The following is a 57,249-nucleotide window of genomic DNA, read 5'->3' as shown; positions in this document are numbered from 1 at the left end:
GGCTCGCGGGCGAACTGTGCTCGTTGATGCCGGGCAATCGCGATGCCCACGCGCTCGCCGCGCTTGTGCTACTGCATGATTCACGCCGACGCACCCGGGTGGGCGAAGACGGCGCACTGATACCGCTGGACGAGCAGGACCGCAGCCACTGGGATCGCGGCCGCATCGCAAGGGGCCTGGAGCAGCTGCGATTGGCCGACGGCGCGGCCGGTACATATCTTCCGCAGGCGGTGATCGCGGCGCTGCATGCCACGGCGCCCACGTGGCAGCTCACCGACTGGGGCACCATCTGCCTGGCCTACGACCAGTTGGCGGCGATGACGGACTCGCCTGTCGTACGTGCCAATCGTGCACTGGCCGTTGGCTTTCGCGACGGGTTCGAAGCCGGACTGGCCGCCCTCGACGAGGTTGCCGACGATCCACGGCTGGCCCGGACGAATGCCGTGGCGCCGATCCGGGCGGATCTGCTGCGCCGCGCCGGCCGCCTCGGTGAGGCCCAGCGCTGGTACCGCGTCGCACTTGACGGCGAAGGCGCGGCGTCCGAGCCGGCGCGGGCGTTCCTGCGTCGCCGCCTCGCCGAATGCACCCCAGAAACGCCGAATGGCCAGTTATGACACGCGATTCAGAGAATCTTGTGCCGTAACTGGCCACTCGGGCTTAAGGACTACGCCTCAGAGCCCATGGTCGGCTCCGCGAGCTACGCCTCGGTGCCGATGGTCGGCTCCGCTGCGCTACGCCTCGGTGAAGTTCCGGGTCACCGACGGGTCAACCGGGATACCCGGGCCCGTGGTGGTGGAGACGGTCACCTTCTTGAGGTAACGACCCTTCGAGGAGGACGGCTTGGCCCGCAGCACCTCGTCGAGGGCGGCGCCGTAGTTCTCGGCCAGCTTGGCGTCGTCGAAGGACGCCTTGCCGATCACGAAGTGCAAGTTGGCCTGCTTGTCGACGCGGAAGTTGATCTTGCCGCCCTTGATGTCGGCCACAGCCTTGGTGACATCGGGGGTGACGGTGCCGGTCTTGGGGTTCGGCATCAGACCGCGCGGGCCCAGCACGCGGGCGATCTTTCCGACCTTGGCCATCTGATCCGGGGTGGCGATCGCGGCGTCGAAGTCCAGGAACCCGCCCTGGATCTTCTCGATCAGGTCGTCGCTGCCGACGACGTCGGCGCCGGCGGCCAGCGCCTGCTCTGCCTTCTCACCGACGGCGAACACGGCGACGCGGGCGGTCTTACCGGTGCCGTGCGGCAGGTTGACGGTGCCGCGGACCATCTGGTCAGCCTTGCGGGGGTCGACGCCGAGGCGGATGGCGACCTCGACGGTGGCGTCCTGCTTCTTGGAGGAGGTCTCCTTGGCCAGCTTCGCGGCCTCAAGCGGGGTGTAGAGCTTGTCCCGGTCGACCTTCTCCGCGGCTTCGCGATATGCCTTGCTGTTCTTGCTCATTGAATCTCCAATTCAGAGTCTGTGGTTGGCGGGCCGAAGCGGGCCCTCCCACAATTGCCTGGTGCCGAACTATTCGACCGTGATGCCCATCGAGCGGGCGGTGCCGGCGATGATCTTCGACGCAGCGTCGATGTCGTTGGCGTTGAGATCGGCCTTCTTGGTCTCGGCGATCTCGCGCACCTGATCCCAGGTCACCTTGGCGACCTTGGTCTTGTGCGGCTCGCCCGAACCCTTCTGCACACCGGCTGCCTTGAGCAGCAGCTTGGCGGCGGGCGGGGTCTTCAGTGCGAACGTGAAGCTGCGGTCCTCGTAGACGGTGATCTCCACGGGGATGACGTTTCCGCGCTGCGACTCGGTCGCGGCGTTGTACGCCTTGCAGAACTCCATGATGTTGACGCCGTGCTGGCCAAGTGCAGGACCGACCGGCGGGGCGGGGTTGGCCTGCCCGGCCTGGATCTGCAGCTTGATGAGCCCGGCGACCTTCTTCTTCGGGGCCATGCTTCTGGTGTTCCTTTACTTGCTCATCCAAGGGCGTGAAACGCCCGTTGTTTCTAGCCGCTGTGGCGACTAAATCTTGGAGACCTGGTTGAAGGTCAGTTCGACCGGGGTTTCGCGGCCGAAGATGGAGACCAGCACCTTGAGCTTCTGCTGCTCGGCGTTGACCTCGCTGATGGAGGCGGGCAGCGTCGCGAACGGGCCGTCCATGACGGTGACGGACTCGCCGACCTCGAAATCGACCAGGATCTCGGGCCGTTCCAGGGTGGCCTCGGTGCTGGCACCGGCGGTCGCCGCGGCGCTGGACTTGGCGGGCTTCTTGGCCGCGCCCTGCGGCAGCAGGAACTTCACCACGTCGTTCAGCGACAGCGGCGACGGGCGCGACGTGGCGCCGACGAAGCCGGTGACGCCGGGGGTGTTGCGCACCGCGCCCCACGACTCGTCGTTGAGCTCCATGCGGACCAGGATGTAGCCCGGCAGCACCTTGCGGTTGACCTGCTTGCGCTGGCCGTTCTTGATCTCGGTGACCTCTTCGGTGGGCACCTCGACCTGGAAGATGTAGTCGCCGACGTCCAGGTTCTGCACGCGGGTCTCGAGGTTGGCTTTCACCTTGTTCTCGTAACCGGCGTAGGAGTGGATGACGTACCAGTCACCGGGCTTGAGGCGCAGCTCCTTCTTGAGCGCGACTGCCGGGTCCTCGTCTTCGTCGACCGCAGGCGCCTCTTCGGCGGCTTCGTCGGCCGGAGCCTCTTCGGCCTCGTCGACCGCTTCGGTCTCGTCGGCCGAGTCGGCCGCTACAACCTCTTGGCCCTCAGCCGATTCATCGGTTTGCGACTCGACGCCGTCGACGTCAACGGTCTCGGCAACGGTCTCGTCGCCGTCGAACGTGGTCACGTTGTCAGTCCTCTCTCAAATTCCAGATCAGGTGCCGAACACCAGCGACACGAGGCGCGCCAGGCCCAGGTCGGCGCCGGAGATCAGCGCCACCATGAACACCAGGAACACCAGCACCACTGTGGTGTAGCTGACCATCTGCTTGCGGTTCGGCCAGATCACCTTGCGGAGCTCGGCAACGACCTGCTTCAGGTAGTTGACGACGAACATGATCGGGTTGCGCGACGGCCCGGTCTTCTTGGCCTTCGCGTTCTTCTTGGCCTTCTTCGACTTATCGGAGTCGGCCTTGGCATCATCGCTCGACGCGTCGCCCTCGGCGGCCTCGTCACTGCCGGCCTCACCAGCCGCACCACGACGGCTCCGCTTGCCGGTCGGGCGCAGCGGCCGGGTCACCACCGCGGTCTGACCGTGGGAGGTGTCCGTTGCCCCGGTGTCGGTGCTGGCGTCGGTTCCAGTGTCGTCTGCGGAGCCGGCACCTTCGCGCTCGTCGCTCACCGCATGCCTTTCATCCTGGTTTGTATGTCCACCTTCCAGTGTCCACACGTTGTCGAGTATTCAGTTTGAGCAGGGGCGACAGGACTTGAACCTGCAACCTGCGGTTTTGGAGACCGCTGCTCTGCCAGTTGAGCTACGCCCCTCTGTTGGTGACTTTCTGGCGCTTTTGTCACCGTACTGCGCCGAGGCTTACACAATTCGCGCGCGGCCCGTTCGATTGTCAAGCCGACGGACAGCGCGCTGAAATGGGAAAAACCCCGAGTGCCGAGTGTACCCCGGCGTACGTGCCATCTACTAATCGCTCGCTACTCGCCAGCGGCCTTCCGCATGACCTTGCCGGTCTCCGGATCCCACTTGACCTGGATCGAATCGTCGGCGTCGTGACCCATCATCGTGGTGATGGCTTCGAGGACCACCTCACCGTTGTCGTCGGTGCACACGTTGTGCGTGACGACGATGTCCGCGCCGAAGCGCTCCTCGACCGAGGCGACCTCCATGACGGCGTGCAGCTGATCGCCGGCCTTGAGCGGCTTGCGGTACAGGAATTTCTGGTCCACCTGGACGATCTGCTTGGTTTCCATGCCGATGTCGACGTTCTGGAAGAAGTGTTCCTGCACCAGCAGCGCCAGGGTGGAGGCGAAGGTCAGCGGCGCGACGAGGGTGTCGTGGCCGAGTTCGGCTGCGGCAGCCTCATCGTGGCTGGCCGGGTCCATGGCCTTGACGGCCTTGGCGTACTGGCGGATCTGCTCGCGGCCGATCAGGAAGGGATACGGATACTTCCAGACCATTCCCCGGATGTCAGCCTTGAGTGCCATGGCCCAGAACTCCTTACGCCAGTTTTGCGGTCGCTGTGGCCCGCCCGAAGATCTTCTTTCCGCCTGCGGTCGCCGAGATGGCGAGGGTGACCAGCTTCTGCTCGGGGTCGACGGACTTGACCCGTCCGTTGAAGACGATCTCGGCGCCCACACCGTCGTTGGGGACGGGCACCACCGCGGTGAAGCGGACGTTGTACTCGGTCACGGCAGCCGGGTCGCCGACCCATCCGGTGACGTAGCCGCCACCGAGGCCCATGGTCAGCATGCCGTGGGCGATCGCGGTGTCGAGGCCGACCTGCTTGGCGATCTCGTCGTCCCAGTGGATCGGGTTGAGGTCACCGGACACGCCGGCGTAGTTGACCAGGTCTCCACGGGTCAGCGGGATCACCCGCTCCGGAAGTGTGTCACCGACCTGAACTGAACTGAACTCGCGCAGCGCCATCAGTTAAAACCCTCTTCTCCGTCGCCCGCACGCCCGGCCAGGGTCGTGTAGGCCTCCTGGACCACGTCACCTTTGTCGTCGGTGATGATGTTCTTGGTCACGATGATGTCGGTGCCGTGCGCCTTGCGCACGGAATGCACGTACACGTCGCAGTACAGCTTGTCACCGGCCTTGACCGGCTTCAGGAACTTCAGCTCCTGATCGACCTGGACGATCTGAGCGTCCTGGATGCCGATGTCGGCCCACTCGAAGAATGCCCACTGCGCCTGGTAACCGAAGATGCAGATGAACGTCAGCGGCGCCGGCAGCGAGTCGTGGCCGAGCTCGGCCGCAGCAGCCTCGTCGTGGAAGAACGCATCGTCGTTCTTGACCGCGATCGCATGCTCGCGGATCTTCTCGCGCCCGACTTCGTAATGCTCAGGATGCCGGTAATGCATCCCGACGATGCTGGTCGAAAGAGCCACAGCGAATGGCTACCGCGACTCTTTGTGCGGCTGGTGGGTGCCGCAATTGGGGCAGAACTTCTTGATCTCGAGCCGGTCGGGATCGTTGCGGCGGTTCTTCTTGGTGATGTAGTTGCGGTGCTTGCACACCTCGCACGCCAAAGTGATCTTCGGCCGTACGTCGGTACTCGACGCCACGTCAGTTCTCCCTGCTCAAAATCACGCTCTGCTTTTGATGTTCCTGTAGCGGTGGGGAGGCTCGATCTCCCGACCTCACGATTATGAGTCGTGCGCTCTAACCAGCTGAGCTACACCGCCCCGGAGGGTCCCAGGTGGGGCTCCACGTCCGGATACTCCCGCGTCGCTTCGCTCGCCTGGCGTCCACCGAGCCCCCTAACGGAATCGAACCGTTGACCTTTTCCTTACCATGGAAACGCTCTGCCGACTGAGCTAAGGGGGCTTGTCCCGCAGCGTTGCGGCTGCGGGGCCTTAAAGAGGGTACAACCTCCCCGGCAGCCAAACCAAACCGCAGGTCAGCGCGGCCGCCGGGGAGCTGTTTTGCCTGGTCGGTTAATCCAGCAACCAATCGTTGGGTGCGAACAGCTCGCAGTGCACCCGCTCGTGGGCGATTCCCCGGTCACTCAGCTGGGTGCGGACCGCCTCGACGAATCCGGCCCCGCCACACAGGTAGTAGGCGGCGTCGGCGGGCAGGTCGATCCCGTCGAGCTTGAGCAGTCCGGCGTGCACACCGGCCGCCCCTCCGGTGACACCGTCCTCGTACCAGAGGTCGAGGCCGGCGTTGGGCAGCGCGTCGATCAGCTCGTGCTGGCGTTCGCGCAGCGGCTGGCCGCTGTCGCTGCGGTCGGCATGCAGGACCCGCACATGGGTGTCGGGCGCCTCGGCGGCCAGGAACTCCAGGATGCCGACCATCGGGGTGATCCCGATGCCCGCCGACACCAGCACCAGCGGGCCGTCGGGCTTACCGCCGGTGTACAGGTCGCCGAAGGGCAGCGTGACGTCCAACAGGTCGCCGATGCACAGGTTGGCCCGGATCCAGGACGACACCTCTCCGGCGGGCTGGTCCGCGACGGCGTCGACGGGCTTGACCGCAAACGTCAGATCGGTGGACCCGGGCGCGCCGACGAGGCTGTACTGGCGTAGCTGGCGGGCGCCGTCGGGCAGCGTGACGCCGACCGAGACGTACTGTCCCGCAATGAAGTTGACGGGTTCTGCGGCGCGGACCGTGACCAGCACCGCACCGGACGGGTCGTCGACGCGGGAGACGACGCGCAACCGCCGGAAGACGTCACCGGGTTCCACACCGGCACCGGCGTAGAGGTCACGCTCCAGTGCGATCAGGGTGTCGGCCATGATCCAGTAGACACGGTCCCAGGCCTCGGCCACCTCGGGCGTCACGGTGTCGGCGCCCAGCACCTCGACGATCGCGGCGAACAGGTTGTCGTGCACGATCGGGTACTGGTCGGCGGTGATGCCCAGCGAGGCGTGCTTGTGACCGATCCGGGCCAGCAGCGCCGACGGGTGCGGCAGGTCGGGGTTCACCAAGTGGGTGGCGAACGTGGCGATGGACGCCGCCAGCGCGCGCTGCTGGGCACCTTGGGCCTGGTTGCCGCGGTTGAACAGGTTGCGCAGCAGCTCGGGGTGGTTGGCAAACAGCCGGCGGTAGAACTCCGAGGTGATCTCGTCGATGTGCGCGCCGATGAGAGGCAGTGTCGCGGAAACGATCTCGGCGTGCTTCGGCTCCAGTTCGTCGCGTACCGCAGACGGCTCGGGGCTGGTGACGGTCATCGGGGATTCCTTTCAGGGGTGGTGAGTTGCACAACAATCGGTAGGCGGCTGTCAGCCGTCAGGTCTGTGACGGTGTATCGGTCGAGTTCGCGATAGAACGCCTCCTTTGCGTCGGCCAGCACCCGGCGTAGCCGGCAGGCTGCGATGAGCGGGCATGGGGAGTCCCCGCCGCATTCGATGACCTCGCGGTCACCTTCGAGTTCGCGCACCAGCCAGCCGATCGAGGCATTGCGCCCGGCCTCGGTGAGCACCAGTCCCCCGACCCGGCCGCGCCGCGCGTGCACCATCCCGAGCTCGGACAGCTTGGAGACGGCCTTGGCGACGTGGTGCTCCGAGGCGTTGGCACCCGAGGCGATGGTGCGGGTGGTGATGCGCCGGTCCTCGGTCTCTCCCGACGACAGCAGCATCAGCGTGCGCAGTCCTAGGTCGGTGAACCGGGTGAGGTGCATACCGATGACGCTAGTAATTCCGTATTTTTGATGCGAGTTTTATCGGTGTGGGTTCAAACACGTCATGACGTGCGGTTTTTGGACCTGCAGGGATGGCCGGACGGAGCCGCAATAGGCTTGGCGCATGTCCGAGCCCAACGCCCAAGACCGCTTGTACTTCCGGCAGTTGCTGTCGGGCCGCGACTACGCGGCCGGCGACCCGATCGCCCAGCAGATGCGCAACTTCTCCTACCTGATCGGGGACCGCGAGACGGGCGACGCGGTCGTGGTCGACCCGGCGTACGCGGCCAACGATCTCGTCGACGCGCTCGAGGCCGACGACATGCGCCTCTCCGGCGTGCTCGTCACCCATCACCACCCGGACCACGTCGGCGGCACGATGGCGGGCTTCACCCTCAAGGGCCTCGCCGAACTGCTGGAACGCCAGAGCGTGCCGGTCCACGTCAACTCCCACGAGGCCGACTGGGTCTCGAAGGTCACCGGGATCGCACCGAGCGAGCTGACCTCGCACGTCCACGGCGACAAGGTTTCGGTCGGCGCGGTGGAGATCGAGCTACTCCATACTCCCGGCCATACGCCGGGCAGCCAGTGCTTCCTGGTGGATGGCCGACTGGTCGCCGGGGACACGTTGTTCCTCGACGGATGCGGTCGCACCGACTTTCCCGGCGGCAATGTCGACGACATGTTCCGCAGCCTGCAGGCACTGGCCCAGCTGGCCGGAGACCCGACCGTGTTCCCGGGACACTGGTACTCGGAAGAACCGAGCGCTCCGCTCGATGAGGTCAAACGCAGCAACTACGTGTATCGCGCGTCGAACCTCGACCAATGGCGCATGTTGATGGGCGGCTGATGAATCGTTTCAGCGAGCCCAAATGCGGAATCCACTGAATTAACGAGCATGAAACGGGGCAATCCCACCCCGCGACGGCCCGTCTGCCACGAATTTCGTTGCCGAAGCGGTTGCAAGGGGAACTACGTACCGTTTTGCGCGATTCGAGTAGTGCAATACTCAGGACATCAGGCCGCGGACCCGGCAAAGTACTAGCCAGCATCAGTTGAGCAGTAGTTGACAGTCCCGCCGGGGGTCGCCGTGAAGAACATCGTGCTGTGCTTCGACCACACAGATGAACAACCCGGACTCCGTGACGCGTCGAATACCGAGATGCTGTTTCGGTTGCTGGATGGCACTGATCAGTTGACCTGGTATCACAGCGGCACGGCCATGCGACACGGCAGACGGCTCGCGCCGGGCCGCCGTGGCGACCCGGCCAGCGAAGCCCGGGCGGCCATCGCCGAGGCCTACCACTTCCTCGGCGACGCGTGGGATCCCGGAGACCAGATCTTCGTGTTCGGCGGCGGCGAGGGCGGGCATCGCGCCGGTGAACTCGCCACCCTGCTCGGCACGGTCGGCTTGTTGCCGGCCCATTCCGACGACGTACTCGACTACGCGCTTGCCACCTACGTGCTGCCGCGCACGGCGCGCACACCCCAGGACTGGCGACAGATCAGGGTGTTGGCGGCGCAGTTGTTCGGCGACCGCGATCCGGCCGTGCCGGTGCGGTTCGTCGGGCTGTGGAACGCCACGGCCACGCCCGGAACCAAGCGCCACATGGGCCCGCTGCCCACGGTGGAGTCCGGCCGGCACGCGGTGGCGGTCGACGGCGGCCGACGGACGATGCGGTACTGCGAGAGCCTTGATGAAGTCTGGTTCCGGGGAACCCGCCACGATGTCGTCGGCGGCACCGGAGCGTGCTGGCCGCTGGCCGACATCGCCCTGGACTGGATGCTGGACGGAGCCATCGCCTCGGGGCTGCGGGTCCACGACCACAGCGCCTGCCCCACTGATCTCGATGCGCTGGCCGGGACCGCGCCGGCGATCGGTCGGTGCCGGGCGCCGCTGGACGCCAAGGTGCACGCGAGTGTCGAGGTGTACCTGCGCTCGCACCCGCACTATTGGCGGCGATTGCCCGCGCGCATCGAATGGACCGATATCGAGTGGCTGGCCCGTGGCGAGCGGTTGGTCCACACGCCCGTGACCGTGCCGGTGCAGCGCGACATCCTCGCCGCCGTCGCCTCCTGAGGATGCCGGTTTTGACCGAAGTTTGCTGAGCCGGACCGCTGCCCAGGGTGAATGTCCGTGATATACCCACTTGGTGGGGATCATCGATTCAGTCACGGAGCGGGGGCGTGAGTTGGCTAGTTTCGAACCGGGTGCATGGACTGCGCTCGCAGCATGGGTGGCGATTGCCGTCATCGTCGTCGCGTTGATCTATGCGTGGCGGCAGTATCTGAAGGCCAGGGATCGGCGTGCCGAGCTGACCCAGCCGAACGTGTCGATGTTCATGGAGCCGAGCAGTGCCGATTGGCACCTGGTGGAGCTGGTCGTCCGTAACTACGGCCAGCGGCCGGCGTACGGGTTGCGGTTCGAGTTCGCGAACCCTCCCACGGTCGGCAAGTACGAGAGCTCGTATGACGACAACTTCGTCGACATCGTGCCGTTGAACCTGCCCGCGGAGATCCCGTATCTGGCGCCGTCGCAGGAGTGGCGCATCGTGTGGGATTCGGCGCTGGACCGCAAGCAGCTCGGTGAGGCGATCGCGTCCCGCTTCGACGGGGCGGTCACCTATTACGACGAGCCTGGCTCGGCCGGCAAGCCCAGTGGCCGCAAGCTGCGTAACACCGCAGTGCTGGATTGGGCGACGCTGCCGCCGGTGGACCGCATGGAACTGCTGACCACCCACGATCAGGCCCGGCGGGAGAAGCAGAAGCTGGAGTTGTTGCGTGGCGTGCTGACGTATTTCCAGTACGCGGCCAAGGAGACGGACGAGCAGAAGCTGCGTTCGGAGATCAACCGGATCAACGCCATGGGCGCCGAGATGCGCTCTCGCTGGCGCGATCGCTACGAGGCCGGCGACGACGATGACGATGATTACGACGATGACGATCCCGAGACCGATCTGATCAAGCCGGCGACGACCTCCGGCAGGCGTCACCGGGCCTGAACCCACTCGCTAGCATCAGTGCGATGAGCAGCCTGGTGAGCTACGAGCTCAACGATGCCGTGGCCACGATCACGATGGACGACGGCAAGGTCAACGCACTGTCACCTGCGATGCAGGCCGAGATCAACGCGGCGCTGGATCAGGCCGCCGCCGGTGCGGCTGCCGGCGAGGTGAAAGCCGTGGTGCTGGCGGGCAATTCGAAGGTGTTCAGCGGCGGGTTCGACCTGAGTGTGTTCTCGTCGGGCGACGTGGCGGCGACGTTAGGCATGCTCGCCGGTGGTTTCGAGTTGTCGGTGCGGTGTCTGAGTTTCCCGGTGCCGGTGATCATGGCCGCCACCGGTCACGCCATCGCGATGGGCTCGTTCCTGCTGCTGTCCGGTGATCATCGGGTCGGCGCCGTGACATCGCGGTGCCAGGCCAACGAGGTGAAGATCGGCATGACGCTGCCGATCGCCGCCATCGAGATCATGCGCATGCGCTTGACCCGCGCGGCCTTTCAGCGCGGGATCGCCATGGCGGCGGTGTTCACCGGAGACGCGGCGATCGCGGGCGGCTGGCTCGACGAGGTCGTCGAGGCCGACGCAGTGCTGTCCCGCGCCCAGCAGGTGGCGGCCGAGGCCGCAGCGACCCTGCACACCGGCGCGCACGTGGCCAGCAAGCTCAAGGCCCGCGCCGAGGCCCTGACCGCGATTCGTGCGGGAATCGACGGCCTGGCGCAGGAATTCGCGGGGTAGCACGCTGGCGCGGTTTCGCTTTTCGCTTCACACGAGGCTCACAGTCACGGCGCGGCGAGACCTGCTCGTCCTACCTCAGGCCACCAGAGGATCGGCACACTACGCGGCGAATTGCAGTCAGGATCAAGCAGCGATCCGCCACCTTGTTGATGACGGCCTGAAGGTACGCCCGGTCGGCCCCGCTGATACCACCGCACAACATGCACCGGCCGTCCGTCGCACTGGTTCACGATCGGCGACGCTGTGAACGCGACGACGAAAGTATGCCCGCCTCTTCAGCGACCTTTTGTCGCAAACAGGCGGGAGAGCGTCAAGCGCGGACCGCTCGTCGACATTCGCTCTAAAATATATGTATGTGCTATGCACATATAGTGCCTCGCTACAACCAACTCGATGAGCTTCTGGTGCGCATCCACATCGTCCGGCAGCGCCCCGGTTGGCGACGCCGGCTGATCGACGCGTCGGGCAGCGTCCCGTCCCTGTCGACGCTGCGGGTGCTCCGTGCCGTCGAGCAGCGGGAGAAGGCCGGGCAGAGTGCCTCGGTCGGCGAGGTCGCCGAGTACATGGCCGTCGAGCACTCCACCGCCAGCCGCACCGTCGCCAATGTCGTCGCCGCGGGCCTGCTCACCAAAACCCAAGACGCCGAAGATCAGCGCCGGTGCGTCCTCACCCTCACCGAAGACGGCCGCAAGGCCCTGGCCGACGTCACCGAACGGCGCCGCGAGATGGTCGCCGAGACCGTGGCCGAATGGCCCGAGTCCGACGTCGACAAACTCGTCGACCTGTTGGAGCAGCTGGTCACCGATTTCGAGCGGGGAGTGAGCTCGTGACAGCCCAGACCACTGCCCGCCCGCAGCCGCGCGGCGCCCTGCGGCTGATATTCGACCCGGTTTTCGGTGCCCTGTTCTGGGGCAAGATGTTCTCGGTCGTCGCGGTGTGGACACACGGCATCGTCGCGGCCATCGTGATCTTCGACGCCACCGGCTCCGCGGTGATGGTGGGCATGGTCGGCGTGGCACAGTTCCTGCCTCAGCTCATCCTGAGCCCGACCAGCGGCAAGTGGGCCGACATCGGCGACCCGGCCCGTCAGATCCTGTGGGGCCGGGTGTTGTGCATCATCGGCTCGGGTTCGACAGCACTCTGGCTGGCCCTGGACCCCGACCTGCAGGGCACGGCCGCGGCGATACCGGTGCTCGTCGGCTCCACCCTCGTCGGCTTCGGTTTCGTCATCGGCGGCCCGGCCATGCAGTCGGTGGTGCCAAGCCTGATCCGCGACGGCGAGCTTGCGACGGCCATGGCGCTCAACAGCATTCCGATGACCATCGGCCGCATCCTGGGCCCGGCGATCGGCGCCTTCCTGGCGGCGCGGCTCGGTGCGGCGCCTGGCTTCGCGATCAGCGCGGGCCTGCACCTGGTGTTCGCGATCTTCCTGCTGCTGGTGACCTTCCCGGCCCGGCCGGAACGCAGCCCGCACGGCGACTATCGGGTGCGCGCGGCACTGGCATACGTATGGCGGGACCGCCCACTGCTGCTGGCACTGCTGGCCGTGGCGACGGTCGGGTTCGCCTCAGATCCGTCGATCACGCTCACCCCGTCGATGGCCGAGGACCTCGGCGGCAGCGCCCACCTGGTGGGCGCGCTCTCGGCAGCGTTCGGCGTCGGCGCGGCGCTCGGCATGGTGGCGCTGGCGTCGATGCGCGGACGGCTGGCGGCCGCCCGGGTTTCGGCGATCGGGCTGTGGCTGCTCGTGGCCGGCTGCGGGCTGCTCGCCGCAGGTACGGTCACGGCCGTGGCGCTGGCCGGTTTCGCGGTCGCGGGGCTGGGCTTCGGTTGGGCGATGACGGGCCTGAGCACTGTCGTGCAGGAGCGGGCCCCCGAGGAACTACGGGGTCGCATCATGGCGCTGTGGCTGGTCGGATTCCTCGGGTCGCGCCCGTTCGCGGCGGCGTTGTTGGGCGGCGCGGCCGACGTGTTCAGCGTGCGGGTGGCATTCGTCATCGCCGGCGCGGTGACCCTGGCGGTCGCACTCGCGGCCCGACCCGCCGCTCTGTCGGCACCAAACGCGGCAACACTCTGACCGGGTCTCCTATCGTGTCTTTCGATGGGATTGCACCTGCACCGGGCCGAGCGCACCGATCTGCTCGCCGACGGGCTGGCAGATCTGCTGTCACACCCTCCGACTGACCCGTTCGCGCAGGAGCTCGTGCTGGTCCCGGCGAAGGGCGTGGAGCGCTGGCTGAGCCAGCGGCTGTCGAACCGGCTGGGGATCTGCGCGGCGGTCGAGTTCCGCAATCCGCGTTCGTTGATCGCCGAGCTGACGGGAACGGCCGAGGACGATCCGTGGTCGGCCGACGCGATGGCCTGGCCACTGCTGGCGGTCATCGACGACAATCTGGATCAGCCGTGGTGTGAGCCGGTGGCCACGCACCTCGGTCACTTCGAGACCGGCGACGAGTACGAGCTGCGTCAGGGCCGGCGCTATGCGGTGGCCCGACGGTTGGCCGGCCTGTTCGCGTCCTATGCGCGGCAGCGCCCGCAACTGCTGGTCGATTGGGCGGAGCTACCCGACGACCTGTCCTGGCAGGCCCCGCTGTGGCAGGCGCTCACCGAGCGCATCGACGCCGAGCCCCCACATGTCCGGCACGCGGAAACCCTTGCCCGGCTTACCGATTCACCCAGTGACCTACCCGAGCGCCTGTCGTTGTTCGGGCACACCCGGCTGCCGGTCACCGAGATCGAGTTGCTCACCGCGCTGGCCACCCATCACGATCTGCACCTGTGGCTGCCGCACCCCAGCGACGACCTGTGGCGGTCACTGACCGCGCACACGGGTCCACTCCCCCGCCGCGAGGACACCAGCCACCGCGATGTGGGCCACCCGCTGCTGGCCACCCTCGGCCGTGACCTGCGGGAACTGCAGCGTGGGCTGCCGATCCCGGACACCGACGAATATCTCAGCGGCACAGGTTATCCCGACACCGTGTTGGGCTGGCTGCAGTCCGATATCGCGGCCAACGCGGTCCGGTCGGCCGGGCGGGTGCCGCGCCTGTCGGACCGCTCGATTCAGGTGCACAGCTGTCACGGCCCGGCCCGGCAGATCGAGGTGCTGCGGGAGGTGCTGTTGGGCCTGCTCGCCGATGACCCGACGCTGGAGCCGCGCGACATCCTGGTGATGTGCCCCGACATCGAGACCTATGCACCGTTGATCACGGCCGGGTTCGGGCTGGGTGATGTGGTGCGCGGCGCCCATCCGGCGCACAAGCTTCGGGTGCGGTTGGCCGATCGCGCTCTGGTGCAGACGAATCCGCTTCTGTCGGTGGCGGCGTCGGTGCTGACCCTGGCCGGTGGGCGGGCCACTGCGAGCGAGGTGCTGAACCTGGCCGAGTCACCGCCGGTGCGGGCCCGGTTCGGATTCACCGACGACGATCTGGAGGCCGTCACCGCCTGGGTGCGTGAGGCCAACATCCGGTGGGGTTTCGATCAGGAGCACCGCAGCCCCTACGGCGTCGAGTTCTTGCACAACACCTGGCGTTTCGGGATCGACCGGGTGCTGGCCGGGGTGGCGATGTCCGACGATTCGCACGCCTGGCTGGGCACCACGCTGCCGCTCGACGACGTCAGCAGCAACCGGGTCGAGCTGGCGGGCCGGTTCGCCGATTTTGTCGACAAACTCAGTAAAGCTGTCCGTGATCTGAGCGGGGTCCGTCCCCTCGACGAGTGGTTGTCGGCGCTGGGAACCGGGATCGAGGCGCTGGCGTACTCCGACGAGGAATGGCCCGCGGCCCAGGTGCAGCGTGAGTTCGCCGAGATCGGCGAGGCTGCCGGTGCGGGCGAGACACCGATGCGGCTCAGTGATGTTCGCGCGCTGCTGGATCGTCATCTGGCCGGACGGCCGACGCGGGCCAACTTCCGCACGGGCACCCTGACCGTGTGCACCATGGTGCCGATGCGCTCGGTGCCACACCGGGTGGTGTGCCTGGTCGGGTTGGACGACGGGGTGTTTCCGCGGCTGGGTGCGGTCGACGGGGACGACGTGCTCGCCCGCGACCCGCGCACGGGTGAGCGCGACATCCGCTCGGAGGATCGCCAGCTGCTGCTCGACGCGATCGGTGCGGCCACACAGACGCTCGTGGTCACCTATACCGGCGCCAACGAATACTCCGGTCAGGCCCGCCCGCCGGCAGTGCCGCTGGCCGAGTTGCTCGACACGCTCAGGGTGACCGCCGAGCAGCCCGTGGATGTGGTGACCACTCACCCGTTGCAGCCCTTCGACGTTCGCAACGTCACCCCCGGCGCCCTGTTGCCCGACGGGCCGTTCACCTTCGATCCCACTGCGCTCACCGCCGCGCAGGCCAGCGCGGGCCGGCGGGCCGACCGGCCGGCGTTCTTCGCCCACCAACTGCCGCCGCGGCCAACCGAGGATGTCGCGCTGGAGGATCTCGTCACGTTCTTCAAGGATCCGGTGAAGGGCTTCTTCCGGGCCCTGGAGTACACCCTGCCCTGGGATGTGGACGGGGTGTCGGATGTGATGCCGGTGGACATCGATGCGCTGGAGGAATGGACCGTCGGCGATCGCATGCTCGGCGACATCATGGGTGGCATGACCCCGGCCGATGCCCAGCAGGCAGAGTGGCGGCGCGGCACCCTGCCGCCCGGTCAGCTCGGCTGGCGCCGCGCGATCGCACTGCGTGATCGGTGCGCCCTGCTGGCCACCGACGCCCTGCGGTACCGGGACGCCGACCCGCAGGCCTATGACGTCGACATCGACCTGGGGACCGGACGCCGGATCACCGGTACCGTCTCGCCGGTGTTCGGCGAGAGGCTCGTGTCGGTGACGTACTCCAAGCTCGACGGCAAGCATCTGCTGCAGTCCTGGATTCCGTTGCTGGCGTTGGCCGCCGGGTATCCCGACCGGGACTGGTCGGCCGTGTGCATCGGGCGGCCCCGGCGCGGCGACACCCCGCGCATCGAAGGGTTGGGCCGTCCGGACAATCCGGTCGAGCTGCTGGCCGATCTGGTCGCCATCTACGACGCGGGCCGCCGGGAGCCGTTGCCCCTGCCCATCAAGACCTCCTATGCGTGGGCGGCGGCCCGCTACGCCGGTGACGACCCGGAGCGTGAGGCCGGGTTCCGCTGGCGCAGCGGCAAATTCCCCGGTGAGGACGAGGCACCCGCTCATGTGCGGGCCTGGGGCCGGAGTGCGCCGTTGAGCCGCCTGGAGGGCCTGGGCGAGTACTCCGAGCGGTTGTGGCTGCCGCTCCTGCAGGCCGAGAGGTCCACCCGGTGAACGTCTTCGACCTACTCGGCCCGCTGCCGCAGACCAACAGCACCACGGTGCTGGAGGCCAGCGCGGGCACCGGAAAGACCTTCGCGCTGGCCGGTTTGGTGACCCGCCTGGTGGCCGAGGGGGCGGCGACGCTGGATCAGATGCTGCTCATCACCTTCGGCCGGGCCGCCAGTCAGGAGTTGAGGGAGCGGGTGCGGGCCCAGATCGTCGGCGCCCTGGCGGCGTTGGAGGACCCGTCACGCGCCGACAACGATCTGCTGCAGTATCTGGTCGCCGAGGACCAGCAGGCCCGTGGACAGCGGCTGCGCGACGCGCTGGCCGGTTTCGACGCAGCCACCATCGCGACCACCCACCAGTTCTGCCAGATCGTCCTGAAATCCCTCGGCGTGGCCGGGGACAGCGATTCGGGTGTGACCCTGGTCGAGAGTCTTGACGAGTTGGTATGCGAGATCGTGGACGATCTGTATCTCGCCCACTTCGGTGCTCAGCGGGATACCCCGGAGCTGGGGTATGCCGAGGCGCTGCGGCTGGCCCGGGTGGTGGTGGCCAATCCGGCGACCGAACTGCGCCCGCTGGATCCCGAACCGGAATCCCCGGCGGGCATTCGGGTGGCGTTCGCGCGGGCGGTGCTGGCGGAGTTGGAGATTCGCAAGCGCCGCCGCGGCGTGCTGGGTTACGACGATCTGCTGACCCGGTTGGCCGGGGCGCTGACCGCGGAGAACTCCGCGGCGCGGGTGCGGATGGCGCAGCGCTGGCCGATCGTGATGGTCGACGAGTTCCAGGACACCGACCCGGTGCAGTGGCAGGTGATCGAGCGGGCGTTCTCCGGCCGGTCCACCCTGATCCTGATCGGTGACCCCAAGCAGGCGATCTACGCGTTCCGCGGCGGCGACATCGACACCTATCTGCGGGCCGCGGCGACTGCGGGCGACAAGCAGACGCTGGGCACCAACTGGCGCAGCGACAGTGTGCTGGTCGACCGGTTGCAGGCAGTGCTGCGCGGTGCCGAACTCGGTGGCCCGGACATCGTGGTGCATGACGTGCAGGCACACCATCAAGGACACCGGCTGGCCGGGGCACCGTACAACGATCCCTTCCGGCTTCGCGTGGTGACGCGGAACCGCACCGGCACCAAGGTGATTCCGATCGCCGATCTGCGCCGCCACATCGGCAGGGATCTGGCCGCCGACATCGGCACGTTGCTGAACAGCGACGCCACCTTCTGCGACAGACCATTGCAGGCGGGTGACATCGCGGTGATCGTCGAGACCCACAAGGACGCCCGGGCCTGCCACACCGCACTGCTCGAGGCCGGTATCCCCTCGGTCTACACCGGCGATTCGGACGTGTTCAATTCCGAGGCAGCCGAGGACTGGCTGTATCTGCTGGAGGCCTTCGATCAGCCGCACCGACCCGGGCTGGTGCGGGCCGCGGCCGCCACGATGTTCTTCGGGGAGACCGCGGAAACCCTTGCCGCGGGCGGTGATGCGTTGACCGACCGGGTCGCCGACACCCTGCGCACCTGGGCCGGCCATGCCCGCGATCGGGGCGTCGCAGCGATCTTCGAGGCCGCGCAACTGGCGGGCATGGGCAGGCGGGTGCTGTCCTGGCAGGGCGGGGAACGATTGATGACCGACCTGGCCCACATGACCCAGTTGCTCGGCGACACCGCCCACCGCGAAGGGTTCGGGCTGGCCGCGCTGCGGGACTGGCTGCGTACTCAGCGCAGCGAGGGCGGCGGCGCCTCCGAGCGCAACCGCCGCCTGGACAGTGACGCGGCGGCGGTGCAGATCATGACGGTGTGGGTGAGCAAGGGGCTGCAGTTCCCGATCGTGTACCTGCCGTTCGCATTCAATCGGTATGTGCCGGAGCCGGATCTGATCCTCTTCCACGACGAGGGGGTGCGCTGTCTGCAGATCGGCGGCCCCGACCCGGCGGTGACCCGCGCCGGCCGGACCGAAGCCGCGGCCGACGACAGCCGCCTGACCTATGTGGCGATGACGCGGGCCCAGTCGCAGGTGGTGGCCTGGTGGGCTCCGTCGAATGACGAGCCGAACGGCGGCCTGTCGCGGCTGCTGCGTGGGCGCGCCCCCGGCGAGGTCGCGGTGCCCGACCGGTGCGTCCCGGCCAGGGTCTCCGACGACGATGCACTGGCCCGGCTGCGGGCCTGGGAAGCCGTGGGTGGTCCGGTGTTGGAGGAGTCGGTGATCGGAGCGGTCATACCCGTGCCCGCACGGGCGATACCAGATGATCTGGCGGCGCGGCATTTTCACCGCTCCATCGACACGGCGTGGCGGCGCACGTCGTATTCCGGGTTGCTGCGGGCAGCCGAGGATGGCGAACACTCCGGGGTGTCCAGCGAGCCTGAGGTCGTCGAGCTCGACGACGAGTCGACCGATATCACCGTCGTCGCCCCCGCCCAGGGCGCCGACGTGCCCTCCCCCATGGCCGCTCTGCCGACGGGAGCGGCGTTCGGCTCGCTCGTGCACGCGGTGCTGGAGACCGCCGACCCACTGGCGGTGGATCTGATGGCCGAGCTGCACACCGAGGTGCGACGGCACGCGGCCCGCTGGCCGGTCGAGGTCGATTCCGACGAGCTTGCCGCCGCCCTGCTGCCGATGCACGACACCCCGCTGGGACCGTTGGCGCCGGGGGTGACGCTGCGCCAGATCGGGTTGGCGGACCGGTTGTGCGAGTTGGACTTCGAGTTCCCGATGGCCGGTGGCGATCTGCGCGGCGGCGAGTTCGCGCGGTTGGCCGAAATCGGGGCGCTGCTCGACGAGCATCTGCCTGCCGACGACCCCATGGCCGTCTATGCCGAGCGGTTGTCGACGGGGCTGCTGGGTCGTCAGCCGTTGCGCGGCTATCTGTCCGGTTCGGTGGATGTGGTGTTGCGGATCGGTCAGCGTTTCGTGATCGTCGACTACAAGACCAACTGGCTGGGCACCGGCGACGCGCCACTCACCGCAGCCGATTACGGGCGGGACCGGATGGTCGAGGCCATGCTGCACTCGGACTATCCGTTGCAGGCGTTGTTGTACAGCGTTGTGCTGCACCGGTTCCTGAGCTGGCGACTGCCCGGCTACGACCCGGCGGTACATCTCGGCGGGGTGATGTACCTGTTCGTGCGCGGTATGTGTGGGGCGCTGACTCCCGTCGTCGACGGGCACCCGGCGGGCGTGTTCAGCTGGGAACCGCCCGCGGCGTTGGTGATCGCGATGTCGGAGCTACTGGACAAGGGAGCCCGGTGATGTTGGACGCGTTCGCCGAGGTCCTCGAACCCGCCGATGTGCAGGTGGGCAGGCGGTTGAGCACGCTGGCGGAGGAGACCGATCCGCGGGTCGAACTCGCTCTGGCCCTCGCGGTGCGGGCGCTGCGCGGCGGCTCGGTGTGTGTGGACCTGCGTTCGGTGGCCGAGCAGGCGCAGCTGCCCGATCTGCCGTGGCCGCCGGTCGACGAGTGGCTGGCGGCCGTGGCGGACAGCCCGCTGCTGGGCACTCCCCCGGTGCTGCGGTTGTTCGGAGACCTGCTGTATCTCGACCGGTACTGGTTGGAAGAGCAGCAGGTGTGCGACGACGTGCTGGGCCTGGTCGCCACCAAGCCGGGTGGCCTGGCGCCCGACGTGGCGCGGTTGTTCCCACCGGGTTTCGAGGAGCAGCGGGCCGCGGCGAAGGTGGCGTTGTCGCAGGGGCTGACGGTGCTCACGGGCGGGCCGGGTACCGGCAAGACGACCACGGTGGCGCGGTTGTTGGCGCTTTTGGCCGAACAGGCCGCGATGGCCGGCCGGCCTTCGCTGCGGATCGCGCTGGCCGCGCCGACCGGCAAGGCCGCGGCCCGGCTGCAGGAGGCAGTCCAGCTCGAGGTGAACCGGCTCGATGCAGTGGACCGCGAGCGGATTTCGGGCCTGCAGGCCACCACGCTGCACCGGCTGTTGGGGTCACGCCCGGACACGTCGTCGCGGTTCCGCCATCACCGGGCAAATCGGTTGCCGCACGACGTGATCGTCGTCGACGAGACGTCGATGGTGTCGCTGACCATGATGGCCCGGTTGTTGGAGGCGGTGCGTCCGCAAACCCGGCTGCTGCTGGTCGGTGACCCCGATCAGCTGGCCTCGGTGGAAGCCGGGGCAGTGTTGGCCGACCTGGTCGACGGCTTGGGATCGCGCGGGGTCGCGGCGCTGCAAACCTCGCACCGGTTCGGTGAGTCGATCGGTGCGCTGGCCGCAGCAATCCGGGCCGGTGACGCCTCCGGCGCCGTCGAGGTGCTGGCGGCCGGGGGCGAGCACGTCGAGTGGGTGTCCTCGGACACGAGCGAGCGGCTGCGGGAAGTGCTTGTGCCACATGCGCTTGCGCTGCGGCAGGCGGCGATTCTCGGGGACGACGGTGCGGCGCTGGAGATTCTCGACGAGCATCGGCTGTTGTGCGCGCACCGGCACGGTCCGTTCGGTGTCACGCAGTGGAACCGCCAGGTGCAGCGGTGGCTGGCCGAGGCGACCGGGGAACCTACCTGGGCGTCGTGGTACGTGGGGCGCCCAATCCTGGTGACGGCCAACGATTATGGGCTCAAGCTCTACAACGGCGACACCGGTGTCACCGTGGCCACCCCGGACGGGCTGCGCGCCGTGGTCGGTGGGACCGTCGGCGGGTCCGCGTCATTCGCCACGGGCAGGCTGACCGAGGTGGAGACCATGCACGCCATGACGATCCACAAGTCCCAGGGCAGCCAGGCCGACGAGGTGACCGTGCTGCTACCGCCGGAGGACTCCCGGTTGTTGACCAGGGAGTTGTTCTATACCGCCGTGACCCGGGCCAAGACACGCGTGCGCGTGGTGGGGTCCGAAGCGGAAATCCGCGCGGCTATCGCCCGGCAGGCAGTCCGTGCGACCGGCCTGCGAAAGCGGCTGAAGCTCTAAACGGCCCGTCCAGCGAAAAACGCGCCGGAAATGAGACCGATCACGAGTGCCAGGGTGGGAAGACCCATTGCCACTGCTACTACGACGCCGGCGACCGCACCGATGCCGAGCACCAGCAGGAGTGCCCCAACAAATGCTCCAAACATTGACCGCCCTTTCGTATGACAGCGATCACAATGTACATCGTCCGTGTGCTGAATCACATACAGATGAGGCACCAATTTGGTTAACGATCTGGCGGCAAAATGTATAGCTGAGCTCGGTATATGCCTTGTTCAGCGCACCTCAGCGAACTCGGAGGCGGCGCTATCCCGCACCCGACACGCTCAGCGCCCAGAACGCCAGCAGGTTGAGGGCCACCAGGCTCAGCAACGAGATCGCAAACGCGCGTCCCCACCAGCGTCTGGGCGCCGCGAACGGCAACACCAGCGCCCAGAAGAGGCTCACCGGCACCGCGAGCAGAACGCCGAAGACAATGCCGTAGCCGTGTGGATCGGTGGCCGGGTTCGTATCGAAGGCCGAACTCAGCACCACATAAACGATCAACGCCCAGAACGCCACGGCACAGCCGCCGATGACTGCTGCGAAGCACCGGACGGTCAGCACGACTTGGGATTGCTGACCTCCGGGCGGGGGCGGGGGAAGGTAGGCCTGGGGCGCGTACATCTGGGGCCCGTACCGGTCGACCCACTCGTGCGGGTATTCCTCTGGCGGTGTCTGCTCCACAGCAACCCCCCGGTTCGGCGTCCTCACCAGGATAAAGGCGCAGCAGTGGAGCCGCGGGCACCGATTTCTGCGGTCAGACCGTCACCGGCACCGACTGTCCGGCCAACGGTTCGTACACCGCGTATTGGAACAGCGCATCGAGGAGCGGTCCCACCAACCCGTCCCACGGCGTCGCCTGCACCGGTTCGGTCGAGGTGAAGGGCAGCACCACCGCGGTGGCGGTGCCCGACGGGGTGGGGATCTCGATGCTTTCCTGCGGCGCACCGTGCACGCCATTGCCGGTGCCGTCGTACATGTCGTTGATCCAGCCGGCCGAAATCACCTTGACCGCATCGACATTCTGCGGCTGCGAGAATCCGGCGATCAGGTACTCGGCGAATTGCAGGATCGGGTTGGCACCCTGCAGTCCGTCGATGTGCCGCCCACCGACGAGCATCACACCGTTGAACTCGCCGGGGCGGGCGGTCTGCAGTTCCTGGCCGACCGTACCGTTGCGATTCCACACATACGGATCTGACGAAATGAGCAGCACCGGACGGTAGTTGGCACCACTCAGCTGGTCCAGCGCCTCGGGCATGTCGTTGTGGGTGTCGACCGCGTCGAGCAGCACCACCCCGGCCAGGTCGTCGACGGCGCCGTTGTCGACCATGCGTCCGGCGGCGCCGGTGACCAGCATTCCGCCCAGAGAATGCCCGACGAGGACGAACCTGGACGGCAGCGTGACGGGGTGACCGGCTGCCGCGCTGGCGCTCGCGGTCAGTTCGGGCCGGTCATCGGCGAACAGGTCTGCCACGGACTGCTGCATCGGTTCGCCGCCGAGCCATTCACCGTTCGGGTCGAACAGGTTCGACGAGAGCGTGGGGACGACGACGATGCTGTTGGTTTCCTCCGCCAGGTAGGCCGCGGTGTAGCTGTACATCGGGCCGGTGGCCATGAATCCGTGCTGCAGATAGATGACGCCGGTGGCGGAGTCCGGGTCTTCGGGGAAGTACCAGTCGGCGCGGACGGTCTGGTTGGTGCCCGGCATGTCCAATGTCGAGGAGCGGACGGTGACATTGCTGCCCGGCGGGAGCACCGGCGGGCCCGAGAACACCTGCAGCGCAGCGCCGACCACGTTGAACACCAGCGAGCCGACGATGTTGACCAGCGGCGGCGCCGGCCGTGACGCGGTGAGCGGGGTGGCGATGGCGGCGATGGGCTTGACGATCTGGCGGTCTTGGGCGGCAACCGGTTTCGTGACCAGGTCACCGATATCCGCGAGCAGGGCACGGCTCTGGGTCGGGACGCGGTCGACGAGCGTGCCGACGGCGTCAACGGGCGGCGCGTTCGTAGCTGCCGGTCGGGTGATGGCTTCAACGGCGTCGGCGATGTCCGGCACCTTGTCGGCCATGACGGTGCCGACCGCAACGGACTCGGGGCGCTTCGCCGCTTGACGCTGAGCCGTCGCCTTGGGGCGCGGAAGCGATTGTGTAGCCCGCAGGTTCGGCTTCCGCTCAGCAAGATCGGTCAGGGCGGTGCGCGCGCGATCAGTGAGATCGTCGACCAGGCCACGCACCTCGGAACGTGTCGGTGCAACCTTCGGCACGGAGAGCTTCATACGCTTCTCCGTGCGCGGACCGCGCCGGGAGTCCGGGCCGCGCTGCTTCTTCGCTGGACCAGAGTCATTGGCGGACTGCGTGGTTGACTTCTCCCGGCCGGGATCGGCATGGGCCGTCGCGGTCGTTCCCGCGATCAGCCCCATCCAGAGGGCGACCAGCAGCACGCCCCATCCGATCGCCGCGACTGTATGAATTGCCCGCCCCCGTGTGGTCACGCAGGCACGTTAACCGCCGCCATCGGCCGTCCGCAGGAAAATGCACAAATCAACAAAATTGTTTCTTTACAGGGCACCGTTGGGCCGTCCGGCATACTAAAACCCAAACGCCGCCGCCCAGGACAGTCGATTGTCAGCACCAGAACGCCGCCCCCGGGGCCGACCCGTGGGTGGCGGCAATACCGCCGAGCAGGCGCGCGAGGTGTTGATGGACGCCGCCGAGCACCTTTTCGTCACCCGCGGATACCGGGCATCGACGATGGAGGTCATCGCACACGAGGCCGGATATTCACGCACGGCGATCTACCGCCAGTTCGCCAACCGCGACGAGCTGATCGCCGCCATGGTGCAGCGCACCACCCAGCGACACATGGCGTCGATCATTCCCCGGATGCCCGAGGATGCCGGGCCCATCTATCTATTGGTCGAGAGTCTGGTGATCGTCGCGACCGAACTCGTTTCAGACCCACTGCTCAACACAATCGCCGACCAGACCCCCGAGGGCACGATCGCCTCGTTGATCGCGACGGATTCCGAACTGACCGATCTGGTGACGACCACCATCGAGGCGATGATCGCCGAGGACGCCGACCAGTTCCGCGCCGGTCTGGACCCACACGACCTGGCGCAGTTCATCATCGCGACCGCGCTCGGTTTCCTGGTGAAGACCGTCCCCGACATCACCGAGCCCGACGCGGCGCGACGCTACATCGAGACCTTCGTCCTGCCGGCCATCGTGAAGAAACCGCCGCCGCCACAACGGGTGTTCCCCGCGGGATCGGGATAGCCCCGGCTACTCCGCCCGGAGTCCCACCAGTTCCTTCGGGTTTCTGGCGATCAGCGCGGTCCCGATCTGTTCCACGACGCCGCGGCGGTCCGGCGCGGGCATCCGCCACAGGCGTTGGCAGGTGGACAGATCCGTGGCGACGATCTCATCGCGGGAGGCGTGGTAGGTCGTGCTGAGGACGATGTGGCCGTCGGATCCGACGTAGTGGGTGAAATCGACCTGGCAGCGGGTGCCGGGGTCACCGGTGTCCAGGCTCCACTGCTGCCAGGTCTCGTTGTCAGGGCCGTCCTCGCCCTGCCACACATACAGGTCACCGCCGATCACCCGGAACTTGGCATGGCGGTAATCGACTGCCGCGCCGGGGAACTCGACGACCTGCCGGCCGTCGCGGGAGTACACCCGGACCACTGACCGGTCGAGCACGATCGGGACGGTGGTGGCGTCCAACAGGTTGTAGCCCGTCAGCTCCTGCTGTGCCAACAGCTCGCCGGACGCGTTGTAGAACAGCACCCCGGCCACGTCCTGCGCCTCGTATTGATAGGCGAATCCACCGGGGTAGACGGCCGCCCGGCGCAGCGTCGTGCCCGGCGGCGGTGTCGGGGTCCGCTCGGCGCCGTCGATCACCGAGAACACCCGGTAGGTCGGGTCTTCCGGCGTGGGGATCTGCGTCGCGAGGGTCAGAGGCGCGTCGTCGGCCACGGTCAGCGTCGGCACAGCGAGCTGGCCGCTGCCCGGGACGAACCACGTGCGCTCACCGGTGGCCCCGATTCCGTAGACACCCGTGCCCGGCACGGTGGCCACCAACCGGGTCTGCCCCAGCGGATTTCCGATCGCTTCGGCGACGGGCTCGGTGCCGTAACCCTCGATGAGCAAGTCGGTTTCGCCGGAGTGGGTGACCTGCCCCCGCGCCAGGTCGAGCACCCATACCCGGCGCGGCTGGGAGTGGGCGGTGTCCTCGTCGGTCAGGCATACCGCGGTCTGCTCGCCGTTCAGGTGACAGTTTCCGTCGAATCGGACGTGCAGGCCCTCCAACAGGATCGGGTCGAACAGCCTTGCGCCGGTGCGCAGATCGATGCCGTACACCCAGCCGCGGTATCCGTCCCCGCAGGACAGATCGCAGTCGGCGAGAAAATACCCCCGATCACCGGCGCTGCCGAACGGCTTTCCCACCGGTATCTCGTCGGGCAGCCCGATGTCGGCCGGAGTCAGCCGCCAGGCCTGCCTCGGTGGGTTCTGCAGCGACAATCCGATCAGCTGCGGCGTCGGCGCGGGCGGCTCCGATTCTCGGCGTTGCACCCACAGCACCACCGCGGTCACCGCCACCACGACCACGACAGCCGCGGCCGCCAGCGCAACAAGCAAGCCCCGGCGCATCGCTAGAACACCCAACTGCCCGAGGGCTGCACAACGAAGCCGTGGTTCACGATCGGGTCGATGCAGGCGACCCCGTCATCGGTCACCGCGCAGGTGATGTTGACGGCGGTGAGCTTATGGCCGGGGGCCAGCCTCGGATATCCGGCCGGCGGCGGACAGGTCCCGCGGCCGCGGCCGAAGGACGAACCGATCCCGTCGCACGACCCTTCCATCTCGCTCTGCGGCGCCTCGGCGGGCAGGCCGACGATGGTTCCGCTGCACCCCGGGACGACGTGGTCGTTGTGGTCTGGGCGGTAGTCCCATGTGCACGTCAGGGTCGGCGTGGTGAAACCGATCCTGGAGGCCTTGAGACCGTGCTGGACATACGGCGCGGGATCGACCGCGGAGAACGCGTCGAGATCCGGAAAGCCGGGCGGTGCGGCGGCGGCGGTCGGTGCCGTCGCACCGGCGAGGACGATGGCTGCCCAGGAGGCCGGCACCACGAATGCACGACGCACGGTCCAATGCTAAGGGCCGTCGGCGGGCCTGCTCAGCGGCAAAAGTCAGTGCAGCGCGCTGCCCTTGACCCACTCGGCCCACGGCACCGTCCAGTCGCCGTTGTTGGTCGCCTTGAGCGGGTCGCCTCCGGTGTTCCGGATCTCGACGATGTCGCCGGGCACCGAGAAGTTGTAGAACCATTCGGCGTTCTCGCCGTTGAGGTTCAGGCAGCCGTGGCTCGTGTTCTCCTTGCCCTGTGCCCACACCGTCGCATTGAGCTGGTGCAGATAGATGCCGTCGATGCTGATGCGGGTGGCCCACGGAATGGTCGTCTTGTAGCCGAGCCGTGAATTGACGGGCAGGCCGTAGGTCGAGGAATCCATGATCACCGGGTTGGCCTTGTCCATCACGGTGTAGATGCCGCGCGGGGTCCAGAAGCTCATCGTGGTGGCACCGATGGTCTCGGTGCCCCCCATGCCCATCGAGGTCGGCATGGTGCGCACCAGCTTGCCGTTGTCGTAGACCCGGACCTGCTTGTCCGTGTCGTCGGCGACGGTGACGTGCGAGGCGCCGATGGTGAAGGACACCTTCTCGTCCTGCGCGCCGTAGAGGTCGTCGCCGAGTTTGGCGCCGTAGATGCCGGCATCGACCGTGACCTTGGTGCCGGGGGCGTAGTACTTCTCCGGACGCCAGTGCGCGGTCTGGTCGTCGATCCAGTTCCACGAGCCGACGGCTTTGGGCGCGGTGACGACCTTCATCCGGTTCTCGGCGGTGGCCTTGTCGGTGACCGGTTCGTCGAAGCGCGCGACGATCACCATGCCGACGCCGTAGGTGGCACCGTCCTGCAGGGGGGAGTAGTTCGTGCCGTTGAGGTAGACGCGGGCCTGGTAGCCGGGGGTCACGGTAGAGAACGTGGTGGTTTTGCGGGTCGGCATGCCGCCGGGGCCGCGCGCGTCGACCTTGAGCGTGTAGGTGCGGCCGTAGCCGAGCGTGGTGGTGGGCTTCCACGTCCTGGCGTCGGGGGTGAGGACGCCGGGGATCTCCTTGCCGGCGTCGTTGAGCATCGTCACGCGCGCCACGGTGCCGGTGTCGGCGGTGACCATGACCCGGGCCAGCGGGTCGACCTCGGCGTCGGGCTTGGGAACGATGGTCAGCCTGGCCGGCTCGGTGGGTGAGGGCTGCGGCGCACCTTGGGGTGCGGCCGCCAACGTCTGGCAGTGCTCGGCGCAGTCCGGCAGGGCCGAAACAACGACACCACCCGACACGGCCAACACAGCAAGTGCGACCGCCAGGTAGGCACGACGAACAGACGTCAACTTCACTCCAATGTGGTTCGGCGAGGGCCTGATTGATCAGGGCGTGATCAGTGTCTCAATGGTAGCCGGGCCCGCTTCAGCGCGAGCACAAGGCCCACGGGATGTGGGCGAGTCGTGACGGTGTCGTTGCGTCAGCCGGCGACACGCTCGAGGTAGTCCATCGCCGCGGCGGGTTCCTCGGCGACGAACACCAGCTCATCCAGCGGCACGGGCAGGAACCCGTCCTGCTCCATCCGGCGCAACTGGATCATCAGGCCGTCATAGAACCCGGCGGTGTTCAGCAGCACGACGGGCTTGTCGTGGCGCCGGTGCTTGCGCAGTTCCAGGATCTCGGTGGCCTCGTCGAGGGTGCCGAGCCCGCCGGCCATCACCACCAGTGCGTCGGAGCGCTCCAGCAGCATTGCCTTGCGCTCGGAGAGATCGGCGGTGATCACCATCTCGTCGGCGCCTGTCCTGGCCTGCTGCCGCAGGAACTCGACCGAGATCCCGACCAGACGGCCGCCGCCGGCCTGCACTCCATCGGCCACGACCTTCATCAAGCCCTTGTCGGAGCCACCCCAGACGAGCGTATGGCCGCCCTTGCCGAGGAGTTCGGCGAATTCGCGCGCCGGTTCGGTGTAGCGCTCATCGAGGTCGGCGGCGGACAGGAAGACACAGATGTTCATCGGCGACTTTCGGGCGGCAAGTTGGGGCGGACGGATGTCTCTACCGTGGCATAACGTGGCCGCCATGGTTGACCCGGCTGAGCAGCTGTCGACGATCCTGGCCGAGCATGGGCCGTTGGACGAGGACGAGATCAAACGGCGATTGCGCGCCGCCGGTGTCGCGCGCCCGGATGCCGTCGTCTACGACGCCCTTCACATGATGAACAGCCCGGCGGGTCAGTTGACCGATGACCGGTGGGTGTGGCTGCCGACGCTGCTGAGCGGCCGGGTGTTCACGCATCGTCTCGAGGCGCCCGAGGTCGCCCACAACATGCTCACGGTGACCCCGGATCTCGGCGCGCTCACCGATCTCTTCGAACACGAGCCCTACCATCGGTTCGCCGACGGTGCACCCGCGACGGTATTGATGGTCGGCTACGACGACGAACTGCTCGCGGAGCAGGGCATCCCAGAAGACGTGGTGCCCGAGGGCGGCGTGCTGTTGTTGCCGGTGGGCGCGCTACGCGCGTCGGGCGCGACCGTGGGAGATCTGGTCGGGATCCGGCTGAGCCCGCAGGGGCTCGTGATCGAGCGGGTCACGGTGGCGGCCGCCACGAATGTCGGAGCCCAGTTGGCCGCAACCCTCGATGTCGACGAGCCCGTGGACGCCGGCGCCGCGGTGTGGACCGCGTGCGTCCAAGACCCGACGTTGTTCACCTCACCGCTTCCGCCCGTGTCGGAGATCGTCGACGATTGCGGCCTGGTCCGCGACCGCCACTTGCTCGCACCCGCGGGTTTCGATTTCGGGCCTTGGCGTTTCAAGCTCGACTGCGAACTGCTGGCGACGCGGTATGAACTCGAACGGACCGACGCGATCGCGGTGCACGCTCTGGCCGCCGCGTGTGAGCAGCTGTCGGATCTGGTCGAGGACGCCGGCGCGATCGATGTCCAGGCGGTCGAGGACGGAGAGCTCCTGGCGGAATTCGGGGTCTTCCTGGCCGATCCGTTCTTGGCGGATGTGTTTCTGGCGGAGACGGTTCGCAGCGGCCGGGTCTCGGCTATCGCGTTGCGGTTGTTCGCCGAGTGGCTGGAACCCATGGTGCCGCGCCAGGCTCGGGTGGCGTTTCGTTGGTTGCGGGGCGTCGCCTTGGAGCGGATCGGTGACATCGCCGGCGCTGAACGGGAACTGCTGGCGGCCGAGTCGATGGATACGGACTGGCCGCTGCCGTTGTTCGAGCTGGCCCGGTTCGCCTCCGATCGCGGCGACGCCGAACGGGGCTTGGCGTTGCTACGTCGCGCCGAGGCGGCGCCCGACCATCCGCTGCTGGAGCTGTTGGAGCGGTACCGGGCCGAGCCACGCACCGACCTCGGACGCAACGAGCCGTGCTGGTGCGGGTCGGGCCGCAAATACAAGAAGTGCCATCTGGGCAACGAGCAGCTGCCCCTGGCCGAGCGGGCCGCCTGGCTTTATGCCAAGGCCGCCCAGCACGTGGAGCTGAGCGACTGGAACGAGCTGCGCATCGAGGTGGCCTTCGAACGCAGCCGATACGACGACGATCCTGGTGCACTGACCGATGCGCTGGCCGACCCGTTGGTGATGGACGCGGTCCTGTCCGAGGGCGGCGCCTTCGAGGATTTCCTGGACATTCGGGGATCCCTGCTGCCCGACGACGAGCGACTTCTGGCCGACCAATGGTCGCTGTCGGAGCGGTCGGTGTTCGAGGTCGAACAGGCGAAGCCCGGCGTGGGAGTTACCGTGCGCGATGTCCGCACCGGCGATGTCCACGAGGTACGCGAGCGGTTGGCCAGCCGCCAGCTCAAGCCCGGGCTGCTGGTCTGTACCCGAGTGCTGCCAGCCGGGGACACCGCCCAGTTCTTCGGCGGGCTGGAAGTGATCCCGCTGCACCTGCGGGACCCGCTGGTGGAGTTGCTGGACTCCGAACCCGATGCCGAGGAGCTGGTGGCCTTTCTGACTGCGCGATTCGCACCGCCGACGTTGGTCAACACCGAGGGCGACCCGATGGCGATCTGCGAGGCCACCGTGCGGATCAGCGACCCGGCCGCGGTTGAGGCCGAGCTCGACGACACGTATCAGCGGCTTGACGGCGACGGACCACCGCGGTGGCATGAGTACGTCACCACGCACGGCATGCAACGGGTCCGGGCCACATTCGCCCTCGAGGGGAACAAGTTGCGCGTGGAGACCAACAGCGAAAAGCGAATGGACAGTGCGCTTTCCACGCTGGAGAGCCTGGACCCCGGTTTAGAGGTCCTCGATGACACGCGGCAGCTGGTGGGCGATGTCCGCGATTTGTCCGATCGGTTTCCGGGTGACGACGCGGACGTGCTTGATCCCGACGATCCCGAGGTGGCCGCCGCCCTCGACGCGTTCGTCCGTGAGTACGAAGCCAACTGGCTCGATCAACCGATCCCAGCCCTCAACGGCTACACACCGCGGCAGGCCGCCGACGATCCAACCCGCCGCGGTGACCTGATCAAGCTTCTCGACAGCTTCCCGGCCGGAGCAACCGCCCGGGGCGCGATGGACGTCGACCGGCTGCGGGCCGCACTGGGTTTAATGTAAGACCAGGTTGGTATCAAACCGGTATCATCGCGTCATGGGCATGACTCTGCGGACCAGTGACGAGCAGACCGAGGCGCTGCGTCGGCAGGCCGCCGCCGAAGGCCGCTCGATGCAGGCTGTCGCGCTGTCGGCGATTGACGAGTACATCGCTCGACGCACGCATCAATCCAAGGTGCAATCAGTTCTGCAGCGCGTGGTGGCCGAGGAGGCCGGGGTTCTGGAGCGTCTGAAGGACGCATGATCGAGTACCTGGATCTCGATGACCTCTTGGAAGTTGCACGCCACGCTGTCGGAGCCGACGTGAAAGTCGGGGACTACGGATTGCTCGAATCGGCGCTGGCCCGACCGCGGGCATCGGTGTTCGGCGATGACGCTTACCCCGACCTGCATCTCAAGGCCGCGGCCCTGCTGCATTCCCTGACCCGCAACCACGCACTTGTCGACGGCAACAAACGGCTGGCGTGGACGGCCTGCCTGACCTTTCTCGGCGTCAACGGGCAGCGGATCGCGGCGCCTGAAGACGACCGCTTCGATTTCGTGATCCGGGTCGCCACCGGCGCCGAGTCCGACCTCGACGACATCGCCGCACAGCTTCGCGCGTGGAGCCACCCTTCGGGATAGCGGGCTTCGACGTCCTCGATTACGGGTTTGCCCCCAAACCCCCATACCATCGCTAGTCGAGATGACCGAAAAAGCCCTCGAAGATGCCCCGGCGACCCCGCCCTCCAACACCGCCCAAGCTGCCAAGATCGCGGCCGAGGCCGCCCGTCGCCGCACCTTCGCGGTCATCAGCCACCCTGACGCCGGTAAGTCCACGCTCACCGAGGCGCTGGCGCTGCACGCCCGGGTGATCACCGAGGCCGGCGCGATCCACGGCAAGGCGGGCCGACGCTCGACGGTGTCCGACTGGATGGACATGGAGAAGGCCCGCGGCATCTCGATCACCTCGACGGCGCTGCAGTTCCCGTACCGCGACTGCGTCATCAACCTGCTCGACACCCCCGGGCACGCCGACTTCTCCGAGGACACCTACCGCGTGCTGACGGCTGTGGACTGTGCGGTGATGCTCATCGACGCCGCGAAGGGCCTCGAGCCGCAGACGCTGAAGCTGTTCCAGGTGTGTAAGCACCGGGGCATCCCGATCATCACGGTGATCAACAAGTGGGACCGCCCAGGCCGCCATGCGCTGGAGTTGATGGACGAGATCCACGAGCGGATCGGGCTGCGCACCACTCCCCTGACCTGGCCGGTGGGCATCGCCGGTGATTTCAAGGGTGTGATGGACCGCCGGGCCGAGAAGTTCATCCGGTTCACCCGCACCGCGGGTGGCGCCACCGCCGCCCCCGAGGAGCACATCGCCGCCGCCGACGCCCACGCCGCGGCCGGCGATGACTGGGACACCGCGGTCGAAGAGTCCGAGCTGTTGTCGATGGACGGCTCCGACTACGACCGGGAGACGTTCCTTTCCGGCGAGTCCTCCCCGGTGCTGTTCACCTCGGCCGCGTTGAACTTCGGCGTGAACCAGTTGCTCGATGTGCTGGTGGAGTTGGCCCCGGCGCCCAGCGGGTCGGTCGATGTCGACGGTGTGCGGCGGGCGGTCGATTCGCCGTTCAGCGCGTTCGTGTTCAAGGTGCAGGCCGGCATGGACAGCTCGCACCGCGATCGCATCGCCTATGCGCGGGTGGTCTCAGGGACGTTCGAGCGCGGCGACGTGCTCACCCACGCCGCCACCGGCAAGCCGTTCGTCACCAAGTACGCGCAGTCGGTGTTCGGTCAGCAGCGTTCGACGCTCGACGACGCGTGGCCCGGCGATGTGATCGGGTTGGCCAACGCCGCGGCGCTGCGCCCCGGCGACACCCTGTACCGCGACATCCCGGTGGTGTACCCGCCGATCCCGAGCTTCTCCCCCGAGCACTTCGCGGTCGCCCGCGGCACCGACCCGAGCAAGCACAAGCAGTTCCGCAAGGGCATCGAGCAGCTCGAGCAGGAAGGCGTCGTGCAGATCCTGCGCTCGGACAAGCGCGGCGACCAGGCGCCGGTGTTCGCCGCAGTCGGACCGATGCAGTTCGAGGTGGCCGCCCACCGGATGGCCACCGAACTCAGCGCGCCGATCGCACTGGAGAACCTGCCCTATCAGGTCGCGCGAGTTGTCTCCCCGGAGGACGCCGACTTCGTGAACCGTCAGGTGTCAGCCGAGGTGTTGACCCGCAGCGACGGGGTCATGCTCGTGCTGTTCTCGACGCCGTGGCGGCTGGAGGGTTTCCAGCGCGACAACCCCGACATCAAGCTGGGGTCGTTGGTCGCCGCTGAGGGGTAGTGCGAGACCGGCCGTCAGGTTTACCCTCGCCTGATATGGCTGGGGCGAAGACTCGGGACCTCGTTGTCGTCATCGCGCTCAAAGACTGGACCTGCACCTCATGCGGCGGAACTGGCGACATTCTGTCCATGGAGGACGCGGGCCCGGTTTGCCTGGTGTGCGCCGACCTCGGGCATCTTGAGTTCCTTCCCGCCGGTGATGCCGCGCTGACGCGGCGAGCAACGAAGGCAAGCGACCTGCACGCGGTGGTAGTGCGTTGGAGCAGATCGCGCAAACACTATGAGCGGCAAGGGATCTTAGCCGAACCCGAGGCGATCGAACTCGCTGAACAAGAGTGCCTGTCCGACGCCGAGGTCCGCGCCCGCCGACGGGAACGTGACCGGGTGCGGCGCAGCGACGAAGACTTGCGATTCCAGGCCGATTTCGCCGCGGCGATTCTCGACCAGTTTCCGCGCTGCCCAGCCCGCCGCGCCGACATCGTCGCCCGCCACGCGGCTGCCCGTGGCAGTGGGCGGGTCGGGCGCAGCGCTGCCGGGCGTGCGCTCGACCCCGATGCCGTACGCCTCGCAGTCACGGCGTCGGTACGTCATGAGGACACCGACTACGACGAACTGCTCATGTCCGGTGTTGACCGGCGTACAGCTCGGGATCGGGTGTACGACGCCGTGGACGCGGTGCTCGACAGTTGGCGGTGACAGCCGGCGGTACTAAACGTCAGCCCCACCAGAACGAGGCGGCGATGATGCAGTACAACGCGATCAGCGCCGCACCTTCCAGCCACGTCGACTCCCCGTCGAAGGCAATGATCGCCGCCAGCACGACGGCGACCAGCAGCGCGACGATCAGCATCGGCCCGAACACCAGGGTCAGTGAGGCGAGCCCGAAGATCTGGCTCACCAACACGAGCACCGGCGCCAACACGAGGGCGATCTGAATCGGGCTGTTGAGGATGATCGAGAAGGCGTACTCGGACTGGTTTTTGGCGGCCAGTTGCACACCGACGACGTTTTCCACCGCGTTGCCCGCGATGGCCACGATCACCAGACCGGCGAATGCCTGCGAGATGTGGAGCGAGTCCATCGCCGGTTCCAGCGCGGCGACAAACCAATCGGAGACGAACGCGGCCAATCCGCCCGCAATGGCGAGCATGCCGATCGCCAAACCGACCGGCCAACGCGGCTGTTCTTTGTGCGGCTGGGGCACCGGCTCGCCGGTCTTGTCCTCGCTGGTCTTGTTCTTGTCGCGGCTCAGCGAATACGGCAGCGACAATCCGAACAGCACCAGCAGGACGACCGACACGATCATCGAGAACGACACTTCGTGCTCGGAGGCGGGTGCGTGCACCTCGTGGGCGATCGACGGAATCGCCATGGCCGTCACCGACAGCACCATCAGCACGAGGATGGTCCGGACCTGGGCGGAGCCGAGCTTCTGCGGGCCGTGCTTCAGTCCACCGACCAGGAACGCCAGGCCCAACACCAGCAGCAGGTTGGCGAGGATCGAACCGACGAGTGCGGCGCGCACCACGTCGACCAGTCCGGCCTTGAGCGCGAAGATGCAGATGAACAACTCCGGCAGATTGCCGAGTGCGGACTGCAGGACGCCGGTGGCTCCGGGGCCGAACCGGTCACCGAGTTGGTCGACGGCCAGCCCGACCAGCGAGGCCAATACCGTGACGGCCAGTGCACTGACGACAAAACCGACCAGGTGCGGCCAGCCACCGTAATGGGACAGCCCGGCCACCACACAGATGGCCAGGCCACCGAAGATCAACAGCTTGTCGGATCGGATGAAGACCGCCGTCATGCGCGTCATCTTGTCACCTCGACCCGCTCACCGGCGGGAACCGGAACTATCCTGTCAACGCCTCCGCCGCCGGGCCGAGATCGAGGAACACCGTCTCACCGTTGGCGTCGTCGAGCCCGTCGTTGTCGGTGACCACGTACAGGTCCTGGTTGCCGGCGATCGCGAAGCCTTCGACCTTCTCCTGCACATAACCGTTGGTGGCCTGCAGATCCGGCACCAGATTGCGGGCCAACGTCTTCGGCAGAACGTTCGGCTTGTCGGCAGCGGACGTCACGCCCGGGCCGTCGGGAATCGTCACGCGGTACAGCGCTTTGAGCCGTGCGTCGGGTCCGTTGAGTTTGTCGCGCTCAAGGATCAGCAATTCACCGTTGTGGACGGCGATTTCGGAGACACCGATCCAGTCGTCCTTGGTGTCGGTGGACTCCAACTGGTAGCCGAACCATTCCCACTTGTCCCCTGCCGGTGTGTAGCGCCCGATGCGGACCACGCCCGACGGGTCGGACTTGAGCTCACGTTGCAGCGCCACCCAGACGGCGTCTCCATCGACAGCGACTCCTTCGAAGCCCTGGCTACCCAGCTGGGCGGCAATGTCTTTGGGCAGCGGCACCCGCTTCTCGATCCGGCCGTCGGCGGCGACGTAGACCAATTGGTTGCCGGGGCCGTCTTCGCCTTCGACCGCCAGTACGAAACCGCCGGCGGGTCGGGCAGATACGCCCTCGGTGTCCAGGGTGGCCGGCTTGCCGTCCTCGGTGATGGGCAGTTGGGTGTCGATCAGCGCGGGCTTCTGTGCTGCGTCCAGGCCAAGGATGCGGGCCGGGCCGTAGGCGCTGTCAGTGGCGGTGTAGAGCCGGTTGCCGTCTTGCGGGTCGGCCGACAGTGCTCCGAGAGCGCCCCAGCCGATCGGCTTGCCGTCGATGTCGCCGGACACAATGGATGGAAAGTCCGGTTTGCCTTCGGCTTTGAAAGCGTCGCCGTAGCCGTAGAGGTTGACCGCGGCTCGCACGTGGGCCTCGGCGTCGTCGGCCTCCGAGGAGATCGCCAGCAGGTTGCGCGACGGGATCGGCAGCACCCCTTCGGGGCCGGGGGTGGTCGGCAGGATCTGCCGGAACTTCGGAGCGGCCGGTTCACTGACGTCGTACACGGCGACGAAGTTGCTGCGCTCCGATGCGATCAGCGCGGTGGGGCGGCCACCGATGGTGGTGATGGCCAGGCCTTCCGGCTCGGGGCCTTTGGCCTCGGCGCGCCCTTCGATGTGCAGGCCGGTGCGCACCGCGAGTTGTTCGAAGGAGTTCCCGGCGTCCCACACCACCTTGCCGGTGTTGGCGTCGAAGATCGTCCAGCCGCGGGTGCCGCCCTTCCAGTCGCCTTCGTTGGCGGTGGCGAAGTAGTCGTCGCCGATCCAGCCGATGGCGTCGGGCTCCCGCGGGGTGTCTTTGATCGAACCGGTCTGATCGATCGCGTCGTCTTCTTTGGTGTCGATGCCGTCGACGGATTGGCTTCCGGCGCTGAAGATCTTGGTGACCGTGCCGGTGTGGCCGTCGAGGACGGCGATGCCGTTGTTCTCCTGCAGCGTCACCGCGACCTGGCCGCGGGAGTTGATGCTGACGTATTCGGGTTCGAGGTCTTCGGGGGTGTCCAGACCGGCTTTCCGCGCCGCGTCGACATCGAAATCCACCTTGCGGGGCGTCCAGCTGTTCGGCGCGCCCGTGAGGTCGATCAGTTGCACGAATCCGGTCGGCGGCTGGGGCAGGCCGCCTTCCTCCTTGCCCGGCGGGGTGAACTCCTCGTTGCGCTGGTTCTCCATGGCGATCGCGGCGAACGTGCCGTCGGGGCTGATGGCGATCGAGTCGGGCTGACCGCCCAGGTCGATGCTGTGCACGGGGGTGCGGTCGGCGGTCCGGACGATATCGACGCGGCCGGAGGGGTGCGCGAAGTCGCCGCCGGTGGTGTCGACGACGACGAGGACGTGGTCTTTCACGGCCGCCACCGACGTCGGCTGGTCGTCCTTATGGCCCAGCTCGGTGAGGGAAAGCGTGCCTTTGCCAACGGGTTTGGCGGGATCTGTGATGTCGAGGAAGCCGATGCGCTTGCCGGCCGCGTCGGTGTAGATGACCGTGTTGCCGTCGGGGGTGACGGTGGAGATCTCGGCGACGGTCTCCTTCTCCGCCGGATCCTCAGCAGGTTTGTTGAGGTACACCGGGTACGTGGCGGTGCGGTGGTAGCGGTCCGCGTCGGGCAGGTTCCAGTCGATCGGCGACGTCGCCTTCGGGGTGCTCGATTCTGGCTTGCGGTCCTGCGTGGTGCAGCCCGCCAGGATCAGCGCTGCCGCCGTGGTCAGTGCTGCGGTCCGTCTCGCCGTTGTCATTCGTCACCCTCTTCAGTTGTGCCGGTGCGTCGCACGAGCCTGCCTCGCACAGGTGACTGACAGGGATTGCACAGATGAACGGAGAGCGACGCGTGGCTACAGCGGCGCCGAGAGCGGGCCGAGCACCTGGCACTGCGGCGCGATCTCCGCGATGCCCATCCAACCGCCGCATGCCCGGCCGGTGGACACGTAGGTCGCTCCGGGCCGGTAGGGCGTGCGCACCTGCGCCGGTTGAGCTCCCCTGCCCTGGTTGCATTGGATGGGTGAGGCGTTGTCCTGACGCTGCACGCAGGCGACGCTGAAGCGCGGATCTGCCGGCGCTCCGCACGCGTCCGGCGATACGGTCACGCTGACCATGTCGGCGCCGTCGACATGAACGACAGCGGGCGGCGACAGCGTGAAGGAGCATGGCGGCGCCGGATCGGCGTGGGCCACCGGCGCGGTGACGCCCGTGAACCCCGCGATCACGACCCCTGACAACAGCACCAAACTGGCCCGAGCCATGTGCCGATCATAGTTCGCGCGGCCCGTTTGATCAGGAGAGTTCGACTCCGTCGGCACCGGTATGCGAAAAGTCGTCGCCGACATACAACAGGGGTTCGCCGGTCACATCGGCTAGCGCGTAGGAATAGCAGTCACCGAGATTCAGTCCGGCGGGGTGGCCGCTACCCCGCCCGAACTCGCGGTAAGCACGCGTCGCGCTCGCGGCCTGCTCGGCGTCGAAGGGCACCGTCTCGATCCCCAGCTGATCGATCAGGCGCTCGACCCGGCGGAAATCTTCGGGCGACAACCGCCGCATGAGTACAGCAGCAACTTCGACGAGTGAGGCCGCCGAGATCTTCGGCGCAGACGCATCGAGCACAGCGTCGACGAGCGCGTCGCGTTGGGGCTCATCGAGCGCGATGGCGACGATCGCCGAGGTATCGACGATCACACGGGCAACCCGTGGTCGTCATACAGTTCGTGCTCCTCCCGGCGTATCCGCTGCTTCTGCCGACCGGTCAGCGACCGGTCCAAGTCGCCTAGCAGCCGATCGACTTGTGCGCGCCGAGCATTTCGACCGCGGCTCGCTTCGAGCTCAGCAAGTTTGGAACGGACTGCTTCCTCAACTGCACTGGTCTGACTGAGACCCGTGTGGCGCGCGAGCTCACGCACCAGTGCCACTGTCTGCTCGTTCTTGATGTTCAGACTCATGGTAGAAGTCTACCCCCAGAGGGTAGATATCTCCCACATCAACCAGGTCCGATGGTGACCAACGACGCCACCACCCCACACAAGTACTCGACCTCGGCGCTGGACGGTTGCATCTCGAAGGCATGCACGTGGCAGGCGACGCTGAGGCGGTTCCACGCGAGCGCCGCCCGGTCGGCGGCCTCGGCGGTGTCCAGGGACTTGAGCACGACGAGCTTGCTGCGCGAATTCGCCCCGGGAGCGTCCACCTTGAGGGCAGCGCATCGCTGATCGATGATCTCTTCCAGGGCCTGACGGGCCAGGAACGCCGCCACCCGGGACGACAGCCCCTCGGCCGCGCCGGGAGACCGCAGAACACGTTGCGCCTGGCCGAGCAGGTCCATGGCACTCATCGGACTCATCGCAACGCCAGCACGTCGAGCACCGTTTTCTCCAGATCCCGGGCATCGTGGATGGAGACCGGTTTCGCGTCGCCGTGCGCGCCGGCGTTGCAGATCCGCAGTGCCCGTTTGCGTTCCGGCTTGAGCCATTGCGTCAGATCGACCTGTGGGTCGCCGTGGATCGCCAGCGCCAGCCGGTTCGAGGTCTTCTTCGCTGCCGCCCATTTGTCCTCGGATTCGGTGAGTGCGCAGCCGGCCAGTGCCTGCTTGGCATAGAAGGTCTGCTTGGCAGCGGATTCCAACGCCATCCGGAACAGCGCCGGCGCGGCCCGGCCTTTGATGTCCTCGGGCATCTTGGCGTCTTTGATCAGCGCGAAGATGTCGCCGACCTGACGCAGCGCTGGATTCACGTTGTCACGCACGGTGACTCGCGACCCCGTCTCACGGACCACTTCGATGAGCCGGGCGTCGACCCCGGTTTCCCGGATGACCGAGGCCAGCCGGTCGTCGTGGGAGAAGACGATGACCTGATGGGTCTTGGCGATCTCGCAGAGCACCTGGACGAATCCGTCGATCTTCGACGGGTCCATCGCCTGGATGGGGTCATCGAGGACCACGAAGCGGAACGGACTCTTCGCTGAGGTCGCGCGCGGCAGGAACAACGCCAGTGCCAGCGCGTGCAGTTCGCCCTGGCTCATCACCGAGAGCGCCTTGGTGGGCTTGCCGTCCACGGCGCCTTCGAGCACCACCTTGCGCCGGGTGGACGTCCCTTCCAGGGAGATCTCGACGAGGTCGACATTGCTTTCCTGGCGGAGCTGGTGCCAGATGTCGCGGGCTTGGGCGGCAATGGGTTTGAGCCGCAGATTGCGGAAGGCAGCGGCATGCTCGTTGACCCACTTCTTGGCCTTGGAAACGGCGTTGAGCTCGTCGTCCACAGCCCGGGCCTGCTCTTCGAGGCCAACCCAGCCACCCAGCTGGGCCGCCAGTGGCGCCCATGCGGTCTCGCGTCGCGCGAGTTCGTCGGCTGCTTCGGCGCGCAGCGATTCGGCGGTGGCGATCACCTCGGTCAGCGTCGACTCGGCGTGCGCCGCGAGCGCGTCGTCGCCGACCGGGATCTTCCGTGCCGCGGCCACCGCGTCGTTGTAGCCCACAAGGGCTGCGAGTTCGACGCCGGGCACTGCGGCCGCCGAGGTCAGTCCCTGGATCAGGGCGGTGACATTCGCCCGAGCGGTTTTGAGTTGTTGTGCCGTGGCACGGTATTCGTCCAGCAGTTCTTCGCTCTGCGCGATGCTGTGCTGAGCAGCCGTGGCCCAGTCCGCGTCGAGGCGCCCCTGCGCGCACACCGGGCAGTCGGTGTCACCGCCCTGATGGTGAAATCGCAGCGCGGTCCGCAGCAGGTCGACGCGTTGACTGGTGAGGTCGATCGCGGCGGTCGCGGAGTCGGCCGCGGCTTTGGTGGCGGTGCGTAGTTGCCGCGTCACCTCCTCGACGCTGTCGATGGTCGGCGTCTCCAGCTGGGCAACAGTCCGCAGGGCAGGCATCACGTCGGTGCGGGCCTCGCCCCCTCCGGTGGCCAGAGCCCGCACATCATCAAGGGGCACACGGTGTTTGCGCAGGAGCTTGGCGGCGCGTTCGGCGCGTTCATCGGACTGCCCGGCCAACGCAGCCTGCACGCGCTTGCGTTCCGCGTCTGCGGTGTCGCTGGCGGTCCTGATCTCCTTGAGCCGTGCGGCCAGCAGCTTCTCGGTGTCGGCGAGCGCGTCGAGCCCCAGCAGTTTGGCCAGCGCGTCGTACAACGCCGACGGCCCGCCGTCGAACAGTCGGCCGAGTTCCTCGTAGGACAGCAGCGGGCGGTGCAGTTCGAGGGCCCGCGTCCAGCCCAGTGCCGCCGTGCCGTCGACCCGTTTACCTCCGCCGGCCTGTGTCCAGGTGGTGCAGTTGTCCAGCTTCGCGCCCTGGCCCCAATCCACCCCGACGGTGAACGGACCGGCCGACTCGCGGGTGAACCCCACCTGGATCTCGCACGGGTCGGGGTGGTGGAGGTTCTGCCAGGCCTCGGCCCACAGGCTCTCCTTCTTTTTCCAGCGGTAACTGGTACCGGTGAGTGTGAGTTCCAGCGCCTCGGCGAAGCTGGATTTTCCGGAACCGTTGCGGCCACTGACCACCATCAGCCCCGGCGCCGGGAACAGGTCCAGCCGCGCCGACGGGCCGACACCGCGGAACCCGGAGACCGCGATCGAGCTGAGAAATGTTGGCGCCGTGCCGGTTTCCGCGGCCTCGTCGGCGCCGCCGGACACCTCCGCCAGGGCGCTCAGCACGACGTCCTTGGCCCCGTCGGACAGTGTGTCGTCGGCTCCGAGGAGTTCCAAGATGACGTCGTGGACGGACTGTTCGGCACCTGCGGCGGCCTCGGCCGTCCCACCTTCTTGCGGCATGCAACGATTTAACTACCTGAATCCGACAAATTTGTCGGGACCGTCAGTCCGGCCTTGTGCGGGCCACCTCAGCCCTTGAGCCACCGACCGATCTCGTAGCACAGGAGATAGAGCACCGCCGGTGCGCAGTACAACGGAATCGATACCACGGCGAGGACGGCAGCAGGCACGTACTGGCGCCGGAATCGCGGAAAATCTCCTGCCATGTCGACAAATCCGATGATCGCCGCGCCCAGAGCGAAGATGCCCGCCGCGACGGCGGGCCGACCGGTCCACCCCTCGACCCGCACGACGTAAGCGCTGGCCCCGACCATGATCGCCAGCAACCACCACACCGTCGGTGCCCTCAGTTTTCCGTAGCTGAGTGCCGATCCGTCCTCCTCGTCGTCCTCGGGCGGATCCGGTTTCCGGTCGCTGCTCGATGCGGCGTAGATGGTGTTGCCGATCTTGAGGAACGGAGTTCTGAAGAAGGCCATCATCACCGACATCGCCGCGAGGAAGCCGGCGATCCCGAGCGCCCGAGCGGGGTCCTGTTCGGCGGTGGCAAGGGTCATCAGTAGCCCCCCGCCCAGAAACGACAGCCAGTAGATCCGCCGCTCGAGGCGGCGATCGTCGAGGAAGATGCCATACCCGACGCCGACCAGGACGATCGTGACGCCTACCCAGAAGACCCCGTCTACTGTCCCGCTCGACTGCATGCTGGAAAGACTAAGTCGGCGCGTTACGCACTGAAATCCCGCAACGCCGCCACGATCTCACTCAACTCGCCATCCCGGGTCGCCACCTCGTTCATCAGAATCTCGGCCCTATCGACGTCGAAATCGGGTGCGAGTTCAATCCCGTTGATGTGCAAGAACGTCCACGCCGACGACCAGGCGGTCCGCTTGTTTCCGTCGACAAGGGCGTGATTACGGGCAAGCGATTGCAGAAGTGCCGCGGCCTTTTCCCAGACGTGCGGGTAGGCGTCCACCCCGAAGACCGTCGCCCGAGGTCGGGTGACGGCCGCGTCGAGCAGGCCATAGTCACGCACCTGCAGTTCACCGCCGAACGCGATTGACCCAGCGGTCAGTACGTCATCGCGGTCGAGATACTCGATCACGCCAAACGTCGGTTGAGTTCGGCCGAACGCTGGGCCACGACCCGCGCCGCCTCAGCCACTCTGCGCTTGTGCATGCTGGCGCGCTCAATGACGGCCGCGTGCGCGAACTTCTTCAACGACAGGTCGTCGGCTCGGGCCGCGGCCCGAATCTGCTCCATTTCGGCGTCGTCGAAGTCCAGGTTCAATGAAGGCATGAGATGAGGGTACTCCCGTTGGTACCAAATCAGGTACCAATTTGGCGAAACCCTCACCCAACAGCGAGGATGCCGCAGATCCTTACTCCGGCGGCGGCGGGTAGCGACCGTACACTCCGCGCGGGTCGCCCTCCTGGTACAGCTGGTCCTCGTAGTCGGCGCGGTCGGCGAGCATGTCGCGTCGGAACTGCTCGGTGCGCTGCTGCCCCTCGCGTTGCTGGGCGGACTTGAGTGCCCAGACGCCGACGCCGGCCACAACCCCGACCACTGCCAAAACTCCGATCAGCCAAGGGTGTTCGGCGATCACGCCGAGTACGAACAGCCCGCCCAGCACGGATGCCACCACCAGCGCGGGCCGACGGTTGGCGCTCTGGACCGAGGCGCCGGGGCCGGCCACTGCCACCGAGGACGACGAACCTCCGCTGAACAGGGCGACGAGGATCCAGATCGGCAACCACGCCGCACAGAATGACACTTGCCGCCGACAAGTCCCGATCTCTCGATGTGCGGTACTTGTCGGTGCACCCGGCTATCGTCGAGATAGGTCAAGAGATGCGCCGCGCTCCGAACCAGGGCAGCGAATGTGATGCGCACCGATGTTTTCGATCTCTCCCGCCGCCGGCACACGACCCGGCAACCAAGACCATCGCTTGGAAGATTTGGAGTCCCACATGACCGACGCCACAGTCCAGGGTTACGACATCATCGGCGACGTCCACGGATGCGCCACCCAACTGGAGTCGCTGCTGACCGAGCTCAGCTACCGGAAGCGCAGCAGCACAAGCGAATACCGGCATCCCGAGCGTCAGGCGATCTTCGTCGGTGATCTGATCGACCGCGGCGACGAACAACTGCAGGTGCTGCAGGTCGTCAAGGACATGGTCGACGTCGGCAGCGCACGGATCGTGATGGGCAATCACGAGTTCAACGCGCTTGCCTATGACACCCAGTGGCCGCTCGGGAGCGGGAAATTTCTGCGGGCGCACGATGATCCCGACAGCCCGTGGTCGGCGAAGAACACCAAGCAGCATGCGGCGTTTCTGGCCCAGGTCACGGGTGCTGACCGGCGTCGATATCTGGACTGGTTCGCCACCTTTCCGCTGTGGCTGGACCTGGGCGACCTGCGCGTCGTGCATGCGTGCTGGCACCCGGACTCGATCTCGGTGGTCGAACGGCAGTGCGGTTCGACCACGCCGTTCACCGAGGTGGACCATCTGGTGGCGGCCACCGCCGAAGGCGATCCGCTGTATGAGGCGGTCGAGACGCTGCTGAAGGGGCCCGAGATCAGTCTGCTCGACCACGACCAGCGCAGGTACCTCGACAAGGATGGCATCCCCCGCGGCAACGCGCGCATGCGGTGGTGGAACAGCGATGCCGTCACTCTGCGTGACTTTGCCGAGATGGGAGGCAATTTCACCACCGAGGACGGAGAGCCCTACCCGCCGCTGCCCGAATTGGACCTGTCGGGAAGTGACCTGTCCTACGTGTACCCGCCGGGGGTCCCGGTGTTCTACGGGCATTACTGGCGGCAGGGCTCCCCCGAGCATTTGCACGACTGGACCGAGTACACCGCGTGCGTGGACTTCAGCGCGGTGCGAGGCGGGACGCTGACCGCGTATCGATGGTCATCGGGCGAGACGCGGATCAACCCAGCCAATTACGTGCCGTTGGTCTCCTGACCGCCGACGACCGCGTGAATACGGCCCTGCGGGTAGGGCAGGTTGATGCCGTTCTCGTCATAGGCACGCAGGATTTCGCGACGGAGCTTACGCTGCACCGACCATTGCGCGTTCGGTCGGGTCTTCAGCGTCATCCGCAACGTGAGCTGGTCTGCCGCCAGCGACTGCACACCGAGCATCTCCGGTTCGCCGATGACCTTGCCGGCCATCGACGGATCGGAGATGACCTCGTGGGCGGCTTCGACGGCGAGCTGCTCGGCGCGATCCACATCCGCGGTCAGCGCGACCGGTACCTCGAGGCGGGCCACTGCGTAGTCCTGGCTCATGTTCCCGACGCGGGCGATCTCGCCGTTGCGGACGTACCAGAGCGTGCCGTCGATGTCGCGGACCGTCGTGATCCGCAGCCCGACAGACTGCACCTCCCCGGACACCTCGCCGAGGTCGACGTTGTCGCCGACGCCGTACTGGTCCTCCAGCAGCATGAACACGCCGCTGACGAAATCGCGGACCAGGTTCTGGGCGCCGAAGCCGATCGCGAGCCCGACCACGCCGGCCGAGGCGATGAATGGTGCGATGTTCACCCCGAGCACGCTGAGGAGCGCCAGCACCACCCAGACCAGCAGCACAATCGACACCGTCGACTTGAGCACCGAGCCGATGGTCTGCGCGCGCTGCTGACGGCGCTCGGCCGCCCGTATACCGTTGGTCGTCGCCGAGGCTCGATCACGCAAGTAGCGCAGCAGTGGAGGCTTTTTCGCTTGCCCTTCCAGTTCCGTGCTACTGGATTTCTTGGTCCTGCCGGTGGTCGCGCGGTCGATCATGCGATGCAGCAAATACCGAATGATTAACGCAACGACGATGTACGCCGCGACTCGAACCGGAACCTCGATCAGCCAATGTCGATTGGTCTCTGTCCATTCGAAAGCCTGGTTGTACACAGCCATATTTTCGACCGTACGGCAGAACTGACGCCCACGTCGAACGAGGACAGCAGCTTACGTCGACAACGCAGCAAACTGCTTATACACCAGTCGGATTCGACCTCACGTCGACGCAGCGCGCCGGAACAGCTCGGCGGGGCGCCCGCGGCCGCCGGCGGTGAAGTCGCCGGTCGCTTCGAGTTGATCGACCATCGCGCGCCGGAAGTTGTCGCGCTGCAGCAGATGTCCCGCAACCGCTTCGTGGGTCAGCCGCAGGTCACGCAGGCTGAACGTCCCCCCCAGCAGGTGGTCGGGGTCCGGAGACTTTTCGTAGCGGGCCCGCACGTCCGCGACGGCCAACTCGATGATGTCGTCGTGGTCGAAGACCAGCCCACCGCGGATATCGGTCGTCACCAGGCGGGTCGTCTCCGCTGCGCGCGTCGCCAGGCGTTCTGCCGGGACAACGGCGAGGTGCGCGACGGACAACACCCGACCCCGGTCGTCGCGCTTCAGCGCGTCGAACACGTGGAGTTGCCGCGGGTTAAGCCCGTGGACGTCGGCCTTGTCCGCCAGCGACCGCCGGACCGCATCGGCGAGGAGCTCCCCCTCGTGCAGGAATGTGCCCGGCAAAGCCCAGCCACGCCCCCGTGTGCGACGGACCTGCAGCACCACCAGGCCGGCGGCGGGGTCGACGGTCAGCACGGCGGTATCGACCGCGACCGAGGGCCGCGGGTAGTCCTCCAGCCCCTTGCCGCTGGTGTCCCGGTACTCGTGCTTGTCCATGTCAGTACCTCAGCGTACAGTTCTTCACTAATTAGCGCGTATTTGCGCAATATCGAGGAGGGGCCATCATGGCATCACTGAACGACCGCGTTGAAGGCGTACTGCTGGGCACCGCAGCGGGCGACGCACTGGGGGCGCCGTACGAATTCCAGCCGGCGCGCGGACCGGAACTGCCGGTGGAGATGGTCGGCGGCGGCCCCTGGGAGCCCGGGGAATGGACCGACGACACCTCGATGGCGATCGTGATCGCCGAAGTCGCCGCCACCGGTGCCGATTTGCGCGATCCCGAGGCGCAGGACGCGATCACCCGCCGCTGGCACGAATGGTCGCTGGGTGCAAAGGATGTCGGGATCCAGACCCGGTCGGTGCTCCGCGCCGCGGGCCGTGACGGCACCATCACCGCCGACGCGGCGCGGGCCGCAGCCGCCGACGTGCACGCACGCGAGGGTCGCAGCGGCGGCAACGGATCGTTGATGCGGACCGCGCCGGTGGCCATCGCCTACCTCGATGACGAGGATGCCATGGTCGAGGCCGCTCGTGCGATCAGCGGACTCACTCATTTCGAGACCGATGCCGCCGACGCCACGGTGTTGTGGTGCAGCGCAATTCGTCATGCCGTGCTGACCACCGAACTCGATGTCCGAATCGGCCTGCACCACCTCGATCCCGACCGTCGCGCCCTGTGGACCAAGCGACTCGATGAGGCCGAGGCTTCCCGTCCCGCGGACTTCCCGAAAAACGGGTGGGTGGTCGGGGCGCTGCAGGCAGCGTGGTCGGCGATCGTCACGACGGCTGAAGACGGTCGCGGTCCCGAGCACCTGCGCCGCGGGATCGATGCGGCCGTCCGCTCCGGAAATGACACCGACACCGTGGCCGCAATTGCCGGCGGACTGCTCGGCGCTGCATACGGGGCGTCCGCGGTCCCGTTGCAGTGGCGGACCCTGCTGCACGGTTGGCCCGGGATGCGGGCGCGTGGGCTGGTGAGGTTGGCGACGGCGATCGAACAGAAGCAGCCGAGCACCGACCCGGATTACTCGTGGTCGCGCGCCGACATCCTCGTCGCTCACCCGCACGACCCGGGGGTTCTGCTGGGCAGCGTGGGCGCGTTGCGGAAACTTCCGGCCGAGGTAAGCGCGGTCGTGTCGCTGTGCCGCATCCCGGAAAGCGATGTGCCCGAAGGCATGCCACATGTGGAGGCGCGACTGATCGACAAGACCGACTTCGACGAGAATCCCCATCTGGATTTCGTGCTGCTCGACACGGTGGGTGCCATCGAAGAGCTACGCGCACAGGGACACACGGTGCTGGTGCACTGCGTCGAGTCCTACAGCCGCACACCCACGGTGGCGGCGCTCTATGGTGCGCAGCGCTCGGGGGTCGGAACTGAGCAGGCGCTGGCGGACGTTCTCGAGGCATTGCCCGACGCCAACCCGAACCTGGTGTTCCGGGAGGCGTTGCGACGCTTGGGGAATCGGTGAGTATTCCTGCACTCAGCACCACGCGTGGTCACACACGGTGCACCACCACTTCTCGTCCCTCGGGCAGCAGCCGCCGATGTGCAGCCACGGTCCCCACGCCTCCGGGTCGGCCGGCATGCCGTACTGGATCGTCTGGGTCCGTAGCCCTCCGCACTGCGGACATTCGGGGTTCTGGGCGAACTTGAAGTCGATGAACGACCGGAAGTTGCCGTCACGCATTCGGTCGCGGCAGCGTCGACAGATGACGGCCGGCCAGTCCGTGGCCACTGCCCGCACCGCCGCGCGGAACGGCCCGCGCACGCCTGGACTGTCCCCGGTTCGGAGCGGTGAATCCGGGTGCCACCGCGGCAGCGGGTCGACGGTGTGGATATGCACCAGGTCGCGGGCGTCGGCTTCGGTCAGGTCGATCGGCGCGCCACAGCCGTGACAGTCCCCGTCGAACTTCAGCAGATTGCGTGCGGCCGCTACGGAGGAATGCCCCCAGCGGTTCTCCGGTCCCCCGTACACCGGACTCTCGTGGATGGCCAGGATCACCCGCTCGGCGTCGTCGTCATCGAGGCGCCAGCTGACGAATGCATCGCTGAGGTCGAGCACCATCGCCAGCGTCGCCAAGTCCACCAGATCGAGGCTGTACGGATTCAGCAGCGCGCCGCCGAAGCCACCCTCGTGGTCGATGCGGGCCAGCCGCGTCACCACCGAGACCGGATCGGTGCCCAGCACGACGACCGCGTAGTCGCCAGGACGTGATTCCCCGAACGCATAGCGCCACGGCCGGTACGGCGAGCGCGGCTCCAACAGCGTGATGATGCCGTCCTTCCAGTCTGCGGCTTCGAGGATGTGGAGGCGGTGGTGGACTGTTTGCGACATGCGTCAATTATCCCATTGGGGTACGACAATTCGAGGTTCCGAAAGTTAGCTGTCGAGCAGCTGATCACACCAACTCAGCCGATCCCGTCGCGGTACGGCGGCCGAGTGCCTACCGTGTATGCACCAGCAACCGAGAGGGAGCCGAGTTGGCCGTCGAAAGCTCCGCACACCCCACCACACCGACGCTGCGCGAGCTCACCGTCCGCGGCATCCTGCTCGGCGGCGCGATCACGCTGGTGTTCACCGCCGCCAACGTCTACCTCGGCCTCAAGGTCGGCCTGACGTTCGCCACCGCCATCCCGGCCGCGGTGATCTCGATGGCCATCCTGCGTAACTTCGCCAACCACTCCATCGTCGAGAACAACATCGTGCAGACCGTCGCCTCGGCGGCCGGCACGCTGTCGGCGATCATCTTCGTGCTGCCCGGGCTGATCATGATCGGCTGGTGGACCGGGTTCCCGTACTGGATGACCGTGGCCGTATGCGCGGTCGGCGGCATCCTCGGCGTCATGTACTCCATCCCGCTGCGCCGGGCCCTGGTGACCGGCTCGGATCTGCCGTATCCGGAAGGGGTGGCCGCCGCCGAGGTCCTCAAGGTCGGCGACAGCACGCGGGGCGTCGAGGAGAACCGCGTCGGCATCCGGGTCATTGCGTTCGGCGCGCTGGTGTCGGCCGGCTTCGGACTACTGGCCAACCTGAAGGTGCTGGCCAACTATGTCGCGGCGTTCTTCCGCGTCGGGGCCGGCGGTTCGATGTTCGGCGCCAGCCTGTCGCTGGCGCTGATCGGGGTGGGGCATCTGATCGGGATGACCGTCGGCATCGCGATGCTCGTGGGGCTGATCATCTCGTTCGGGGTGCTGCTGCCGATCCGCACCATCGGGACATTCGGCACCGACCAGTCGGTGGCCGACGTGATCGATGGGGTGTTCGTGCACGAGGTGCGGTTCATCGGCGCCGGGGCGATCGCGGTGGCCGCGGTGTGGACGCTGCTGAAGATCCTGCGCCCGATCGTCAAGGGCATCACCGAGGCGATGGTCTCGGCGCGGGAGCGGCGGGACGGCCAGCTGGTCGACATCACCCAACGCGACATTCCGTTCCCGCTCGTCGTGGGAGTGATCGTGGCGATGCTGATCCCGATCGCGGCGCTGTTGTGGGACTTCAGCCGCGGCACCGCGCTGCAGGGCAGTTCGGCCGGGATCATCGTGGCGAGCCTGGTGTTCATCTTCGTCATCGGCCTGATCATCGCCGCGGTGTGCGGCTACATGGCCGGCCTGATCGGCTCCTCGAACAGCCCCATCTCCGGGGTCGGCATCCTGACCGTGCTGATCGCCGCGCTGGTGATCAAGGTGGCCTTCGGTCGTGCCGACAGTGACCAGTCCACGGCGCTGGTGGCGTTCACGCTGTTCGTCGCGGCCGTCACCTTCGGTGTCGCCACCATCTCCAACGACAACCTGCAGGACCTCAAGACCGGCCAACTCGTCGGGGCCACACCGTGGAAACAGCAGGTGGCCTTGGTGATCGGGGTTCTGTTCGGGTCGGCGATCATCCCTCCGGTGCTCGACCTGATGCAGCAGGCCTTCGGCTTTCTCGGCGCACCGGGCGCTACCGACCACGCCCTGGCCGCGCCGCAGGCCGCGCTGATCTCGTCGCTCGCCAAAGGGGTGTTCGGCGGATCCCTGGACTGGTCGCTGATCGGCCTGGGCGCGGCGATCGGGGTGGGCATCGTGATCGTCGACGAAATCCTCACCCGCACATCACGGTTCAGTCTGCCGCCGCTGGCCGTCGGGATGGGCATGTACCTACCGATGAGCCTGACGCTGATCATCCCGCTCGGCTCACTGCTCGGGTACTTCTACAACAAGTGGGCCGACCGCACCGGCGGCAACGTCGAGCGCAAGAAACGCCTCGGCGTGCTGCTGGCGACCGGCATGATCGTCGGCGAAAGCCTCTACGGCGTGGTGTTCGCCGGGTTCGTCGCCGGCACCGGGAGCGATGATCCGTTCGCGATCTTCCCCGGCAATGACGGGACTTTCGCTGAGGTTGTCGGGGTGGCCGGGTTTGCGGCGGTGCTGCTGTGGCTGTACATGCGGACGCGGAAGGTTTCTGCGCGTGAACCGGCTGAGGCATAGGTGCGCAGCGGATTACCGCATACCCACCGTGGTGGACAGTGTCAGCGACGTGGCGCTCACGGAACTCAGAAAAAGACTGTCGGTCCCTCCCGCTATCTTCTCGGCAGGAGGGCACGATGAACAAAATTGCGGGGCTGGTCAATGAGTTCCGAGACGATGACGATGGCTATATGGCCTGGCTCGCCGCCCATCCCGTTGGATACGTGATCAACATCGCGCGCAGCCACAGCGCATCTACGGCGCGTGTGCACCATGCCGGTTGCAGGACCATCAGCGGTACGAACCCTCGCGGAGGCACATGGACCGGACCGTACATCAAAGTGTGCTCGGAGCATCGGGACGAACTCGAACAGTGGGCGATGAAACACGCCCGAGCGCAGATCCCGTTGTGCGGGACCTGCCACCCGGCACGCGACGCGGCGAAACCCACTTCCCTCAAGCAAACCATGACGCCCCGGTCACCCGAGGCTCGCTGGGATGTACACGGACCGACGACCGACAGTCCCGTGGTCGAAGCTTGGGCCGATAGCTACATACGCTTCGAACATCTGCCGCCCTGGCAACAGCATCTGCGAAATGAGATCCGTAGCCGCTGCCGACAGCTCGCACCGTCGGCAGGGCAGGTGCTGCACGCCACGTTCTTTGGCCCCAAGCTTCCCAACGCCGACGTCGAGAACCTCGCGCTCTACAACATCGACCCCTCGTTTCGAGTCCCCGGCCGTCACGGGATCCGCTTCGAACACGGCGCTGCCGTGCCGCCGGCTCCCGATGCTGCCGAGTACCTGTTCGGCTATCGGTATGCGCTCGCGCCGCATTCGGACACCTTCACCCACTGGCAGCAGGGTCGAACGATCGCATCGTTCGACTGGACCGACCTGGGTGATTTCGTCGGTCAAAAGAAGCTGGCACAGGTGTGGCTGGCCCTCGCGCGTGCGTACGACCGCGGCCAGTTTGATGTCGCCGAGCCAGCTGTACCCGACACGCCATTCGCCGTCAGAGTCCAGGTCCGTCCGCCAAACGGGCATGAGCCTGTGTGGGGCGGTTTGGTCAAACCCATCTTCGATGGGGTGATCAGCGCATTCCAGGCCCATACCGACACCACGGTGCTCCCTCATGTCGTCGGACAGCTCGCGAAAGTCCTTCCGGCGGAGCCTGTAGAGATCGAGAAGCACCTGCTCGACCAACGTCGCGCCGCGCTCGGCGTGGTGCAGCGGCTCGTGAAACCCTTCCGTGCGGGGGTCCAGTGGATGCCCGCAGACCACTGGTGCGTTGCCGGCGAACTACTCTCCGTCGAGCCGATTGGTCCACGCTGGGCAATGACCGGTGAGGTGATCGAGCTGTCCCGCTGAAGCCATTGCGATCGTGGTGTTCGTCGACGGGCGCACCACACTATGCCGGCACGCTGGTGGCCCGACGGAACTCCGCGGCGAACGCCTGCGCGATGCCCGCGGCGCGGCGGCGGTACTCGCCGTCATCGAGATCGGCGTCCCCGCGTCGGTACCGGGAGCCCAACCGCGCCAACGCATCCGCACCCTCGTTCAATGGGTCACCGGAATGACCGTGCACCCAACGTAATTCGATCCGGTCGCGCTCGACATAGATGCGGCGCCGGGCGGCGTGCAGGCAGTGGTCGCGGTCAGGCACCTCAACCGGGTAGTCGGCGGGCATGGTCGGCTCGCCGCGCTTCCAGCGGTTCACCATGGCGATGGCGAGCTGGCTGTCGGACAACACCGTCAGGTGCTGGCGGGGCAACGCCGACACCGCGGCGCCGATCGCGCGCAGCTCGGCAACGAGCACCGGTTCGCTACCTACTCGCCTGGGTGACGAGCGGTACCCGGCCAGACCGTGGTCCCCGGACGAGGCGAGCCAGCCGAACCCGGCGTGCCGTTGACGCACCGAGCCGTCGGTCGCCACGGTGACGGGTCCGCCGTCGGCGGCGCGTGGCGACGGGAGCGGTGCCGGCTCTGCCGGGCACGCGTTCTGCACGCGCGCCACGGCGGCGGCCAGCAGGGCCCGATCGGCATGGTCGGGACGCTCGATCCACCAGTCCCGCGCCGCCTCCGAAATCTGCCCCGCGTAGCGCCACAGCGGGCTTCCGCAGGTCAGGTTCACGACGAACCGGAACCGCTCCGCCTCCGGGTGCCCGGCGCGGACCGCGTCGATGGCATCCAACACCGCGACCTCGGGGTTGGGCGCCGCCGCCACTCCGGAGCACGACCAGGACTCCCCGACCGCGGCATATCGGTAGCCGAAAGCCGTCTCGGAGACCGCGATGGCGATCGACTCAACGGGGCGCGGACGCGCGTACACCAGGTCGATGCGCCTGGGTCGCGCCTGAGGTAGCTGAACCATCTTTCGCCTCCCGCGGGGTGTCGTTGGGCAGACAGTAGAGGCGGGCACCGACATCGCTTCGGTGCGCGGCGCGGGCTCGACCGAGCTTGTCGGTGCCCTCGCTCATACTGGTCGGCTGGCTGGAGATTCCATGCCGAGCGAGAGGACTCCGGCATGACGATCCGCATCGCGACACTGAACATCCGCCACGGTGGCAGCAAGTTCGGTGCCGCGCTCACCGCGCGACTTCTTGGCTATGACGCCGATCTGCTCGTGGTGACCGAGTTCCGGGCCAACGACGCCGGTACCGCTCTGGTTGCCGAACTCGAACGCGCCGGATACACGACCACGCATCCCATGGCCGATCCGAAGCAGAACTCCGTGCTCATCGCCTCCCGCACCCCGATCGACCGGGCGGCGCCGTTCACCCGGGATCTGCCGGCCCGGCACCTGTGGTGCGCCGAGTTCGATGGGACGATCATCTGCGGCGTCTACCTGCCGCAGGCCCACGAGAAGCTGCCGTACTGGGAGGCACTGATCGACCGTGCCCGCCGCAGTGGCGTCGATCTGCTCATCGGTGACTTCAACACGGGCAACAACGATCTCGACAAGGAGCCCCGGGGTACGAAGTTCATCGGGCCGCAGATGCCCGGCCGCCTGGCCGCCACCGGATACACCGATGTGTGGCGGTCACTGCATCCGACCACCCGCGAGTACTCCTGGTTCAGCCGCCCCGGCGACAACGGGTTCCGGCTCGACTACATCTTCGCCGCGCCCGAGTTCGCGCAACGCGTCCGGGCGTGCGAGTTCGACCATGCACCGCGGCTTGCCGGCGAGACCGACCACTCGGCGCTTGTCGCGTCGTTCGACTGACCGTCTACTCGGAAAAGGAGACCATGAGCGACCAGAGGTGTGCACCGTGTACCCGGTGGCCGACAAGCATCTTCCGCAGATCGAAACTGCGTGAACCGCTTCGTCTTCGGGTGACGGTCACGTTCTACATGAGTTCCGATATGGGGACCGTTGACCTCGCGGTGCACGGGCATGAGCCAGGGATGACGCCGCAAGATGCCGTCGACCGCACCAAGGAGTACGTCCTCGTGCAGCTGCACCGGGTGATCACGCTGCGGGGCGGGACGTTCGAGCGGTGGTGGGCCGAAGACGAGCACGGCAATGTCCTCGAATCCCACGACGACTACCAACGGCCACGTCGTCCGCGGATGTGGAGCTAGGTCCAGGCGCAAGGCGATCTCCCCCGACCCCCACGGGTCAAGGGACCGCCCCGGCACTTGCACGCCGCAAGCCGGTTATCTCCTCAGCCGTCTACAGCTGCAGCTAAGGTGTGCCCAGGTCAGCGAAAGGGTGCCGCGGTGAGTGATGACGACAAGACGGTTGTGCCGGTTTGGACGCTGGCCACTCGCGACGTTTCGGTTCCGGCGATCACGGACGACAATGCCCTGACGCCGCAGCGCCTCGATGAGCTCCGGACAGTCCTGGCGGCGCTCGCCGACGCGCCCATCGCCACTTTGGAAGCCCATCCGGTCCCGAAGGGCATCGATCGCGCTCGGGGCCTGTCGCTGGACAGTGCCAGCCCGTTGGCCACGCATCTCTCGCAGTTGATCAGCCAAACGTCGAAGACCGGTCCGGCCGCGGCGGCAGGATTCGGCGGTGAGGCCCTCTACCGCATGGTGGTGCCGGCGAAGGTCGCTGCTCAGGTCGGCACGGGTCTCGTCAAGCCGATGGCTTCGAAGGCAGCTTCGGGAGGAATCCACAGTGCGCTGAGGGGCGCCTCTGGGATCACTGCGCAGGCGACATTCGTGCCTGTCGCGGGAAAGGCCGCCGCGGCAGGAGGAGTCGCAGGTGCTGCCGCCGGAGCCGGAGCGTTGACGGTCGCCGCGCCACTGGTCCTGATGGCAGTCGCTGTGGGTGTCAGCGCCAATGCCGAGCACAAGCGGCAGCAAGCGATCGAGAACATCACCGAGCTACTTGAGAAACTGCATGACGATGCGCTGCAGCGCGAGCGCAGCGACCTCAACGGGTGCCGGGACGCGATCGACAAAGCAACCGCGATCCTGCTCGACGAGGGCAAGATCGGCGCTTCGCTGGGCCTGGATTCCGCGGTACACGCCATCAGCACGGCCTTGGCCGAGGCGGAGCAGCGCCTCAAGAAATGGCGGCGAGGCCTCGACGCGATTGGCGATGGCCCGGTCGAAATAGCGAAACTCCGAAAGACTTTCGCGGGCATCGACGAGGAGGCCGGTGATTTCCGGGCACACCTTGAACTCGCTGAACTAGCGATCGCGCTGAAGAAACGCGTGATCGTGCTCCAGGCGGTCGAACATGCCCAACTCGACCCGGCTAATCCATTCGAGAATTTCGTCCGCACACTCAAGGCCGATCAGCAACGTGTCACCGAATTGGAAGACGGGATCGCGGCGGTTCTGCGCCACCTGTCGACACTGCAGCTGAACCGCTCACACGGTGTGCGGGACTTCGTCTTCTCCGCAGCGGAAGTGGACAAGTTGCTGCGCACCTCTCACAAGCTTCGTGAGTTGGGCGACGGTGTCGACGCCGACGGCAAGGCCTCCGATGTGGCGATCGAGATCGTGCGGGAGATCGACGGATCCGTTGTCGTTCTGCCCGCATACCGGACACAGGCTGCCTAGCCGGTACACCGAAACCCGTTGGCACATTGTCGGTGTAGGGCACCGCGCCTACGCGACTCTCTCGTCACGAGCTTGTTGAATCTGGTGCTTGATCTCCCGGTAGGCCTGCACGCGTGCCATCACCGCATCCACGGCCGAATCCTGCTGCGTGGTTTCCGGGGTGGCCTCGATGCCGTACAGCATGGCGCTCAACTTCGCGTGCAGCTCGGCGCGCTGCTCGGCGACCCGGGCGTCCTCGCGTTCGGTGCGTAGCGACTTGTCGATGAGCTGCGCTTCCTTGGTGCATTTGCCGATGAGCTCCACCCGTTCGATCGCAACGACTTCCAGGTGCGCGGCGGTGGTCTTGGCCTCCGCGAGAATCTTGCGGTCCTCGGCGCTCGGCTTGTCCAATGCCGACAACTTTCCGATGACGCCACGCAGCGCATGCGCCTTCTCGAAGTTGTCGGTAGTCGCCTTGACGTCGGCGCTGAAGTCGACGTCGCCCAGCCAGCCGGCGCGAGCGGCTTCGGACGCGGCCACCTGCTTCACCGCGTTCAGCGCTGATTCGACAAGCGCGGCATTCTGCTTGCCGAGCGTGTCGCTACGCCGTTGTTTTTCCTTGCGGATCCGTTCTTCGCGTCGACGTTTGTCGTTGGCCGCCAGCGCCGCCTGCTCGGTGCGCTTCCGTTCCTGGGCCTCGTAGCTGCGTTTCTCCACGGCAACGACAATCTTGTAGCCGGCCCAGCCCACGACACTGACGACGGTGATGACGCCGAGGACGATCCAGACGGGTTTCGGGACGAGCGCGATCAGCACGAAGACGAAGAAGATGGCGCCGCCCGCGCCCGAGGAACTCTTATTGCTGCTCACCAGGTACCTCCAGATATTCGTCCGACGCTCTGCGGTCATTGATTTGCTCGGGCCAGAACGACTCCCGCGGCCGGCAAGACCGGCGCTCACGGGAACCGCTCAGTGTCACACTGGCCACCGACAACTGTTGGATAGCTCCCTACAGCCCAGCTGCGGTAGCCCCGTAGGCCGCCTGTGCTGGGGTGTAACCCTCGTACTCGAGTTGGTCGATGAGCCCGCCACGGGAGAATCCCGAATAGTCCAGGTAGGACTTGGCAGCTTTTGCGGCTTGTGCGTTCCAGTCAACGGCGATGCTGTCGACGGCGAAAGTCGCGTCCGCGGTTGAGAAACCTTCGTATTCCAATTGCTGGATGAGCCCCTTACGGGAGAAGGCGGTGTAGTCGAGGTAGCTCTTGGCGGTACGCACCGCGTTTCGTTGACCTGCCGTCGAGACTGGTTCCAGCGGGACCATGGGTCCCGAGAGTGCTCGGACGTGCGGCTCAGTGCGCTCTTCCATGCTGGTGACGGCGCCGGCCAACCGCACCGACGGGGCCGCCACATCGTGTCCCGCCATTCCGACGACTGACCACAGGGTGGTGCAGGTGAAGGCCAACAGCATGCCGGCAGCAAGGACGCCGCGACGATTGTTGTGTGCAAGTGTGCGGCCGGCGGGGCGGGTCGCGCCGTGATCGGTGTTCGGCAGGTAGGTAGGCATCGTGTGCTCCATTCGTTGTTCATGGTTGCTCGCACACGCGAGCCGAACAGAATGACAGAGCCCACCGACATTGATTGTGTTCAACCGGTTCGGGTGAGGATGGTCTTGCTCGTTCGCCGCTGGTGATGACCC

General features: G+C 66.9%; 55 protein-coding genes, 3 tRNA genes and 1 pseudogene (1 of these 59 only partly in view). 23 read left to right on the top strand and 36 right to left on the bottom strand.

The window, feature by feature from the left end; translation table 11 throughout:
- On the top strand, positions 1-614 hold the end of the coding sequence (locus AC4LGL_RS04380; RefSeq protein WP_491837796.1) for an RNA polymerase sigma factor. The gene continues 634 nt to the left of window position 1, outside the view; 614 of the gene's 1,248 nt are visible here — the last part of the coding sequence; its start codon lies beyond the left edge, outside the window; its stop codon occupies positions 612-614.
- Between the two features lie 117 nt (positions 615-731).
- On the opposite strand, the gene rplA is transcribed toward AC4LGL_RS04380, so the two are convergent.
- From rplA to AC4LGL_RS04315, 13 genes are all read right to left on the bottom strand, one after another.
- A complete protein-coding gene (rplA, locus tag AC4LGL_RS04375; RefSeq protein WP_491837795.1) occupies positions 732-1,439 on the bottom strand; it encodes a 50S ribosomal protein L1 in 708 nt (235 codons plus the stop codon).
- Positions 1,440-1,508: 69 nt separating this feature from the next.
- Positions 1,509-1,937 (bottom strand): 50S ribosomal protein L11, encoded by a 429-nt coding sequence (gene rplK / locus AC4LGL_RS04370; RefSeq protein ID WP_003881829.1) that lies wholly within the window; start codon positions 1,935-1,937, stop codon positions 1,509-1,511.
- Between the two features lie 69 nt (positions 1,938-2,006).
- Positions 2,007-2,828 carry a transcription termination/antitermination protein NusG gene (nusG, locus tag AC4LGL_RS04365; RefSeq protein WP_491837794.1) on the bottom strand — a complete coding sequence of 274 codons (822 nt, stop codon included), beginning with the start codon at positions 2,826-2,828 and terminating at the stop codon, positions 2,007-2,009.
- Between the two features lie 27 nt (positions 2,829-2,855).
- Positions 2,856-3,323: a preprotein translocase subunit SecE gene (gene secE, locus AC4LGL_RS04360; RefSeq protein WP_491837793.1), complete on the bottom strand. Its 468-nt coding sequence runs from the start codon at positions 3,321-3,323 to the stop codon at positions 2,856-2,858.
- 70 nt (positions 3,324-3,393) lie between these two features.
- A tRNA-Trp gene (locus AC4LGL_RS04355) sits at positions 3,394-3,466 on the bottom strand.
- A gap of 162 nt (positions 3,467-3,628) precedes the next feature.
- Positions 3,629-4,138 carry a (3R)-hydroxyacyl-ACP dehydratase subunit HadC gene (hadC, locus tag AC4LGL_RS04350; protein WP_064886347.1) on the bottom strand — a complete coding sequence of 170 codons (510 nt, stop codon included), beginning with the start codon at positions 4,136-4,138 and terminating at the stop codon, positions 3,629-3,631.
- Positions 4,139-4,151: 13 nt separating this feature from the next.
- Positions 4,152-4,580, bottom strand: coding sequence for a (3R)-hydroxyacyl-ACP dehydratase subunit HadB (hadB, locus tag AC4LGL_RS04345; RefSeq protein ID WP_055110091.1), 429 nt, complete (start codon positions 4,578-4,580; stop codon positions 4,152-4,154).
- Complete coding sequence (hadA, locus tag AC4LGL_RS04340) at positions 4,580-5,044, bottom strand: (3R)-hydroxyacyl-ACP dehydratase subunit HadA (protein WP_491837792.1); 465 nt, start codon at positions 5,042-5,044, stop codon at positions 4,580-4,582. Before hadA ends, hadB begins: the two co-directional genes overlap by 1 nt.
- Before the next feature lie 9 nt (positions 5,045-5,053).
- Positions 5,054-5,221, bottom strand: coding sequence for a 50S ribosomal protein L33 (gene rpmG, locus AC4LGL_RS04335; RefSeq protein ID WP_003881823.1), 168 nt, complete (start codon positions 5,219-5,221; stop codon positions 5,054-5,056).
- Between the two features lie 46 nt (positions 5,222-5,267).
- Positions 5,268-5,341 (bottom strand) — tRNA-Met (locus AC4LGL_RS04330).
- A gap of 69 nt (positions 5,342-5,410) precedes the next feature.
- A tRNA-Thr gene (locus AC4LGL_RS04325) sits at positions 5,411-5,483 on the bottom strand.
- A gap of 110 nt (positions 5,484-5,593) precedes the next feature.
- The gene (locus AC4LGL_RS04320) at positions 5,594-6,829 is read right to left on the bottom strand and encodes a globin domain-containing protein (protein ID WP_491837791.1); all 1,236 of its coding nucleotides are present in this window, start codon (positions 6,827-6,829) and stop codon (positions 5,594-5,596) included.
- Positions 6,826-7,278 carry an RrF2 family transcriptional regulator gene (locus AC4LGL_RS04315; protein WP_491837790.1) on the bottom strand — a complete coding sequence of 151 codons (453 nt, stop codon included), beginning with the start codon at positions 7,276-7,278 and terminating at the stop codon, positions 6,826-6,828. The genes AC4LGL_RS04320 and AC4LGL_RS04315 overlap by 4 nt, the downstream gene beginning before the upstream one ends.
- Before the next feature lie 124 nt (positions 7,279-7,402).
- Between AC4LGL_RS04315 and AC4LGL_RS04310 the strand changes: the two genes are divergently transcribed.
- From AC4LGL_RS04310 to recD, 9 genes are all read left to right on the top strand, one after another.
- Positions 7,403-8,128, top strand: a complete 726-nt coding sequence (locus AC4LGL_RS04310; RefSeq protein ID WP_491837789.1) for an MBL fold metallo-hydrolase — start codon at positions 7,403-7,405, stop codon at positions 8,126-8,128.
- Between the two features lie 240 nt (positions 8,129-8,368).
- Complete coding sequence (locus tag AC4LGL_RS04305) at positions 8,369-9,358, top strand: phospholipase effector Tle1 domain-containing protein (protein ID WP_491839264.1); 990 nt, start codon at positions 8,369-8,371, stop codon at positions 9,356-9,358.
- 73 nt (positions 9,359-9,431) lie between these two features.
- Entirely contained in the window at positions 9,432-10,280 is an 849-nt protein-coding gene (locus tag AC4LGL_RS04300) for a DUF8453 domain-containing protein (RefSeq protein WP_491837788.1), read from the top strand.
- A 23-nt stretch (positions 10,281-10,303) separates the two neighbouring features.
- Positions 10,304-11,014, top strand: a complete 711-nt coding sequence (locus tag AC4LGL_RS04295) for a crotonase/enoyl-CoA hydratase family protein (protein WP_064886353.1) — start codon at positions 10,304-10,306, stop codon at positions 11,012-11,014.
- Positions 11,015-11,367: 353 nt separating this feature from the next.
- Entirely contained in the window at positions 11,368-11,844 is a 477-nt protein-coding gene (locus AC4LGL_RS04290; protein WP_491837787.1) for a MarR family winged helix-turn-helix transcriptional regulator, read from the top strand.
- Positions 11,841-13,091 carry an MFS transporter gene (locus tag AC4LGL_RS04285; protein WP_491837786.1) on the top strand — a complete coding sequence of 417 codons (1,251 nt, stop codon included), beginning with the start codon at positions 11,841-11,843 and terminating at the stop codon, positions 13,089-13,091. Before AC4LGL_RS04290 ends, AC4LGL_RS04285 begins: the two co-directional genes overlap by 4 nt.
- Positions 13,092-13,115: 24 nt before the next feature.
- Positions 13,116-16,301, top strand: a complete 3,186-nt coding sequence (gene recC / locus AC4LGL_RS04280; RefSeq protein WP_491837785.1) for an exodeoxyribonuclease V subunit gamma — start codon at positions 13,116-13,118, stop codon at positions 16,299-16,301.
- Positions 16,298-19,552, top strand: coding sequence for an exodeoxyribonuclease V subunit beta (gene recB, locus AC4LGL_RS04275; protein ID WP_491837784.1), 3,255 nt, complete (start codon positions 16,298-16,300; stop codon positions 19,550-19,552). Before recC ends, recB begins: the two co-directional genes overlap by 4 nt.
- Positions 19,552-21,213, top strand: coding sequence for an exodeoxyribonuclease V subunit alpha (recD, locus tag AC4LGL_RS04270; protein ID WP_491837783.1), 1,662 nt, complete (start codon positions 19,552-19,554; stop codon positions 21,211-21,213). Before recB ends, recD begins: the two co-directional genes overlap by 1 nt.
- A 306-nt stretch (positions 21,214-21,519) precedes the next feature.
- On the opposite strand, the gene AC4LGL_RS04265 is transcribed toward recD, so the two are convergent.
- Both AC4LGL_RS04265 and AC4LGL_RS04260 read right to left on the bottom strand, forming a co-directional pair.
- Positions 21,520-21,939: a hypothetical protein gene (locus AC4LGL_RS04265; protein ID WP_135359486.1), complete on the bottom strand. Its 420-nt coding sequence runs from the start codon at positions 21,937-21,939 to the stop codon at positions 21,520-21,522.
- Between the two features lie 73 nt (positions 21,940-22,012).
- Entirely contained in the window at positions 22,013-23,752 is a 1,740-nt protein-coding gene (locus tag AC4LGL_RS04260; RefSeq protein ID WP_491837782.1) for an alpha/beta fold hydrolase, read from the bottom strand.
- Positions 23,753-23,918: 166 nt separating this feature from the next.
- Here AC4LGL_RS04260 and AC4LGL_RS04255 point away from each other — a divergent pair, with 166 nt between their 5' ends.
- The gene (locus AC4LGL_RS04255; RefSeq protein ID WP_491837781.1) at positions 23,919-24,539 is read left to right on the top strand and encodes a TetR/AcrR family transcriptional regulator; all 621 of its coding nucleotides are present in this window, start codon (positions 23,919-23,921) and stop codon (positions 24,537-24,539) included.
- Positions 24,540-24,545: 6 nt separating this feature from the next.
- On the opposite strand, the gene AC4LGL_RS04250 is transcribed toward AC4LGL_RS04255, so the two are convergent.
- From AC4LGL_RS04250 to AC4LGL_RS04235, 4 genes are all read right to left on the bottom strand, one after another.
- Entirely contained in the window at positions 24,546-25,913 is a 1,368-nt protein-coding gene (locus AC4LGL_RS04250; protein ID WP_491837780.1) for a 9-bladed beta-propeller domain-containing protein, read from the bottom strand.
- 2 nt (positions 25,914-25,915) lie between these two features.
- Entirely contained in the window at positions 25,916-26,410 is a 495-nt protein-coding gene (locus tag AC4LGL_RS04245; RefSeq protein WP_491837779.1) for a hypothetical protein, read from the bottom strand.
- Between the two features lie 45 nt (positions 26,411-26,455).
- On the bottom strand, positions 26,456-27,712 hold the full coding sequence (locus AC4LGL_RS04240; RefSeq protein ID WP_491837778.1) for a L,D-transpeptidase: 1,257 nt from the start codon (positions 27,710-27,712) through the stop codon (positions 26,456-26,458).
- A gap of 125 nt (positions 27,713-27,837) precedes the next feature.
- Positions 27,838-28,371: an LOG family protein gene (locus AC4LGL_RS04235; RefSeq protein WP_491837777.1), complete on the bottom strand. Its 534-nt coding sequence runs from the start codon at positions 28,369-28,371 to the stop codon at positions 27,838-27,840.
- A 55-nt stretch (positions 28,372-28,426) separates the two neighbouring features.
- Here AC4LGL_RS04235 and AC4LGL_RS04230 point away from each other — a divergent pair, with 55 nt between their 5' ends.
- From AC4LGL_RS04230 to AC4LGL_RS04210, 5 genes and pseudogenes are all read left to right on the top strand, one after another.
- The gene (locus AC4LGL_RS04230; RefSeq protein WP_491837776.1) at positions 28,427-30,934 is read left to right on the top strand and encodes an SEC-C metal-binding domain-containing protein; all 2,508 of its coding nucleotides are present in this window, start codon (positions 28,427-28,429) and stop codon (positions 30,932-30,934) included.
- A 34-nt stretch (positions 30,935-30,968) separates the two neighbouring features.
- Positions 30,969-31,175, top strand: a complete 207-nt coding sequence (locus AC4LGL_RS04225) for a hypothetical protein (protein WP_003885622.1) — start codon at positions 30,969-30,971, stop codon at positions 31,173-31,175.
- The gene (locus AC4LGL_RS04220) at positions 31,172-31,555 is read left to right on the top strand and encodes a type II toxin-antitoxin system death-on-curing family toxin (protein WP_491837775.1); all 384 of its coding nucleotides are present in this window, start codon (positions 31,172-31,174) and stop codon (positions 31,553-31,555) included. The genes AC4LGL_RS04225 and AC4LGL_RS04220 overlap by 4 nt, the downstream gene beginning before the upstream one ends.
- Before the next feature lie 61 nt (positions 31,556-31,616).
- A complete protein-coding gene (locus tag AC4LGL_RS04215) occupies positions 31,617-33,251 on the top strand; it encodes a peptide chain release factor 3 (RefSeq protein ID WP_491837774.1) in 1,635 nt (544 codons plus the stop codon).
- A gap of 56 nt (positions 33,252-33,307) precedes the next feature.
- A pseudogene (locus AC4LGL_RS04210) lies at positions 33,308-33,946 on the top strand (DUF2293 domain-containing protein); the annotation flags it as partial.
- Positions 33,947-33,965: 19 nt separating this feature from the next.
- On the opposite strand, the gene cax reads toward AC4LGL_RS04210, so the two are convergent.
- The 11 genes from cax to AC4LGL_RS04155 form a co-directional block, all read right to left on the bottom strand.
- Complete coding sequence (cax, locus tag AC4LGL_RS04205; RefSeq protein ID WP_491837773.1) at positions 33,966-35,066, bottom strand: calcium/proton exchanger; 1,101 nt, start codon at positions 35,064-35,066, stop codon at positions 33,966-33,968.
- Positions 35,067-35,103: 37 nt separating this feature from the next.
- Positions 35,104-37,422, bottom strand: coding sequence for an esterase-like activity of phytase family protein (locus tag AC4LGL_RS04200; RefSeq protein ID WP_491837772.1), 2,319 nt, complete (start codon positions 37,420-37,422; stop codon positions 35,104-35,106).
- Positions 37,423-37,518: 96 nt separating this feature from the next.
- Complete coding sequence (locus AC4LGL_RS04195; protein WP_491837771.1) at positions 37,519-37,926, bottom strand: hypothetical protein; 408 nt, start codon at positions 37,924-37,926, stop codon at positions 37,519-37,521.
- 31 nt (positions 37,927-37,957) lie between these two features.
- Positions 37,958-38,356, bottom strand: a complete 399-nt coding sequence (locus AC4LGL_RS04190) for a type II toxin-antitoxin system VapC family toxin (RefSeq protein ID WP_491837770.1) — start codon at positions 38,354-38,356, stop codon at positions 37,958-37,960.
- The gene (locus AC4LGL_RS04185) at positions 38,353-38,616 is read right to left on the bottom strand and encodes a type II toxin-antitoxin system VapB family antitoxin (protein ID WP_491837769.1); all 264 of its coding nucleotides are present in this window, start codon (positions 38,614-38,616) and stop codon (positions 38,353-38,355) included. The genes AC4LGL_RS04190 and AC4LGL_RS04185 overlap by 4 nt, the downstream gene beginning before the upstream one ends.
- Positions 38,617-38,654: 38 nt before the next feature.
- Positions 38,655-39,005, bottom strand: a complete 351-nt coding sequence (locus AC4LGL_RS04180) for a hypothetical protein (protein ID WP_491837768.1) — start codon at positions 39,003-39,005, stop codon at positions 38,655-38,657.
- A 5-nt stretch (positions 39,006-39,010) separates the two neighbouring features.
- A complete protein-coding gene (locus AC4LGL_RS04175; protein WP_491837767.1) occupies positions 39,011-41,428 on the bottom strand; it encodes an AAA family ATPase in 2,418 nt (805 codons plus the stop codon).
- Positions 41,429-41,496: 68 nt separating this feature from the next.
- Positions 41,497-42,126 carry a hypothetical protein gene (locus AC4LGL_RS04170; RefSeq protein ID WP_491837766.1) on the bottom strand — a complete coding sequence of 210 codons (630 nt, stop codon included), beginning with the start codon at positions 42,124-42,126 and terminating at the stop codon, positions 41,497-41,499.
- Between the two features lie 23 nt (positions 42,127-42,149).
- On the bottom strand, positions 42,150-42,527 hold the full coding sequence (locus AC4LGL_RS04165) for a type II toxin-antitoxin system death-on-curing family toxin (protein ID WP_491837765.1): 378 nt from the start codon (positions 42,525-42,527) through the stop codon (positions 42,150-42,152).
- On the bottom strand, positions 42,524-42,721 hold the full coding sequence (locus AC4LGL_RS04160) for an antitoxin Phd (protein WP_163664361.1): 198 nt from the start codon (positions 42,719-42,721) through the stop codon (positions 42,524-42,526). Before AC4LGL_RS04160 ends, AC4LGL_RS04165 begins: the two co-directional genes overlap by 4 nt.
- An 82-nt stretch (positions 42,722-42,803) precedes the next feature.
- Positions 42,804-43,175 carry a hypothetical protein gene (locus tag AC4LGL_RS04155; RefSeq protein WP_491837764.1) on the bottom strand — a complete coding sequence of 124 codons (372 nt, stop codon included), beginning with the start codon at positions 43,173-43,175 and terminating at the stop codon, positions 42,804-42,806.
- A gap of 217 nt (positions 43,176-43,392) precedes the next feature.
- Between AC4LGL_RS04155 and AC4LGL_RS04150 the strand changes: the two genes are divergently transcribed.
- The gene (locus AC4LGL_RS04150; protein ID WP_491837763.1) at positions 43,393-44,400 is read left to right on the top strand and encodes a metallophosphoesterase; all 1,008 of its coding nucleotides are present in this window, start codon (positions 43,393-43,395) and stop codon (positions 44,398-44,400) included.
- On the opposite strand, the gene AC4LGL_RS04145 is transcribed toward AC4LGL_RS04150, so the two are convergent.
- Both AC4LGL_RS04145 and AC4LGL_RS04140 read right to left on the bottom strand, forming a co-directional pair.
- On the bottom strand, positions 44,379-45,344 hold the full coding sequence (locus tag AC4LGL_RS04145) for a mechanosensitive ion channel family protein (RefSeq protein ID WP_491837762.1): 966 nt from the start codon (positions 45,342-45,344) through the stop codon (positions 44,379-44,381). The genes AC4LGL_RS04150 and AC4LGL_RS04145 overlap by 22 nt on opposite strands.
- 99 nt (positions 45,345-45,443) lie before the next feature.
- Positions 45,444-46,103 (bottom strand): NUDIX hydrolase, encoded by a 660-nt coding sequence (locus tag AC4LGL_RS04140; protein WP_491837761.1) that lies wholly within the window; start codon positions 46,101-46,103, stop codon positions 45,444-45,446.
- A 68-nt stretch (positions 46,104-46,171) separates the two neighbouring features.
- Between AC4LGL_RS04140 and AC4LGL_RS04135 the strand changes: the two genes are divergently transcribed.
- Positions 46,172-47,581: an ADP-ribosylglycohydrolase family protein gene (locus AC4LGL_RS04135; protein WP_491837760.1), complete on the top strand. Its 1,410-nt coding sequence runs from the start codon at positions 46,172-46,174 to the stop codon at positions 47,579-47,581.
- A gap of 12 nt (positions 47,582-47,593) precedes the next feature.
- Here the strand turns inward: AC4LGL_RS04135 and AC4LGL_RS04130 are convergent, their stop codons facing one another.
- Positions 47,594-48,448, bottom strand: coding sequence for a hypothetical protein (locus AC4LGL_RS04130; protein WP_491837759.1), 855 nt, complete (start codon positions 48,446-48,448; stop codon positions 47,594-47,596).
- 146 nt (positions 48,449-48,594) lie between these two features.
- Between AC4LGL_RS04130 and AC4LGL_RS04125 the strand changes: the two genes are divergently transcribed.
- Both AC4LGL_RS04125 and AC4LGL_RS04120 read left to right on the top strand, forming a co-directional pair.
- Positions 48,595-50,577: an OPT family oligopeptide transporter gene (locus AC4LGL_RS04125; protein WP_491837758.1), complete on the top strand. Its 1,983-nt coding sequence runs from the start codon at positions 48,595-48,597 to the stop codon at positions 50,575-50,577.
- A 116-nt stretch (positions 50,578-50,693) separates the two neighbouring features.
- A complete protein-coding gene (locus AC4LGL_RS04120) occupies positions 50,694-51,926 on the top strand; it encodes a hypothetical protein (RefSeq protein ID WP_491837757.1) in 1,233 nt (410 codons plus the stop codon).
- A gap of 40 nt (positions 51,927-51,966) precedes the next feature.
- On the opposite strand, the gene AC4LGL_RS04115 is transcribed toward AC4LGL_RS04120, so the two are convergent.
- Entirely contained in the window at positions 51,967-52,929 is a 963-nt protein-coding gene (locus AC4LGL_RS04115; protein WP_491837756.1) for an RNase H family protein, read from the bottom strand.
- 153 nt (positions 52,930-53,082) lie between these two features.
- On the opposite strand from AC4LGL_RS04115, the gene AC4LGL_RS04110 reads away from it, so the two are divergent.
- The 3 genes from AC4LGL_RS04110 to AC4LGL_RS04100 all read left to right on the top strand — a co-directional run bounded on the left by AC4LGL_RS04110 (position 53,083) and on the right by AC4LGL_RS04100 (position 55,574).
- On the top strand, positions 53,083-53,781 hold the full coding sequence (locus tag AC4LGL_RS04110; protein WP_491837755.1) for an endonuclease/exonuclease/phosphatase family protein: 699 nt from the start codon (positions 53,083-53,085) through the stop codon (positions 53,779-53,781).
- Between the two features lie 110 nt (positions 53,782-53,891).
- Positions 53,892-54,140, top strand: a complete 249-nt coding sequence (locus AC4LGL_RS04105) for a hypothetical protein (RefSeq protein WP_491837754.1) — start codon at positions 53,892-53,894, stop codon at positions 54,138-54,140.
- Between the two features lie 138 nt (positions 54,141-54,278).
- Positions 54,279-55,574: a hypothetical protein gene (locus AC4LGL_RS04100; RefSeq protein WP_491837753.1), complete on the top strand. Its 1,296-nt coding sequence runs from the start codon at positions 54,279-54,281 to the stop codon at positions 55,572-55,574.
- 48 nt (positions 55,575-55,622) lie between these two features.
- Here the strand turns inward: AC4LGL_RS04100 and AC4LGL_RS04095 are convergent, their stop codons facing one another.
- Both AC4LGL_RS04095 and AC4LGL_RS04090 read right to left on the bottom strand, forming a co-directional pair.
- Complete coding sequence (locus tag AC4LGL_RS04095; RefSeq protein ID WP_491837752.1) at positions 55,623-56,423, bottom strand: hypothetical protein; 801 nt, start codon at positions 56,421-56,423, stop codon at positions 55,623-55,625.
- A gap of 139 nt (positions 56,424-56,562) precedes the next feature.
- The gene (locus tag AC4LGL_RS04090) at positions 56,563-57,117 is read right to left on the bottom strand and encodes an Ltp family lipoprotein (RefSeq protein WP_491837751.1); all 555 of its coding nucleotides are present in this window, start codon (positions 57,115-57,117) and stop codon (positions 56,563-56,565) included.
- Positions 57,118-57,249: the final 132 nt, after the last annotated feature.

This window comes from Mycolicibacterium arcueilense (genome assembly GCF_058536225.1).
The sequence above is the reverse complement of the archived record's forward strand: the minus strand, read 5'-3'. Positions and strand labels throughout refer to the sequence as shown.

Coding starts and splice junctions, on each gene's coding strand:
- rplA (WP_491837795.1), bottom strand. CDS start 1,439: ATGAGCAAGAACAGCAAGGCATATCGCGAAGCCGCGGAGAAGGTCGAC.
- rplK (WP_003881829.1), bottom strand. CDS start 1,937: ATGGCCCCGAAGAAGAAGGTCGCCGGGCTCATCAAGCTGCAGATCCAG.
- hadC (WP_064886347.1), bottom strand. CDS start 4,138: ATGGCACTCAAGGCTGACATCCGGGGAATGGTCTGGAAGTATCCGTAT.
- hadB (WP_055110091.1), bottom strand. CDS start 4,580: ATGGCGCTGCGCGAGTTCAGTTCAGTTCAGGTCGGTGACACACTTCCG.
- AC4LGL_RS04320 (WP_491837791.1), bottom strand. CDS start 6,829: ATGACCGTCACCAGCCCCGAGCCGTCTGCGGTACGCGACGAACTGGAG.
- AC4LGL_RS04315 (WP_491837790.1), bottom strand. CDS start 7,278: ATGCACCTCACCCGGTTCACCGACCTAGGACTGCGCACGCTGATGCTG.
- AC4LGL_RS04310 (WP_491837789.1), top strand. CDS start 7,403: ATGTCCGAGCCCAACGCCCAAGACCGCTTGTACTTCCGGCAGTTGCTG.
- AC4LGL_RS04295 (WP_064886353.1), top strand. CDS start 10,304: ATGAGCAGCCTGGTGAGCTACGAGCTCAACGATGCCGTGGCCACGATC.
- AC4LGL_RS04290 (WP_491837787.1), top strand. CDS start 11,368: ATGTGCTATGCACATATAGTGCCTCGCTACAACCAACTCGATGAGCTT.
- recC (WP_491837785.1), top strand. CDS start 13,116: ATGGGATTGCACCTGCACCGGGCCGAGCGCACCGATCTGCTCGCCGAC.
- recD (WP_491837783.1), top strand. CDS start 19,552: ATGTTGGACGCGTTCGCCGAGGTCCTCGAACCCGCCGATGTGCAGGTG.
- AC4LGL_RS04250 (WP_491837780.1), bottom strand. CDS start 25,913: ATGCGCCGGGGCTTGCTTGTTGCGCTGGCGGCCGCGGCTGTCGTGGTC.
- AC4LGL_RS04235 (WP_491837777.1), bottom strand. CDS start 28,371: ATGAACATCTGTGTCTTCCTGTCCGCCGCCGACCTCGATGAGCGCTAC.
- AC4LGL_RS04225 (WP_003885622.1), top strand. CDS start 30,969: ATGGGCATGACTCTGCGGACCAGTGACGAGCAGACCGAGGCGCTGCGT.
- AC4LGL_RS04220 (WP_491837775.1), top strand. CDS start 31,172: ATGATCGAGTACCTGGATCTCGATGACCTCTTGGAAGTTGCACGCCAC.
- AC4LGL_RS04215 (WP_491837774.1), top strand. CDS start 31,617: ATGACCGAAAAAGCCCTCGAAGATGCCCCGGCGACCCCGCCCTCCAAC.
- cax (WP_491837773.1), bottom strand. CDS start 35,066: ATGACGCGCATGACGGCGGTCTTCATCCGATCCGACAAGCTGTTGATC.
- AC4LGL_RS04200 (WP_491837772.1), bottom strand. CDS start 37,422: ATGACAACGGCGAGACGGACCGCAGCACTGACCACGGCGGCAGCGCTG.
- AC4LGL_RS04195 (WP_491837771.1), bottom strand. CDS start 37,926: ATGGCTCGGGCCAGTTTGGTGCTGTTGTCAGGGGTCGTGATCGCGGGG.
- AC4LGL_RS04185 (WP_491837769.1), bottom strand. CDS start 38,616: ATGAGTCTGAACATCAAGAACGAGCAGACAGTGGCACTGGTGCGTGAG.
- AC4LGL_RS04180 (WP_491837768.1), bottom strand. CDS start 39,005: ATGAGTGCCATGGACCTGCTCGGCCAGGCGCAACGTGTTCTGCGGTCT.
- AC4LGL_RS04175 (WP_491837767.1), bottom strand. CDS start 41,428: ATGCCGCAAGAAGGTGGGACGGCCGAGGCCGCCGCAGGTGCCGAACAG.
- AC4LGL_RS04170 (WP_491837766.1), bottom strand. CDS start 42,126: ATGCAGTCGAGCGGGACAGTAGACGGGGTCTTCTGGGTAGGCGTCACG.
- AC4LGL_RS04160 (WP_163664361.1), bottom strand. CDS start 42,721: ATGCCTTCATTGAACCTGGACTTCGACGACGCCGAAATGGAGCAGATT.
- AC4LGL_RS04150 (WP_491837763.1), top strand. CDS start 43,393: ATGACCGACGCCACAGTCCAGGGTTACGACATCATCGGCGACGTCCAC.
- AC4LGL_RS04145 (WP_491837762.1), bottom strand. CDS start 45,344: ATGGCTGTGTACAACCAGGCTTTCGAATGGACAGAGACCAATCGACAT.
- AC4LGL_RS04140 (WP_491837761.1), bottom strand. CDS start 46,103: ATGGACAAGCACGAGTACCGGGACACCAGCGGCAAGGGGCTGGAGGAC.
- AC4LGL_RS04135 (WP_491837760.1), top strand. CDS start 46,172: ATGGCATCACTGAACGACCGCGTTGAAGGCGTACTGCTGGGCACCGCA.
- AC4LGL_RS04130 (WP_491837759.1), bottom strand. CDS start 48,448: ATGTCGCAAACAGTCCACCACCGCCTCCACATCCTCGAAGCCGCAGAC.
- AC4LGL_RS04120 (WP_491837757.1), top strand. CDS start 50,694: ATGAACAAAATTGCGGGGCTGGTCAATGAGTTCCGAGACGATGACGAT.
- AC4LGL_RS04115 (WP_491837756.1), bottom strand. CDS start 52,929: ATGGTTCAGCTACCTCAGGCGCGACCCAGGCGCATCGACCTGGTGTAC.
- AC4LGL_RS04110 (WP_491837755.1), top strand. CDS start 53,083: ATGACGATCCGCATCGCGACACTGAACATCCGCCACGGTGGCAGCAAG.
- AC4LGL_RS04090 (WP_491837751.1), bottom strand. CDS start 57,117: ATGCCTACCTACCTGCCGAACACCGATCACGGCGCGACCCGCCCCGCC.